This window comes from Paenactinomyces guangxiensis, from assembly GCF_016055185.1.
Lineage (GTDB): Bacteria > Bacillota > Bacilli > Thermoactinomycetales > Thermoactinomycetaceae > Paenactinomyces > Paenactinomyces guangxiensis.
Window position 1 is genome coordinate 57,672 of the sequence record NZ_JAECVR010000015.1, and the last position, 57,671, is coordinate 115,342.

Here is a 57,671-nt window from a genome sequence, read left to right on the forward strand (position 1 = left end):
TCAATGGGAAAAAGGCGGCTTACATTAAAGACGACAGCAGCCTGGTTTCCTCCGGGAGCGGCAGCGGCGGCTATAAAGGAGGGATTGGCAAGAAGTCCGGCGGCTTCTTCGGAGGATGATGGATTTGGATGGTCAAAGTTATGAGTTTCGGAGGGAAGAGATTTACTCACCTTTGCGTGAAGAAGGGACTTTTACCTGGGACTCTATGTACAATCAGGAGTATGCACTGGCATCCATTCATGCCATTACGGAGTCCTTTCGCGCTGAGATCGCTTATGCGACGGAAAAATTAGGTGAAATTTTTGCACGAACGATCTATGTAGTTCAGCGGGGTTCCAACGATTTGTTAAAGGAACTGGGAATTCCCCGGGAAGCGTGGCAAGCTGTTCGCCTGACAGTGGCTTCACATATACCCACAGTAGTAGGAAGATTTGACTTTGCTTTTACTCCTCATGGCTTAAAGATGTTGGAGTTCAACAGCGATACTCCGACAGGTGTTGTTGAGGCCTTCTATGTAAACGGAAAAGTATGTGAGTACTTCGGCTGGGAAAATCCAAATCAAGAGATGGATAAACAGATTCTTGCCTCTTTTCAGGATATTGTTTCCCGTTACAAGCAGATGGGGATGAAGACGGATGAAGTCTGCTTCAGTTCCCTTGATTGGCATGCTGAAGACTCAGGCACCACCCGCTATCTGATGCAAAAGTCCGGCTTAAAAGCCAGATATGTACCTCTGTCCGCTTTAGCGGTGAAGGGCCGGCGTTTGTATGCTTATGATGAAATGAGCAAGGGGTATCAACCCGTCGATGTGCTGTACCGGCTGCATGCCATAGAAATACTGGCTGAAGAGAGCGATGATGATGGCTATCCCACTGGTGCGCATGTGCTTGATCTGGTGGCCGGGAAAAGGCTGGCTCTCATCAACCCGCCGGGGGCCTTCATCGCCCAGACAAAAGCTTTGCAAGCCTTGATCTGGAATCTGCATGAAACAAATACTTTTTTTACGGCGGAGGAACATGAACTGATAGGTACATATCTGTTGCCCACCTATATGGAAAATCAGTTCCGGGGAAAAAAGGCTTATGTCAGAAAACCGATTTTTGGCCGCGAGGGTGGTGCAGTCACCTTATTTGACCCAAGCGGAAATCCGATTGCCAGCGATAAGGAATCGCTCTACTGGGACCAGATGATGGTTTATCAGCAATTGGCAGAGTTGGAGCAAGTGGAAGTTCAAACATTAAAAGGGCCTTTTCAGGGACAGTTGCTGTGGGGGTCTTTCCTTGTCGGGGGACAAGCTTCAGCGATTGTGGCCCGGGTTGATCAAAAGATTACCGGAAATTTATCTTATTTTCTGCCCGTAGGAATACCAACATAGGAGAGGAGCCAGGTAGATATGTCACAAGTAGATGCGATGTTGAATTTCTCCATTTATCTCGGGATAACCATCCCTTTGCTCTTTTTTGGGCTTCTTATTTTTCTGTTTACCACTCCGTATAGAGAGTATCAGCTGATCCGTGAGGGTGCGGATACCACCGATCCGGCAAAAGTGAATGCGGCCAAGGCAGCTGCCCACGACCTGGGAGGAAAGGTGCTCGGTTTATCCATAGTTATCGCGTCCGCGATCTTTAATTCTGTAAATGTTGTTGATCTTGTGATCTGGGGTGGATTAGGCATTATCTTTCAAGTTGCCGTGTTTTATCTTTTTAACTGGCTGGCACCCTTTAGTGTGATTTCGGAAATTCCAAAAGGAAATGTGTCAGTCTCCATCTTTGCCTCCCGCCTCAGTGTGGCCACCGGGCTCTTGATGGCTGCTCTCATAACCTATTAATTATTGCAGCCCGGATTTCCAATGGGTTTGGAAGTCCGGGTTTTTATCTTTTTTCGCCGGGCAGGCTGCCAAAAGGCGGTTCCCCGGAATTCAAAAACTTTTACCTCTGTGCTGTGTCTGCAAGTCATACCCGGCACCCCTTATGTTAATTGGAGAGAGGATAGTCTTCAAGCTTCACAAACTGATAACCTTTTTTCTTCAGTTGAGGGATCGCTTTCATCACACCTTCTGCCGTATCGTTGCCCGGTTTGTTAAAATGCAGGATTACGATGGAACCCGGTTTTGCTTTGAGTAAAGCCCGGTACACCTGTTCCGTCGAGTATGTAGCCCCGGCATCACCGATCCGGTCAAAGTTAACCACTTGTTCTCCTGCATCATTGGCAATTTTGACGGCAATTTCATCATAATAGGCTGTTCCGGCGCGGAAAAATTTAGGTTTTCGTCCGGTTAGTTGTTCAATTTTTTGGTGATTTAGCAAAATCTCATCCAACACCTCCGCTGCATTTTTGGTACCTTTGATACCATAGACGGATTTTCCCGTCACTGACAGTGGTTTATGCTCAAATCCATGGTTTTCAATTTCAAATAACGGATTTTTTGACAGGTTCAAAAATATGCTTCGATTGGCATCGATCCAGCGGCTGTTGACAAATAAAGTGGCAGGGATCTTCTCGCGTATTAAATAGTCGATCAATTTTTTGTCATATCCGCTCCCGTGTTTGCCCCCGCAGGCGTCAAAAGTAAGGGCGATTACCCTGTCACGGGTGTCCAGCCTGTTTTTTACACCCGTTACTTTCTCCCCCCACTCGCGGGGCTGCTGATGTTGGTATTTGGCAAGCACATGTTTCTTGAGCTGTTCTGCATCCGGACCGGAAATGGTTTGGCTGGCTGGGAGAACCTCCGTTTTTGTTTGTTCCTTGTCTGCATGGACCGGGTTTTTTTTCAAAGGAGGTTGTTTACTTGTACTGATTTGTGAGCAAGCGGAAACCATGGACAGAAGGAAAATAAGGAAGAGAATCAGATGTTTGCTTTTCATAAGATGTACCTTTTCTGTGATTGGAGTAAAATCAATTTTAATTAGAAATACTACTTTACTCCTTGTTGTTGGAAATTCCTCTTCCTTAACAGGAAAGTTGAAAAATAGACACAAAAATCAACCCTGTTCAATGATGGGATGTCCGATTGGACGGTGGCATACTGCTAAAACAGCTGTTTACTGATAACAAAAAGGGAATCAGTTTTGATGTCGATCCCCTTTTTTTAATACCATATTCTAATCAAACCATCCCTTTTTGCGAAACCAGAGCCCCATTATGGTTCCAATGAACGCCATCAGTCCCAAAATGATAAAGTAACCATGTTTCCACTTCAGCTCGGGCATATATTCAAAGTTCATGCCGTAGATGCCGGCGATAAAGGTGAGCGGCATAAAGATCGTCGTAATTACGGTTAAAGTCATCATAATGGAGTTGGCCCGGTGAGAATAGATGGAAAGATAGTTATCACGGATGTCTGCGGTCATTTCCCGGCTGGATTCTACCATGGAGGTCAATTTTTCCAAATGATCATAGATGTTGCTGTAATGCCGTTGTTCTTCCTCAGTAAAAACGAGACGGTGGGAGTTTAAGATACGGTAAAACAGATCACGCATGGGCCAAATGGTATGGCGCAGATCCAGCAGCTGGCTGCGAATCGCGAACACTTCATTCATCAGAGTATGCAGGTTTCTGTGTCTTCTTCTGGTCTTTTCTTCTAAGGCGGTGACACGGTCTTCCAGCTCCTGGGCGATGGGGAAATAGGAATCTACCAGTTTATCCATAAGCTTATATGTAATATAGCCGGTCCCTTTTTCCTGCACCGTGCCGTTATTTTTCATCCGTTCCCACACTTCGTCAATTTGCTTGTGTTCGTGATAGTGGAAGGTGACCACAAACCGGTCTCCGGCAATCAAGTCTACTTCCTGGGCAATCACCGGGCTCTTTTTTAATGCGTGCAAGACATAAAGCGTATGGTCATCATAGTAGCTTAGTTTGGGACGTTGAAAAAAATGAAGGCAGTCTTTCACCGCAATCGGGTGAAATGAGAAATGTTCCAGCTTTGTTGCCTCCTCCTTGGTAGGGGCATTAAAATCGACCCAGTACCAATCGAGGTCTGTAAGCTGTAAGTCTTCGAGAGGCAGGTTTTCAACGATTTGTTTATCCTTCGTGAAAGCCAGTGTGCGGATCAAAGGTTTATCCTCCTCTAATACCTGAACAAGAATCAATAAAATATGGGATGATGAAGGCATAATAGATATACCCCATATTATAACCCTCATAGAAGATAAAATCTTTGACTTTAGCAGATTTTTTCACAAAGTATGCAATTTTGTATCACCGCTTTTCCAAAAAAGGGGTGGATTTTTTATGCAGGTTATGTATAATAATTCATATATATGAATTATTATTAATCCGGAGGGTTTCTTATGAGTAAACAAAAAATTGTATTGGCCTATTCGGGCGGTTTAGATACATCTGTAGCGATCAAGTGGTTGAGTGAAAAGTACGGATATGATGTGATTGCTGTTGCCCTTGATGTGGGGGAAGGCAAAGATCTTGATTTTATCAAGCAAAAGGCGTTGCAGGTAGGGGCGGTTCAGTCCATCGTCATCGACGCGAAAGAGTGGTTTGCCAAGGACTTTCTTGCTCCCGCATTGAAGGCGAACGCGATGTATGAAGGCAAATACCCGCTGGTCTCGGCTCTGTCGCGGCCGTTGATTTCCCAGGCTTTAGTTCGGGTGGCCAGGGAAGAAGGAGCTGTGGCAGTTGCCCACGGATGCACGGGGAAGGGGAATGACCAGGTCCGCTTTGAACTGTCGGTGAAGGCCTTGCATCCTGATCTCCATGTAGTTGCGCCGGTACGGGAATGGGCCATGTCCCGCGAAGAAGAGATTGCATATGCCAGTCAGCACAATATCCCCATTCCTGTCGACCTGGATAATCCCTACAGTATCGACCAAAATCTCTGGGGAAGAAGCTGTGAATGCGGACAACTGGAAAATCCGTGGGCAGCTCCGCCGGAGGGGGCTTATGAATGGACCCGCCCGCTTACAGAAACACCGGATACCCCTGTTGAAATTGAAATTACATTCCATCAGGGAATTCCCACTCATCTTGACGGTAAGGAAATGCCTTTGCACCAATTGCTGAGCCAATTAAATCAGATCGCCGGAGAACACGGGATCGGAAGAATCGACCATGTGGAAAATCGCCTGGTGGGCATTAAATCGAGAGAAGTTTATGAATGCCCGGCTGCAGTGATGCTGATTAACGCCCATAAGGAACTGGAATTTCTCACGCAAACAAGGGAAGTGGCTCAATTCAAACCGCTGGTGGAACAAAAATGGGCCCAGCTCACATATGACGGCTTATGGTTTTCACCGCTCAAACAGGCACTTGATGCTTTTATTGATGAAACGCAAAAATATGTGTCCGGCAAGGTGCGCGTGAAATGTTTTAAAGGGCATGCAACGGTTACGGGAAGAGATTCAAAGTACTCCCTTTACAATGAACAACTGGCTACTTACACCACTGATGATACCTTTGATCATCAAGCGGCTGTCGGCTTTATCAAATGTTGGGGATATCCTACGCATATTTATGCAAATGTTCATTGTGAGAAGGAGGAGCAAAATGAAACTCTGGGGCGGACGCTTTACCAAGCCAACCAACCGATTGGTTGAGGAGGTAAATGCATCGATCAGCTTTGACCAGGAGCTGGCGGAAGAAGATATTCAAGGAAGCATTGCCCATGTTACCATGTTGGGTTCCTGCGGTATTATCACTCCCGATGAGGCCGGGAAGATTACGGCGGGTTTGGAAAATATTCTGGCAAAAATTCGGGCCGGCGAGATCCGGTTTTCAGTGGAGCATGAAGATATTCATATGAATATAGAAAAACTGTTGCTTGATGAGATCGGCCCGCTGGGCGGCAAGCTGCATACAGGACGAAGCCGCAATGACCAGGTGGCGGTGGATATGCACCTGTATGTCAGAAAACAGACAGTGGAACTGGTCCGTTTGTTGGTACAGTTGCAGCAGGTGATTATTGAACAGGCGGAGCAGCACATGGATACCATCTTACCAGGGTATACACATCTGCAGCGGGCTCAACCGGTACGTTTGGCCCATCACCTGCTGGCTTACGCCTCGATGTTTGAGCGGGATATAGAGAGGTTGATTGACAGTTATAAACGGGTCAATACATGCCCGCTGGGGGCAGGGGCGTTAGCGGGGACCACATTTCCCGTTGACCGCGATATGGTAGCCAAGCACCTCGGTTTTGACCGGATCTATGATAACAGCATGGATGCGGTAAGTGACCGGGATTATTTGGTAGAGTTTTTATCTGTCTGTTCACTGATTATGGTTCATCTTTCCCGCTTGTCAGAAGAATTGATTCTGTGGTCCAGTGAAGAATTTAATTACATTGTGCTCGATGATGCTTTTTGTACCGGGAGCAGTATGATGCCCCAGAAGAAAAACCCGGACATCCCTGAATTGATCCGGGGAAAAACAGGCCGGGTGTTCGGACATCTCACTGCATTGCTCACTACACTGAAAGCCTTGCCGCTCACTTACAATAAAGATTTACAGGAGGATAAGGAAGGGGTGTTTGATACGGTGAAAACCTTGTCAAGCGCTCTCTCCTTAATGGCTCCCATCCTGCAGACGATGAAAGTGAATCGGGTACAGATGAGGAAAAATGCTGAATCCGGCTTTGCCAGCGCCACTGATTTGGCCGATTATCTGGTAAACAAAGGGATGCCTTTCCGTGAGGCGCATGAGGTTGTCGGTAAATTGGTTCTCTATTGTATTGAACAAGAGAAACAGTTCTCCGATTGCAGCCTGGATGAGCTGAAATCTTTCTCCGCTTTGATCGAACAGGATCTCTATCAAAAAATTAATTGTGAGCAGGTGGTAGAGGCAAGAAAAAGTTTTGGGGGAACGGCTAAAACACAAGTGATGCAAACCCTGAAGCAAAAAAAGAAAAATATTAACGAAACTTTGACATGGTTATCCATCGTTTACTAAAATACGAAAAGGTATCAACCCCATCAGCTTACACGCTGGGGGTTTTTGCTTTTTGACAAATTATGATTTTGAAAAATATTAACCTGGGAAAACCGTATAATGGTGTTATAATAGGAAAAGGGTTTTTTCGGAGTTAAAGGAAGTTATCAATAAGTACTTTTATTTGTTCTATCATTGCCAGGTGATGATAAGTTCTATTTTTGATACTATATATAATTACAGAGATAGATAGAACCACAAGACTAACATAGAAACCCTGGAAGGTGATTCTGTGATTGAGATGCATGACGTCTGGAAGGTCTACGACAATGGAGTGGAAGCCCTCCGTGGAATCAATGTCCGCATCGATCAAGGAGAGTTTGTTTATATTGTAGGCCCCAGTGGAGCAGGAAAGAGCTCGTTTATCAAATTGATGTATCGTGAAGAAAAACCAACGCATGGAGTAGTTTTGATTAACGGCGTCAATGTCAAGCGGGTGCGTGACTGGAAAATTCCTCACGTCAGGCGCAAGATTGGGGTCGTGTTTCAAGACTTTAAACTATTGAATATGACCGCTTATGATAATGTTGCATTTGCCCTGGAAGCAATTGAAACTCCGAGAAGGAAAATTAAGTCACGCGTAAAAGAAGTGTTGGAACTGGTAGGGTTAGCAGATCGTATGTATGCTTATCCTTCGCAGCTTTCCGGCGGTGAGCAACAACGGGTCGCTATTGCTCGCGCAATTGTCAATAATCCGAGTTTTGTCATTGCTGATGAGCCTACAGGGAACCTGGACCCCGAAAACTCCTGGGACATTATGTATTTGCTCGAAGAGATCAACAATCTCGGAACGACTGTGGTCATGGCGACACACAACAAAGAAATTGTGAATACCTTGCGCCAGCGTGTCATCGCCATTGAACAAGGACTTATTGTGCGCGACGAAGAAGGAGGCGAATACGGTTATGAAGATTGACACAATGATTCGTCACTTTCGTGAGGCGTACAGGGGTGTAAAACGGAATACCTGGATGAGTTTTTCCGCGATCAGCGCAGTTGCGGTAACTTTGTTTATCTTTGGAATCTTCCTCGTCTTCGCCTTTAACATCAACTATATGACCAAGGAATTGAATAAGCAGGTTGCGATCCGTGCGCTCGTCAACGCACAGTATAATGCGAAACAGCAGGAAGAGCTGACCAAAGATATCCAGGCGTTGCCCTCTGTAAAAAAAGCAACCTTTATTCCCAAAGAACAGGGTCTCAAACAAATGAAAGCTTCCTGGGGAGAAGGCAGTGAAGAGATTTTCGCGGAGATGGAAGGAGAAGGGGAAAACCCCTTTCCTGATATTATCGCTGTTGAACCGAAAGATCCGAAAAAGATCAAACAGGTTGAGGCGGAAGTTGAGAAGTTTGACGGCATTGATGATGCAGATTCCGGGGATGGAGTCACTGACCGCCTGTTAAATTTCTCCGGGTGGGTGCAAAATGTGGTTCTCGTATTTGGATTGGGACTGGCTGTACTGGCTGCCTTCCTCATTTCCAATACAATTAAACTCACCATTATTGCCCGGCGCCAGGAGATTGAAATTATGCGGCTGGTGGGGGCGAGCAACTGGTTTATCCGTTGGCCGTTCTTTATTGAGGGGGCATTTATCGGTGTTATGGGTGCGATTGTACCTATAGGGCTGGTACTTATCTTATATCAAGCTGCGTTAAGTTCCCTTGAGGTTGGCGAATACTCCATTTTGAAATTAATGCCCATGCTGGAACTGGGAGTTTATGTAGCCCTGTGTATTTTTGCTCTCGGCGCGGCAATCGGGATGTCGGGAAGTATTATCTCGATACGTCGTTTCTTGAAAATCTGATCGAAACTTACTGCGAGGAGGATTGTCGTGAAGCGGAAAGTTCTTGTTGGGACGATGGTATTTGCCTTGTTTTTCACGCTGCTGCCCGTCCGTTTTAGTTCGGCTGAGCCAGACTCCTCCGGTATTGAACAAAAAAAGAAAGAAATCAAACAAAGAGATAAAGAGATTCTGCAACTGGAGAAAAAGAAACAACTGGCTGAACAGGATCAAAAAGATGCTCTGGCCCATATCGAAGAGATGGAAAGCAGATTAAACACCTTTGATAAAAAAGTGTATGAACTGGAGCAAAAAATTGAAAAAGGCCAGCAGGAACTTAACCGTCTTGAGCAGCAGATGTCGAAGCGGAAAGAAATCTTTAATAACCGCCTTCGCACGATTTATGTGAAGGGTGATAATTTTTATTTGGAAACCCTGCTCAAATCTTCCTCGTTCGGAGACTTTGTGGCCCGGTTAGATTTGATTACCATCGTTACCAGGGCAGACCGCCAGCTGATGGATGGCTACCAGGAAGACCTTGGGAAAGTTGCCAGGGCGCAAGAAGAATTGAAGGCTGATCTGGCGAGACTGGAACAACAAAAAGCAAATGCCAACAAAATCTATGAAGATTTACAGGCACAGTTAAAGCAGTATCAAAGCAAAGTGGCTTCCATTGATACCAGCTTGAACGAATTGGAAGCAGAGAACGAAAAAGCGCGAAAAGAAGTGGCGGATCTGGTGGAAAAAGCTACCCGGGAAGCCCGGGAGCGTGAGAGACAAAAAGAGTTGGCCGGCGGCACAATTCCCTCCTATACGGGTGGCAAATTCAACTGGCCGGTGGATGGAGGAACGGTCACGTCTCCGTTTGGCCGGCGGTACCACCCGATCAAAAAGACTTACCGGACGCATGAAGGAATTGACATCGGCGCTGCTTTGGGAACTCCGATTAAAGCAGCTGCATCCGGTGAAGTGATTGAATCCCGCCCGTCCAACGGTTACGGATATATCATCGTCATCTACCACGGGGATGGTTTGTCCACTCTTTATGCTCATATGTATGCACAAACGGTTAAGGTGAAAAAAGGACAGACTGTAGCCCCCGGGCAAGTAATTGCGGCTGTGGGAAGCAATGGCCAATCGACAGGCCCTCATTTGCACTTTGAAGTACAAAAAAATAGTACTCCGGTTGATCCCATGCCGTACTTTCGTTGATGAAACTGAAAAACTGACAGAGTTATCTACCTGACGGGGAGGAGAGCGTGATTTTGAAACGGGAACTACTCGTAGGTGTGCTGGCAGTAAGTTTGGCTTTCAGTACATGGGTCGCCGAACCGGCTTTTGCTACCGGTACCAATCCTGAAAAAAAACTCAAGGAAATTCAACAGGATAAGAAAAAAGCAAAAACGGATCTCAATAAAACGCAAGCGGAATTGAATGAGAAAAAGAAAAAGCTGCAAGCATTGGAAGAGCAGGTTGGCAAGCTGGATGAGCAGATTGCCAGTCATACAAAAAAACTTCTGGACAACCAGAAGCTGTTAGAGAAACAGGACAAACAGTTTAAAGAAACTCTGGTGCGCATGTATCAAAAAAATGAACTGGACTATACGGCACAACTGTTGGCATCAGATAGTTTTAGTGAATTTCTCACCCGCTATGAGACGTTGCGGGTTATTCTCAAACGGGAGAGAGCAATCTTAGAGGGATATATAGAAACCAAGAATAAAATCGAGAAAGAGAAGGCGGCAGTTGAGGCCAAAAAAGAGAAACAAGCCCCTATTCTCAAAGCAGCCCAAAAAGAATACCAGAGTATAAAAAGCGTTCTGGCAAAACAAACGAATAACTTGGAAAAGTTGGAACATCAGGAAGAGCTGACCAAAGAAGCGATCGAAGAGAAGAACCGCCTGGTACGAGAGGCAAACGGAATGTATAGCGGACGCGGGACAGGCGTACTTCAATGGCCGGCTAATGGAAAGGTCACTTCTGGATACGGATGGCGCAGCGGGCGTATGCATGAGGGAATCGATGTTGCCAACAGTATCGGGACACCGATCTATGCGGCTGACTCAGGTACGGTTTCATTGACGAAGTCAAACCCAGGCGGCTACGGTTACTATGTTGTGATTAACCACGGAAACGGCTTATCTACACTTTATGCCCATATGTATCGCAGCACTGTGACTGTGAGTGTAGGGGATAAAGTCAGGAAGGGACAACGAATCGCCTCAATTGGTAACAATGGCCGGTCCAGTGGCCCTCACTTGCATTTTGAGGTACATAAAAACGGAAATCCGGTGGACCCAATGAAGTACCTGCCTTAATCTTGTTCTGTCTCTCTCCGGGCCGGTCTGGCAGCACTACCCGGAAATGACAACCGGACCGGACCCGGCTTCTCTTTTATGCTTGGTGACGTGGCGTACATACAATTGGAAAATGATTTTAACAAAGTTTTCTATCTGTAGCCCTGTTTACTCTGTGTTACGATAATGTACATGGGTCAGGATCACGCAGAATAAGTGTGTGAAAAAGATTGATTTGGGAATAGCAGATTGGGAGGGCACATCAAAGGCATATGAAGAAGAAACTCATTGTGTTAACCCTTGCCACTACTATTATCTTTACAGGACTTCCGGTTCAGGGGGCAAAAGCGGAGGATATAAGGGAACAGTTTGAGAAGAAGCGCGAAGAGAAAAAAAAGATTTTAGAGAAAATGGCAAAAACAAATGAGATTATGGCAGAACAAGTAAAGATCATGGAGGAAGCAGACGCCAAGATTAAGCAAATCGAGAAAGAGGTACAACCAACTCTGGTTGAACTGAGAAAAAGAGAAGCTAAATTGGAAGAAGTAAATAAAGTCTTTAACCGGAGATTTCGCAATATATACCAAAAAGGCCAGCTGAATCATATGTCTTCTCTGCTGTCGTCGAATTCTTTTGATGAGTTCCTCGCCAAGTTTGAATTGATACGGATTATAGTCAAGCAAGATTATGCTTTGCTGAAACAGCATCAGGAAGCTGTTGAGGAAGTAAAAAAAGTGAAAAAGAAGTACGATGATCAGATTGCTAAACAAGACAAACTAGTACAACAATCGAAACAAGCTTATAACAAGCTGATGGAAGAACTAAAAAATAGTAATGCAAAACTGAGTGAGATCCATGAATTTGAAGAGCTGCATGAAGATGAGTTGATCGAAATCAATCTGGAAGAATGGCGCAATGGAACATTAAAATTCCCTTACGCCGGGCCGCTCCGCCGTCCTGCCAACGCAAGGGAAACGTCGGGCTGGGGTTACCGTTACCATCCGATTTTCGGATCCCGCAAAATGCATGACGGGGTCGACTACGCCGGACCCGTGGGAACAAAAATCTTCGCTGCCGCAGATGGGGTTGTAGTTTCCAGCAGAGCTTCTTCCGGATATGGATGGCTGATTACGATCTATCATGGGAATAAAAATGGTAAGAATGTATTTACCCGTTATGCACACAGCTACCCCTCGCAAGTCAGAGTCCGGGTCGGTGAACAAGTATCTGCGGGAGAGTGGATTACCTCCATTGGAAACAATGGCAATTCCACAGGGCCTCACTTGCACTTTGAAGTGCGCTATGGACATGGGGAGAATCCGCCATCCGTCAATCCAAAGCAGTGGATGAAGTGACGGGATGAAAGACCTGCCAGCCAAATGGATGACTATTTTTCCATCTCCTTTCATAGATTGTGGAATGTACAAGTCTGATTGACTCGGATCGTCTGATGGGTGGCGGTCAAAAGGTGGTGTCTGCGTGATTTTTCGTGGTCGTACAGTTGCATTTATTGTGGTGGTTTCCATTGTATTCAGCAATTTGGGAACAGCACTGATGGTCGGAAACGGAGGGTTGCTGGATCGGCTGACCGCCGGATCAGAGGCGCTGCTGTCGGGGAGCTTCTCCTCCGGCTCCGGGACACAGGGATTTGATGAACATGCGGCGAAGCTGAAAAAAGCTTTTAGCCTGATTAAATCAAACTATGTCCATAACGTAAGCGATGAACAGTTGATTGACGGTGCCATTCAAGGAATGGTTACCTCCCTTGGCGATCCATACTCCGCTTATATGGACCCCAAACAAGCCAACCAGTTTAAAGAGGATCTGCAGTCCTCATTCACCGGAATTGGTGCGGAAGTAACGATGAAAAATGGCCGCCTCACCATTGTTTCACCTTTTAAGGGTTCGCCTGCTGAAAAAGCCGGCATTCGTCCCGAGGATCAGGTGATCAAAGTGAATGGGGAAAGTCTGGAAGGAATGGATCTGAATAAAGCGGTCAGTAAAATTCGGGGTCCCAAAGGAACGAAAGCAAAGTTGGAAATCGTTCGCCCGGGAGTTCGTGATATCCTCCGCATCACTGTGGTCCGTGATGAAATTCCGTTAAATACGGTAGCAGCTGAGATGTTGCCGGATCAAATCGGGCGGATTACTTTATCCCAGTTCTCTGAAAAAACAGCGGATGACTTTGCCAAAGAATTGAAAAAACTGGAACAGCAAGGGATGAAGGGATTAGTCATCGATGTCCGGGATAATCCCGGCGGCTTGCTGCCTGTTGTCCTGGAGATGTTGGACCAGTTGGTTCCCGGTAAAAAGACAGTGCTAATGACTGAGGATAAGGCCGGCAACCGGGTTAAATACAATTCAAAATTGGAAAAAGCCAAACCATATCCGATTACCGTTCTCATCAATAAGGGAAGTGCCAGTGCATCGGAGATTTTGGCGGCTGCCTTGAAGGAATCGGGCGGATATCCATTGGTAGGAGAAACCTCCTTTGGAAAAGGAACAGTTCAATCTGCTGAAGACTTTGAGGATGGAAGCAATCTGAAACTGACGATGGCAAAATGGTTGACTCCCAAAGGCAACTGGATTGATCAAAAGGGAGGTACAAAGGGGATTAAGCCGGATTTTCCCGTGAAGGCACCCGATTATGAGCATGCACTCCCGCCGGACCCTGTGAAGCCCTTGAAAAAGGATGACAACTCGGTAGAAGTAAAAAATATGCAAATCATTTTAGATGCGCTCGGTTTTCATCCCGGCCGGAAAGATGGTTATTTCGACGGTCGTACCGAGTTGGCGGTTAAAGCTTTCCAGAAGACGAAAAACCTGCCCGTAAACGGACAGCTGAACAAGGCGACAGCCAACCAGCTGCGGGAATCCTTTATCAAACTCTTACAGGACCCTAAAAATGATGTGCAACTGCAGGTTGCTGTTCAGGTTTTAAAGAAAAAGATCAAATAAAAGGATTTAGGAAACGGATGTCGAAGTTACCCTCACAATGATTTCCATTTGAGGGTAATTTTTTGTTTAGGGGGAACTGGCTTGAGTTACCTTTGGGATGATCCGCTCAGCTATGGAAGTGCCTGGATTTCACTATTTTCCAGTCCGTGGATATTTCTTGCTTGTCTGCTTTCCCTGATTCAGAATCTATGGATTGTTCGTTTGGAAAGGAAGCGCTTTGGCCGCCGTTTAGAGCCGCCTGTACCCCTCATTCTGAGAAACTGGTTCTTCGGAATGGCTGCCGGTGTGGCTCTTTCATTTTTGCTCAGCGCCATGGAATGGGAGATGGATGCAGAGGAACTCTTATGGGTCTGGGCAGTTACCCTGCTGTTCTCCGCAGGAGGCGTTCGCTTTTCCTGTCTCTCCTATTCAGCGGGAATTCTCACTCTTGCCAGCCTGGGAGTGCAACGACTCGGATCTTCTCCATTCCCGGAACGCTGGGATAAGCTGTGGAACTCGTTGGAACAGTTTTCCGGAACCGGCTGGCTCTGGCTGATTGGGATCGTTCATTTACTGGAATGGGCATTAATACGTGTCGATGGAGACCGTGGCGTTTTGCCGATCCAAATCAAGCATCGCACGGGGCAATGGATAAACGGGTTTCTCCTGAAAAAAGGATGGCCGATTCCGCTGGTGATTTTATCCGCCGATAGCTGGATGCCTCTCCCGGTCTTTATCTCCTTCGCAAGGCTAAATATCTCCAAGCCGGTAAAGCAACAAAAGCGGCTCGCTTCCACTCTTACCTGCTTTTACGGGATTATGCTTTGTGGATTGATGCTTGCGGCTGCCAAATGGAAAGGAGTTTTATGGGCGGCTGCCGTTTTTGCCGTCCTTGGGCATGAAACAATCTACCAATGGGGACGCTGGCAGGAGAAACAAAAAGAGCCTTTTTTCGTTTCCGATCAAAGAGGATTAAAGGTGTTAGCTGTTCTGCCCGGATCTCCGGCAGCCACACTGGGAATTAAATCAGGTGATGTTATCCAACGCCTTAACGGGGTGCGTGTCCGGTCGATGGAGGAGTTGGAAGAACAGACAAAGAGAGCGGCTTTCTGCAAATTGGAAGTGTTGGATGAACGGCTCGACCGCCATATGATGCAAAAGGCATTATACGAAGATGATCCGCGCCATTTGGGGATTGTGGGTGCCATTCCCCTTGGAATCAGGAATCCTGAACCCAAACAAGAAGTGAACACAGCGGGCAAATTGTCAAAGAAAAAGGTGCATCATCATGAAGCATAAACGATCAACAGACGCCATTGTATCCCTGGTTAAAAAGAAACGTGAAGAAACCGTCCAAAAGGTTGATCAAGCAATTCAGCAGCTGACTAAGGAAATTGGACGTATTAACTTCAACTCCGTCTCCTGCTCCAAGGAGTGTCCAAGTCTTACTTGTATAACATCCTAGCCTTCGTGAACGAATTGAAACACTTCGTAAACAACAGCAACAATCCGCATCTCTAAAATCCGTAAAACGGCAAATGAGTGATGAGAGTTGAAAGTAACGGAGGCAGGTTTGTTTAATAAGAGTTGATGTTATAATGGGGCCATTATATTAAAAAAAGCGAGATGGTTTAGTGAATAAGTTTAAACAAGAAATTCTCCAGCATCAATTAAACTCAATAGAGTATGTTAAATCATTAAACACTTTAAGTGAAAAGGAATGGAGAGCTCAAATTCACGAAGGTAAATGGACTGTGGCAGAAATTATCGGTCATTTTATACCTTGGGATGAATTTGTATTACATAAGCGTTTACCTTATTTATTTTCAGAACATGAGCTTCCTAAATGTCCAGATAGTGAGAAAACAAATGAAAAGTCAGCTTCTATTAGTAGAGAGCAAAATAAACGAGTGACAATAGATAATTTTGTTTCTACGAGAAAAGCACTTTATAAAGCAATTGATGAAATTCCTAATGACCGTTGGGAAGTAAAATTTTCAATTGGGAAAACCACTTTATCTTTGTATGAATACTTTAAAGGGTTAGCTCAGCATGATCTTCACCATTTTGAGCAAATAAAAAATACCATACGCTTATTGATGTAACGGGTGCGTTAGTTCAATAAAAAGCGATTTTCTACTCATTTTTCATTTTAGTCTTGATTTCTGATCAAGGGCTTTTTTTTTTTATTTTTACATTAGGGAGTATCTGTAACCCGTGAAAAAAAGATTTCATAATCTATTTTTAAATATTATTTAATAAACCCGATTTATTCATTTTGCGAATTATTATAATATAAAAAGGTGATTGAATATAAGAAAGAGGGATTTCATGAAAGAGATTTTGTCCATGGATGCAACCACTCTGGCCCAAAAAATCCGTGCGGGGGAAATTTCCTCTCAGGAAGCAACAGAAACGTATATCCGACACATTCAACAGGTAAATCCGCATATCAATGCGATGGTGGAGGATCGCTTTGAGCAGGCACGGCATGAAGCGAGAGAGAGGGATCGGGAGCTCATGGAGGGAACTGCTAAAGGGAAGCTGTTTGGTGTTCCCGTCAGCATAAAGGAATCTTTCTATATGGTTGGGATGAAAACAACGAGCGGCTTATCATCCCGGAAGAATGATGGTGACCCAAAGGATGCAGATGTAGTGCGCCTTTTGAAAAATGAGGGAGCTGTCATTCTTGGAAAAACGAATACGCCTATTTTTCTGCTTTGTCAGGAAACAGACAATTACGTTTACGGTAGAACCAACAATCCCTGGAATCTTGAGCGAACAGCAGGGGGCTCCAGCGGCGGTGAAGGGGCATTTATCGCTGTCGGAGGTGCAGCGGTCGGACTGGGGTCCGACATTGGCGGGTCGATTCGGTTCCCATCCCATTTCAATGGAATCATCGGATTTAAATCAGGCAAACAGCAAGTATCGGATGAAGGACATTTTCCACCTTTTAGCCCGCCGTTCCAAAGAGATATGCAAGGGATTGTCCCTATGGCCAAATCAGTTCAAGACGCAGAATTGGTTTATGAAATTATTGCTAAACATCCGTTGAAAAAACAAGAGTTAGATCAGGTCGAATTTGTTATTCCCCGTATTGATCCGAAATATCCGTTAGACTCCTGCACCCTCTCTTTATACGGGCAAGTGGAACAGTATCTGTCCAAACATGTAAAAATCAGTAAGCAGTCTCCGCCTTATTTTGATCAGGCAGTGCAACTCTGGGCTGCTGTGATGACCAGTGACGGTGGAGAGCAATTTATGCCCAGTCTGGAAAAAGAGAATTTCGATCATCTGCATCCTTATTTCAAAACGATTCTGGGAGTTGCGCAGGCCATCAAGCCTTCCCCGGAACAGTGGGAACAAGTGACGGCTCTTCGTACGCAGGCGGAATCAGAGGTTCTTGATTACTTCAAGCAACGGGTTCTTGTTTTGCCCGTTTATCATACTCCCGCCCCCGAACATGGAAGAGTTGTAGATGAGTTATTCTCTGAACCGGAAAACTTATCTAAATTCAGTTCATTTATTTCATATGTGAATTGTTTTGGCCTGCCAGCCCTTGTTATCCCTGTCGGTGAAAATGAAGAGGGGATGCCGATTTCTATCCAATTGACCACTGCGACCGGACAAGAAGATGCTTTGTTCCAAGCAGGTAAAATCATTGAAAAAGAATTCCGTGGATATGTAAGGTGTACATACTGGGATTAATACCGGTTGCCAGACATAAAAAAGGAAGCCCGCGTCAGGCTTCCTTTGATTTATGGAGCGGATTAAGATAGAAATAAATAATCATGGAACGATTGAATAGATGGAGTTACCTATATAGATGGCTGCTCAGCGATGGCATGATTGTTATTCTCACTCCCGTGATTAACCGGCTTTACGAGAATCCTTGTCACCCGGCGTTGATGAACTTCCTGGACTTCAAACGTATAGGGATCATACGAGACCCGATCCCCAATTTCCGGTACTTTTTCCAGCTGTGAGAAGATCCATCCTCCAATCGTATCATTATCCGGATCTTCGATGTCCAACTGGAAATAATCATTTACTTCCTCAATCAGCAGATGTGAATCAATGGATGTCTCATTTCCTTTTTGTTCAAAGAATGGTTGTTCATTGTCAAATTCATCTTGAATTTCCCCGAAAATCTCTTCGATAATATCCTCCGTTGTAACCAATCCTGAAGTTCCGCCGTATTCATCCACAACAATAGCCATTCCCGTCCGTTTTTTTTGCAGGTTTCGCAGGATATCCTTAATCTCCATCGTTTCCGGAACCATCAGGGCCGGTCGGGCTAAGCCGGATAAGGAAGGTGTTTTTCCTTCTGCCATTTGTTGATAGACATCACGAATATGAATGATACCCAGCACCTCGTCTTTATCATTTCCACACAGCGGAAAGCGGGTGTGATGTGTTTGCTTCATGACACTCAGGTTTTCTTCAAAGGATTTGCCAGCATACAGGCATGTCATATTCACCCGGGGAACCATCACTTCCCGTGCAACACGTTCAGTAAAGTCAAAAATATTGTCTAGCAATGTGAGCTCTGTCTGGTCAATCTCCCCGCTCTTATGGCTTTGTTTGATTAACATGCGAATCTCTTCTTCTGTATGTGCTTGCTGGGTATCGTCAGACAGCTCAATGCCAAACAGTTTTAAAGTGAGATTGGCAGACCCGTTTAACAGAAAAATAAAAGGTTTAAACAGTTTGTAAAACAAATTTAACGGAGCGGCTGTCCAGAGTGTAGTACTTTCAGCTTTACGGATCGCCAGTGATTTGGGTGCCATTTCTCCAAGTACAATGTGAAGAAATGTAATAAGTGAAAATGCGATCGCAAACGAAACTGTATGAATGGCCCACTCTGGCAGATTGAATGCCTTTAACACCGGATCGATTAATTCTGCAATGGCCGGTTCTCCGACCCACCCTAAACCAAGTGATGCGAGGGTAATCCCTAGCTGGGTAGCTGAAAGATAGGCATCTAAATTGGATAACACTTTTTGGGCTGCTTTTCCGCGTTTGTTTTGAATCTGAGCGATCCGGGTTGTACGCACTTTTACAATGGCAAATTCGGCCGCCACAAAAAAACCATTAAGTAAAACTAAAAATAGAACCAAAATTAAATCTAAGGTGTGAACTATGACACCTTCCAACGGATCATACCTGCTACTAAAAACATAGACAAACATGTCCATGCCAGAGGATTCCTGCTTCTTCGTGCCCCGCTCCACCCCTTGCTCGCTACTACGGTTTGATATAGCACTCCACAGGCGTCAATTCCCGACCAGCCATCGGTACATATTTGCAGGTCAGTCAAGTTAACACTGCATATTCTTTTGCCTTTCCCAGATTGATCGCTGCATTCAGGTCTCTGTCTCTTTCACATCCACACTGTTCACAACGAAACATCCGTTCAGACAGGGAGAGATTGATTTTTTATGCCCGCAACAAGAACAAGTCTTGTTGGACGGGTAGAAGGAACTCACTTCTCTCAACTTGATCCCCATCTTCCTGCATGTGTTCAGCAGCTTCATCTTGAAGTCATAAAATCCCTGATCTGAAACAGACTTCGCCAAATGCCGGTTCTTTTTCATCCCGTGCACATGCAGCTTTTCGATGGTGATGAATGCCGGCTTGGTTTTCGTGATGACACTCACCACCCATGCCCGATACGCTTCCCTCATTCTGGCCAGGCGTTGATGGTACTTTTGTACTCTCAGGACATTTTTTGCGTATGTTGCTTCCGCACTTAGCAGCAGGTTTTTCACCTCTCTTTTTCCTGGATTTGTACTTTCGGGACAATGCCCGCCCGGCTTTTTTCAGCCGTTTCCCCGTACGTTTGACAGCGGAAGACTTGTTGATATTCTTAAACTCTTAACCATTGCTCACGATAGCGAGCCGTTGGATCCCCAGGTCAATCCACACTCCCGTGGTGAAGGGCTGATCTTTCCACTTCCCTTCATTGTTCCCTGGAGGGACAGACTTGAAGAGGACCGAGACATAGAAACGGTCTGCCTTCTGTTCCACTGTGCAACTGGATATACCAGAGTGGGATGAATCTCTGTTTTAAATGCTCTGGGCATCCACTCACCTCCTCGATCATACGTTCGACCAAGAAGATGATTTTGAAATTGATCATTAACTCTATTTTTCTACTTGTGTCTGCTTATTTCTACATTTTATATGACTGTTTCTCATCTCCTGGAAACTTCTTTATACCAATCAAAAAATAGTTTCTGCTGTTATTTACCCTTTTTGTACTTGTAAACACTCCTTCTTTTGTATAAAAGCTTCGTTTATTATAGCACGAAATGAACGAAGAGATTTTTTCATGGGTGTGACATGATTTAGATTACTTGTAACTGCTTCCTGGAAAAGGGAAGCATTGATTTGAGAAGAAATAATTGAAATGGAGATTCATAAAAAGAACTAACGTTCTCCCTGCTTTGCGGATATGATATAATAACACTTATGACAGAAACGAGGTGATACCGTGGAAAATAAGTTCCAGCTGGTCTCAGAGTTTCGTCCTCAGGGAGACCAGCCCCGGGCAATCGAACAGCTCGTTCAAGGTGTCAAACAGGGGAAAAAATACCAGACCCTGCTGGGGGCGACCGGAACGGGAAAAACGTTTACCGTTGCAGAAACGATTGCCCGTGTCAATAAACCGACATTGGTGATCGCCCACAATAAAACACTAGCCGCCCAGTTGTGCGGGGAGTTGAAAGAGTTTTTCCCGCATAATGCGGTGGAGTATTTTGTCAGTTATTATGATTATTATCAGCCGGAAGCTTATATTCCGTCCACTGATACTTATATAGAGAAAGATGCCTCGATTAACGATGAAATTGATAAATTGCGCCATTCAGCGACCAGTGCCCTGTTTGAGCGCAGAGACGTCATTATCGTTGCCAGTGTTTCCTGTATATATGGTCTGGGTTCACCCGCTGAATACCGGGATCTTGTGTTGTCACTCCGGGTCGGCATGGAGCGTGACCGCAATGAAGTGTTGCGCAAACTGGTAGATATCCAGTATCAGCGAAACGATATGAACTTTACACGCGGGACCTTCCGTGTGCGGGGAGATGTGGTGGAGATCTTCCCTGTTTCCCGCAGTGAGCAGGCAGTCAGGGTTGAGTTTTTTGGTGACGAGATTGAGCGGATCCGTGAGATTGATGTGTTGACTGGTGAAATTCTGGGAGAACGTGAGCATGTGGCTGTTTTCCCTGCTTCCCACTATGTCACCAGCGCGCAAGTGATGGAACGGGCTCTTCGGGACATTGAAGCAGAACTGGAAGAGCGGCTGGCGGAATTGAGAAGCCAGGGGAAGTTGTTGGAGGCTCAGCGGCTTGAGCAGCGGACACGTTATGATATGGAAATGATGCGTGAAGTGGGGTTCTGTTCCGGGATTGAGAACTACTCTCGCCATCTGGTCGGCAAAAAGCCCGGTGAAGCTCCGTATACTCTGCTGGATTATTTCCCGGATGACTTTCTGATCATTGTTGATGAATCCCATGTAACCCTTCCGCAAATCCATGGCATGTATAACGGAGACCAGGCGAGGAAAAATGTGTTGGTAGAACATGGTTTTCGCCTTCCGTCTGCCAAAGATAACAGGCCGCTCAAATTTAGCGAGTTTGAGGAAAAGATTCAGCAAATCTTATTTGTCTCGGCAACGCCGGGGCCGTATGAACTGGAACATGCGCCGGATGTGATTGAACAGATTATTCGCCCCACAGGGCTGTTGGATCCGGTCATTCATGTTCGACCGATCAAGGGGCAAATCGACCATCTGATCAGCCAGATCCATCAGCGTATTGCCCGCGATGAGCGTGTACTTGTCACCACACTGACAAAGAAGATGGCTGAAGATCTCACCGACTACCTGAAAGAATTGGGAATTAAAGTACGCTACCTGCATTCCGACATTAAAACGATTGAACGGATGCAAATTTTACGTGATCTGCGCCTCGGTGAGTTTGATGTATTGATCGGAATCAACCTCCTCCGGGAGGGACTGGATTTGCCGGAGGTTTCTCTTGTCGCCATTCTTGACGCTGACAAAGAAGGCTTTTTGCGGGCCGAGCGCTCTTTGATCCAGACGATCGGCCGTGCTGCCCGTAATGCGAATGGCGAAGTGATCATGTATGCGGATACGATCACGGAGTCGATGCGCAAAGCGATTGATGAGACGGAACGGAGACGGCAAATTCAGATGGAGTATAATCAAAAGCACGGGATTACTCCACAGACGATCCGGAAGAAGGTCCGGGATGTCATTGAAGCGACCAAAGTGGCAGAAGAGAGTGCAGAGTATAACGTTTCCTCAGAGTCGAAGAAATTGTCCCGGAAAGAGCGGCAAAAGCTGATCGAGCAACTGGAAAAAGAAATGAAAACAGCTGCCAGAGAACTCCAATTTGAACGGGCTGCTGAATTGCGTGACCTGATTATGGAACTCAAAGCGGAGGGAGCTTAATTTTTCATGGCACAAGAAAATATTGTGATTCGCGGTGCGCGCGTACACAACTTAAAAGAGATTGATGTAACCATCCCCCGTGACCGGTTTGTTGTTGTGACCGGTTTAAGCGGGTCAGGGAAATCATCACTGGCTTTTGATACGATCTACGCAGAAGGGCAGCGGCGCTATGTGGAGTCGTTGTCCGCTTATGCCCGCCAGTTTCTCGGCCAGATGGATAAGCCGGACGTGGATGTAATTGAAGGGTTGTCTCCGGCAATCTCCATCGACCAAAAAACGACAAGCCGCAACCCCCGGTCAACCGTGGGAACGGTAACCGAAATTTATGACTACTTGCGCTTGCTGTTTGCCAGGATCGGACATGCTTTTTGCCCGGAGCATGGTACCCGGATCACTTCGCAAACCGTTCAGCAGATGGCAGATCGCGTGCTGGAATTGCCAGAGCGTACGCGCATCCAGATCATGGCTCCGGTGGTAAAAGGGCGCAAGGGGGAACATGTAAAACTCTTGCAGGATATTGCCCGGCAGGGGTATGTGCGGGTTCGGGTTGACGGAGAAATTATGGATCTCTCCGATGAAATTAAACTGGAGAAAAACAAAAAGCATACGATTGAGGTGGTTGTCGACCGCGTTGTGGTAAAACCGGGGATTGAAACGCGGTTGCCCGACTCGATTGAGACGGCCCTCAATCTCACAGGCGGAGAAGTGCTGATAGATGTCATCGGCGGCGAAGAAATGCTTTTCAGCCAAAATCTAGCCTGTCCGGAATGCGGATTCAGTATCGATGAACTTTCGCCCCGCATGTTCTCGTTTAACAGCCCCTTTGGTGCCTGTCCCACCTGTGACGGACTTGGCAACCGCATGGAAATGGACCCGCAGTTGGTCATTCCCAACCGGAATCTTTCTCTCGCTGAAGGAGCGATTGACCCCTGGGCCTCTTCTGCCAGCAACTACTACTCCCAGTTGCTGGAGGCGGTTTGTGCCCACTTTGATATCGATATAAATAAGCCATTCAATCAGTTATCCAAAAAAGAACAGAATCTGATTCTATACGGTTCCAAAGAACGTTTCCTTTTCCGTTACACGAACGATATGGGCATGTCAAGGGAGTCAAATACCCGGTTTGAAGGGGTGATCAACAATCTGAACCGCCGGTACCGGGAGACAGGTTCGGAAATGGTCCGCGAGCAGATGGAGACATACATGAGTACCAAACCATGCCCGACCTGCCAGGGGGCGCGCTTAAAAAAAGAAATGCTTCATGTGCTGGTTGGCGGCAAAAATATTGACTATGTGACCCGCCTGTCCATTTCGGATGCCCTTCACTTTTTTGAGGAACTTTCCCTTTCAGACAAAGAGATGCAAATTGCCCGCCAGATATTGAAAGAGATCACGAGCCGCCTTGGGTTTCTCGTCAATGTAGGGTTAAACTATTTAACCCTGAACCGTCCGGCCGGAACCCTCTCCGGTGGGGAAGCGCAGCGTATTCGCCTGGCGACACAGATCGGTTCCAGCTTGATGGGAGTTTTATATATCCTGGATGAGCCGAGTATCGGGTTGCATCAACGGGACAACAACCGGCTGATCGCCACTCTGGAAAAAATGAGGGATCTCGGCAACACATTGATTGTGGTGGAACATGATGAAGATACCATGATGGCCTGCGATTACATTATTGATATCGGCCCGGGTGCCGGCGCTCACGGCGGACGGGTAGTGGCGGCAGGAACTCCGCAAGAAGTGATGGACAATGAAAACTCTTTGACCGGACAATATTTGAGCGGACGCAAATTTATCCCGGTCCCTCTCTCACGCAGGGAGCCCAATGGAAAATGGCTGGAAGTGTACGGAGCGAGCGAAAACAATTTGCGCAAGATCGATGTGAAGTTTCCGCTTGGTGTTTTCACCTGCATCACCGGGGTTTCGGGGTCCGGTAAAAGCACGCTGGTCAACGAAATCCTGCTGAAAGCGCTGGCCAGAGAATTGAACAGGGCAAAAGCAGTTCCGGGAAAACATGAAAAAATAACCGGCGTGGATCATCTCGATAAAATTATCAGTATTGACCAGTCACCGATCGGACGGACACCGCGCAGTAACCCGGCCACCTACACCGGGGTTTTTGATGATATCCGTGATGTGTTTGCCTCCACCCAGGAAGCCAAAGTGCGCGGCTATCAAAAAGGGCGTTTCAGCTTCAATGTCAAAGGAGGACGCTGTGAGGCCTGCCGCGGTGACGGGATCATCAAGATAGAGATGCATTTCCTGCCCGATGTTTATGTACCGTGTGAACAGTGTAAAGGGAAACGTTATAACCGGGATACCCTGGAAATTAAATATAAAGGCAAAAATGTGGCCGATGTGCTGGAGATGACGGTCGAGGAAGCTCTTGAGTTCTTCCAGAACATTCCCCGCATCAAGCGGAAATTACAAACGTTGTATGATGTCGGCCTCAGTTATATGAAGTTGGGGCAACCCGCAACGACGCTGTCCGGCGGGGAGGCGCAACGGGTTAAACTGGCGTCGGAACTGTATAAGCGGAGCACAGGCCGAACCCTGTACATTCTTGATGAGCCGACAACAGGACTTCATGTTGACGACATTGCCCGCCTGTTAAAGGTATTGCAACGTCTGGTGGAAAACGGGGATACGGTTCTGGTGATCGAGCATAATCTGGACGTAATCAAAACAGCCGATTATATTGTTGACCTGGGACCTGAAGGAGGAAGCGGCGGAGGAACAATCGTCGCTGTCGGGACGCCTGAAGAAGTGGCTGAAGCCAAGGGCTCGTACACCGGTCAGTTTTTGGCGCCGATTCTAAAAAGGGACCGTAAACGGATGGAAAAAGAGATGGAACCATTTACGCAGCAGATTGCACAAACTTCATAAACGGGCCGGTTCAAAGGAAGATCTGCTGAGGTCTTCCTTTTTTGTGTTGACCAGTCGCATACTATCTGTTTTTCATTCTGGCGATTAAGAAATCATTATGAGGTTAAAATAATTCCAGCAAGACGTTTTACACCAACCCTAGGCGAAGGAGTTGAAGAAGATGTCAAGAAACAGAAACAAACTCGTCGTTCCTGGTGCAGAACAAGCTCTCGATCAGATGAAGAACGAGATTGCCCAAGAGTTTGGAGTTGATCTTGGCCCGGATACAACTGCCCGTGCCAATGGATCAGTTGGTGGGGAAATGACAAAGCGTCTTGTTGCTATGGCTTCTCAAATGATGAGCCGCTAAAGGGTGGGGGAATAATATCCCCCATCTTTTTTTGGAGCGGCCATTTCCATTTCCTTGCAGGGCACCAACCGGGAGCTAAACAGAATTCCGCCTTCCTCCCCAAGATACAAAAAAGGGTATTTAAAATCAGACTTTTTGTAGTATAATAATTTTTCCCTGGACTCAGGAACAGGATCATATCAATATATGGCAGGGGGGATTGAGTGGTTTACTGGGAATTGATCAAAAAAAGTTATATTCTTCAATTGCAGTACAGAATGGCACATTTTATTAACAATCTCGGCAGTCTGATCTTCGGCTTTGTCTACATCGCTATTTGGACCGGGATACTGACGGGAAAAGAACAGCCGGATCTCTACAATGTCACGGATATGACGAATTATATGGCATTTACTCAGTGCCTGTTATGGATTACCGGTTTTATGACACCGGGCTTAAAGATCCAAGACAGCGTGAGAACAGGTGCGATCAGTATTGAAATGGCCCGGCCGGCCTCTTTTTTTCTCATCAGCATCAGTCAGGAAGTCGGCAAAATTGCATACAATTTTTTGTTCCGCAGTCTACCCATCGGCCTTGTCTTCGTAGTTACCGTGGGTTTTTATGTGCCTGCAAACGGGATAACCTTTTTCTGGTCCCTGGCCTCCATCCTGCTGGGCATATTCGTCAGCTTAAATATGAACTATCTGCTTGGGATTTCCGCGTGCTGGACAACGGAGATCAGCTGGGCTCATCTCACCTATATCACTCTGCTGTTCGGGTTGGGGGGACAAATGGTGCCGGTTGACCTTTTGCCCGGTTCCCTCTCGCAAATTCCTCTTTACCTGCCGTTTGCCTGTTCCATTTACTATCCGGTGATGATTTATCTGGAGCAAGTCCCCAACACACCGGTTGAACCGCTGATCATTCAGCTTGCATGGGGATTCATTCTTGCCGGGCTCAGTATTTGTATGACCAGACAGGCGAGAAAGCGGCTCGAGATTCAGGGAGGCTGATGGCAACGATGAAGATGTATTGGACTCTGCTCACTGCCAGTATCCGGTCGCGCATGCAGTACAAAATAAATTTTCTGCTCTCGGCGGCGGCAAACGGGCTGATCATGGTGATCGATTTTGTTTTGCTGGCAGCGATTTTATTGCGCTTTGACAATATTTTAGGCTGGAGCATCTATGAGATTGGTGTTTTATACGGAATTTCTTCCGTTTCTATCTCCGCTTACCGCCTGATCGCCCCGGAGATTCACAACTTTGATAAGTATATGATTGACGGAGAATTTGACAGCCTGCTGATCCGGCCGGTTTCCCCGTTAACCCTGCTGATCTCGAAAAACTTGGACTTTAGCCGGTTGGGAGGGATGGTACAAGGTGGTTTGATTCTCCTGATATCGTTCAGTCGCCTGTCTTTATCTCCTCCTGATTTGCTTCTGCTTGTGTTGTACACTCCAATTGCGCTTCTATCCGGATTTCTCATTTCTTTTGCGTTAGGATTGATGACGGCAACCATCGCTTTCTGGACACAGCGGGTCAAAGATTTTCAGTCTTTTACCCTGTACGCCCCTTTCAACGCAGCCAATTACCCGATCAGCATTTATCCCGGCTGGTTAAAGATCATTTTTTTTACTGTGTTGCCTGTCGGGTTTATGAATTACCTTCCGGCTACTTTCCTTTTACACAAGGGAGGTGACCTGTGGGATCTGGTTATTTCCCCTGTCTTTGCGGTGTTATTTGTTGTTCTGTCGCTTAAGTTTTGGCGTTTTGGGATTCAGTTTTATCATAGTACGGGGAGTTGAGGGCGTTTCAGATGATCGAAGCAGACAGATTGAGAAAAGAATTTAAGGTTTACCGGACGAAACAGGGGCCGCTGGGGGCGGTTCTCTCATTATTCTCGCGGGAGTATGAAGTAAAGGAGGCGGTGTGTGATCTCTCGTTTCAAATCGGGGAAGGGGAATGTGTGGGATATATCGGTCCCAATGGTGCCGGAAAATCGACAACGATCAAAATGCTGTCCGGAATCCTGCACCCCACCAGCGGCAATGTATTGATCATGGGCTACAGTCCGCAAAGAGACCGAAAAAAGCTGGCCCGCCTGTTTGGGATTGTATTTGGCCAGCGAACACAACTGTGGTGGGATCTCCCTTTGCGGGACTCCTACGAGATTCTGAGGCAAATGTATAAAGTGAGTGCAAATGCATACCGGAACTTTCTGGAACAATATGATCATCTGCTTGGGATTGGAGATTTTTTGGAGACACCTGTACGTAAACTCTCTTTAGGCCAGCGGATGCGCGCCGATTTGGCGGCAGCCTTAATCCATGACCCGCCTGTTCTCTTCCTTGATGAGCCCACGATCGGTCTGGACGTGGTTGCAAAAAAGAGAATGAGGGAATTTTTAAAGGAAATGAATGAAAAACAAAAGAAAACAATTTTGCTGACCACGCATGACATGGATGATATTGAATACTTATGTAATCGTGTGATTGTTATCAATCATGGTAAAATAATTCTGGATGGAACATTGAAACAGTTACAAAAACTGATCGGTCTTCCCAGCATGATCCATATCAAATATAAAAATCATCCGCTGGAGAAACCGCTTCCCCTGAGTGAAAAAGTGGTCGTCCGGGGGGATGAAGTGACGATTCTCTACGACCGGAACAAAACATCTGTCCCTGCGTTACTGGCACAGGTGAGCAGCTGGGGAGAACTGCTCGATATCCAAATGACTGAACCCGGGATTGAAGAAATCATCCAGCGCATCTATCAATAGATTTTAATAAAACTATCCGAAAAGGGGGACTTCCCATGTTTTCCGAAATTGTAAAGATGGACAAAACGCCGGAGGAAGCCATCCGCTGTTTGGAACAGAAACTGGCGGAGCGAAAGCTCCAGCTTCTCTGGAAATACGAGGTTCCGACCAAGTTGTTTGAACAGGGAATCCGTTTTGATCAAAATTACTGGATTCTTGAAGTCTCACACCCGGAACTCACCAAGAAAATGCTGCTCCAAAACCGGTACAGCGGTTTTTTTCTCCCGTGTAAAATCATTGTCTACCGTGACCAGACCAGTAACAAAACACACCTCGGGCTGCTCCGGCCCACATCTGTGTTTCCGCTGCTGGAAGACCAGGGATTGCAGAACATGGCTCAACAACTGGAGGAGAGGCTTATTTCCGTATTGAATGAAATAGAGGAACAGAGCGTTGCATAACCATCATCCTGCATGACCATATCGGCGGTTTCTCTCCTCGTTAGACAAACGAACTGCTCAAAATGAAAAGGACCGATCCAAACCGGTCCTTCAATTTGTTATTAGAATATGTTTGGCTCCTAATTCCTTTTCCGCTGTCTATAACAGGGAGGGCCCCGGAAGAGGGATTCTTCACAAGGTAGCTCCAAGCGATTGAAAGAAATCCTGGTGAGCCAACTGGGTTGAGATCGAAGAATTCGACAGAAGAAAAATCGAAATGCAATTCGTTATTTTAACCTGATAAGAGTGTATGCTTCTCATTGATTTTATTTGCACCCTATCCCAGAGATTTATTGCCCCTCTAGCCATGTAAACATCCCTGCAACCAGGGAGGAAGACGGTAAGGGCCGACCGGGATTTGGATGAGGCTGGTTTTAGCTTGCGGAGCCATCTGGTAGATCTCATCACATGAGCTGGCATCAAATCCGAGAAGGGGGTGTCCCCCCATCCCCAGAGCAGATGCGGCCAGCAGTAAACGCTGCACGAGCATCCCGACTTCCATTTGCTGGATGCGGTATCCTCTGTACCCCAGTTTCGTTTTGAGGTGATCCCGCTTCCCTGCCACATGTAAGCAGAGCGGAACTTGGAACAGATTTACATTGTGCAGAGACATTCCCTGTTGCAGCGAGGGGCGTTGATCTCCGAGACGTATCCGCCGCAAGGCATGATCAGTGTCGTCATAGTGATAAGCACCATCGGGAATGCCTTCAATGTTGTACAAACAGCCATAAAGTGAGACACGGGACACGGGCTTCTCTTGTGTTCCGTCCAGATCATTTTGATAGGAAAAGGAAGCTGTGGCCTCTTGTAACAGAGTGGCCAGTTGCGGTTGGCTTACGTTGTGCAAAACGAAGTCCATCCCCGGAGAAAACCGCTTACGGCAGGCCGACGCCAGGTCATATGACAATCGGTTAACACGGGGCAGAGCCAGCCTCTGGCCCTCACAGTTAACACTGTTCTCCATCCCGATCGGGCGAAACGATCGCGTTGATTCCAACCTGGATGCTTCGTTCATCTGGATCAGCACCGGGTATTCCATGACCCTCAGCGACCGGACGTAGTGATCATGCTGAACCGCTGTCAGTTCCCGGCATAATTCGTCGGCGCAGACAGTCCCGTTGTCGTCATTCCTATCAATAAACCAGGAGATCGCTGGTTTAACCGACAGCGGAATAACGCCATACACGCTCTCCTCCTGTTCGGACAGACCGAGTAAATGGTTGACGGCCCGATCAAGAAACTGGAAGTAGACTACAGAGGTAAAGCCAAACCGTTTTGCTGCTTCAAGCAATTGCCCGATCAGTACACCAGCATCCAGACCTTGCAAACGGTAGGAAAAGTTATTATATTTAAAGAAATTTTTCCAAAACAGGGTCGACACAAATACCGCCCCAAAACAGGCCGACACGTCACAGCGATTGCCAAGTACCCGGGCCAGATATGAATCAAAATTGCCTTCGCGCAACAATACCAGGCGGTGGTGTGCCACATCATAATGGTAAACCCCGGCAGGCAAATCCTCCATTTTCAGATATACGTACAATTCGTTTGGATACAACGCCCCGCCAGAGGGAACAAACCGTCGGTTCCACTGCATCAGCCCCTCCTTTTCTTCTGTGGAATTCAGGGCAAAAGCAGACTGGCACAATTGAGTCAGCCCAAATACGTACCAGAGAAGATGGCCGATTTCGTCAACATCGGGCTTGGCGGGTACTTTTCGTCCTTCGAGCGCCAGCGGTACTTCTGGAGACAAGGGAAACACAGGCAGGCGACGGTAGAGCTTATAGGCAAGAGGTGCGTCTTTCCAGTCCACCTCGCCCGTCGGTGTCATCTTGTCAGTGTCAAAATGGAGATTGTGCAGAAATACATCCAGACTCATCCTTCTCCCTCCTGTCACGGCTTATGGAAACGGATGTGGATGTGGATTGAGCTGTTCAAACGTCAGCGGTTGCTGTGTATACCCGAGCTCCACTGGTACCTTCAACACCCTCTCCAGCCCTTCCACGCGGGTAAGGTGATGTCCGAACGTCATTGGCAGCATCCCCGGAATCAGTACTTTCACGCAATGCAGTCTGTTTCGAATCATTTCCGGTGTGGTCTGGTCCACCACAATCACATCGAGGTTCAAGCGGCGGAACACCTGGAGAATGTCCTTTAGATCTTCGGTCAGGTCCGCATGTCTCGCCTGCCCCTTGAATTCCTCGTCAAACGTTCGTAACGGGCGATCTTCATCGAGCAAAAATTGCAGCCGCTCCTGCGCTTGCGGCAACCCGTACAGCATAGAATGATCCTCCATCTGCTGCACCAGGGAGGGATCGTGGAACATTCGCACATACTTCTCCTGATTGGCCTCAAATTTATCGTCAAGTGTGAGCATCATGGCGGCCAACTCGTGAATCGCGCATTTTGCCGCCCGTACCGGGTCCAGATGAGCTCCGGCCGCACAGATGAGATTCACTCCCTTTTGTTTCCTGTTTTTCGCCAGCGCCCAGACGGCTGGAATCCCGTTTTCCATGGTCGAGTTAAACAAATACAGATCATACCCCCCCACCGCCTTCACACGCTCGACCATCAACCGCAATTCCAGATCGTCAGCGGAACAAGGGTCAAGGCGCGGGACAGGCAATTGTGCATACCAGGTCAAAAGGAATGAATCCCTTTCCACCACTTCCAAAATGCCGTAGAATATGGCCTCTTCCAAACTTCCGCCTAACGCGCATCCATTTGAAGTTTCATAGACAAACCCATCCCTGCAGCCCAGGCTGTAATAGGCGAGCAACTCCGGAACCAGAATCGGACGCTCTTGTAAAAACGAATAGCCCCATACCCAATCGATCGGGTAGTCAGGATCAAACGCTTTGAACGGAAAACCAGGCCGCTCATACTGTTCCTTCGCGTGTAACCCTACCTTGACAGGGTTAAGAGCTTGATATTTAAGATTTTGGAAGCTGTCGTGAATCACCGTCCGTTTGCCGTGAGGTGCCAGACCGCCGTATCGCTCCAGGGCTTCTAAAATGGCCGTCAACTCGCTTTCCGCATATGAATTGGTCCGGCCTGATGATGTTTCGTCCGCCGTGAACAACGGCTGATTCACACTCACACAGGCAAACGGTGACACAAGATCATGCATTTTGCCATTCAATAAGCCAGTCCGGGCATCCAGATAGTCTTTGACCAGGACTTCCTGCAGGTCATCCATCGGACGGCAGCGGTAACTGTTCGCGTTGATCTTCGGACTTGGTTGCAATGAAATTCGAGCTGAGGTCGGTGAATCATCAGGCAATTGACCACAAATCCGACAGAGCGGGTCGGGCAGAAAAAAATGGAGTGAGTTTTTTAACGTTTCCAGGTTGATCAAAAACACCCGTCCTTCCGAGTGGGCCCGTCTGTCTTGCAACACCCTCTGTGCCTCCGCCACAACCAGATGAGTCATCTGCAAAAGTCCCGTGCGTGATGCCCACACATCACACGGCATTCCCTCGTGTTCCGCCAGCCTCTGTTGCAACTCCCACATCTCCTTGCGATCGCGTCCTGCCAGGAGTCGTCGCATGTCCGCACACTGGGAGCACCCCGGCGTACCGGGCCGAACCAGCGGTCCGACTACACCCTCACCAAAGGAAACGAAACCGCGCAGCCAGGGAATGCCGGCTATTTGCAACACCTCTTCCGCGTGATGATGAATGGAGGGATACCAGCTATCGTGCAACACCAGTGCCAAATCCGCCGTTTCCGGTTCTCCTGCCTGCAAATCAGTCTGACGAACGACCTTGTATTCCATGGATAGTTCTCCACACACAAATTCTGCCAACAACCCTTCACCGACAACCAGTACAACTGCACTCACCGGGATTCCTCCTCTCGCACCAACACGCCAAACACTGCTCCAAGTTCCTCTTTCAAAAACGGCTCCACTGCCAGATCGAACACCATGAGCCGCTTGCGGTTCCGATTCAAGATCTGCAAGGCGGACTGCAGCAACTCCGATTGTCCGGCTTCTTCACACGCGGGGATCACAAGTCTTTGCGGCGCCTTTTCTTCCAGAAACACGGACGAAACCTCTAACGCTTGCGTCGAGGGGCACACCGCATGGTTTTGTGCCTTGAACAGGGCCTGTTGCAACGCCTTCTGCAAGGCTGTTGTCATGTTCAAACCTGCACTGCCATACCAGCTGCCATCCGTCCCTACCCACACCACAGGAAATCCGAATACTTCCTCTGCCAGGCCAATCACAGGTATTCCTTTGATCGTGGTTAATGTCTCTAAATAAAACCGGCAACGTTCATCTTCTACCGCACTTAACTGCACTCGAAGGACAGAAGGCTTTTGATCGGTCTGTTGCTTCCTCAGCTCCTCGGTCAAACACTTTTGCAACCCGCGACAAACGCCTTCAGCCACAGTTTCCCCCGCTCCTACGCCGACAAATCCTTCCGGTGCTTCCATCCTGCCCTCTACTTCCTGTTGTGAGGGATGAGTGGTAACGAGCAGACCAAGCATGCGCGACAGATACGCTTCAATCCCGGCCAACCCGGCTTCCCGTCGTGCCTCCTCATGTGTCAGACCTGTACAGACAAGCTCCGGCAACAGATCAGCAGGTCCCTCCGACAACGGATCGGCTGCTTGAACGCGGCACTGAGCCAACGGAAGCTGCTTTAAGTCCCCCTCCTCCCAGATATGGAAAATCCCTGATTGGGCTGATGTCAACCGGCTGAAGGCAGGAAGCAATCCGTTCGACTCACTTTTGACCGAACTCCGTTTGAGCCGCAGATCGAGATCTTGCACCCGTTCGGCTGCTGCATGTCGGGTCACCAAAGGGTGGGGGATGAAACAATGCCAGTTCCCTTCCAGCGTTTCCAGATCCAGCAGGAAGAATTTATTCTTTTCCGACTGGGTGATTCCCGTAACCGTTTTGAATAATTCAAACACGATCACGTTGGCCAGCATAGCTCCTGCTGTGGAAGAGAAAGTGTGCAACTGCGGGTCTTTGCAAAGCACGGATTTGTGTATACGACGCCAGGCCGATTCCCAGCAGCCCTCAGAGTCTGGATGAACCAGCGGACCTGCCAGTCCCATTTGCTGCAGACAGACAGCAGGGAGAAACACCTTCTTTTCCTCTCGACAAATCGCATGAAGAACTCTGAGCTCCTCGACATCGCTCTGCTGCGACACGTACAAAATCGCATCAAACATCCGCACAGCCTCCTGCCAGGAATTAACCCTCTCCTTCCGCGGGGTGACCTCCTCCAGAGTCACCTCGGAGTCTGTTTTGCGGGCATATTCCGCAAGTTCCTCCATCCGCTGCCGATTAGTAGGCACCGAGTCTGTGACCAGAACGTGGAACCTGGGCAATCCGGATTCGAACAATGCCGCAACCAACGAAACAAAAAATGGACCACTGCCGACCGCCAACACTTTAGCCTGACGATAGGTCTGAAAACGGTAAGCACCCGAGTCGCCGAAACTATCCAAAAACTTAATCTGAGGAGCATACTTTTTGAGAACCTCATTTGCCAATTGATGCGGACGGTCCTGGCTCACATCCTGAACAAAACCGTTTTGGTACAACAATTCGGCAATTTCATATACCCTGTCCCGGTATGGGTCCGACAATCCGTCTGTCAATTCCTCCAACGTGTGTTCTCCATTGAACATGGGGATCAGTTTTTCAATCCACTGATAGATCGTCCTTCCTTCCATACGGAATGAGACTGAGTTGTTCCGAAAATAGACACCGCCATTTGGATCAGGGATAAAAAACGTGTCCCCTTTCGTTTTCAAACGCATAGAAGGGTTTATAGTTGACATTCCGCGCCTCCTTACCGTGAGCACTTCTCAAATCTGAACTATCACTGTGTAATCTTATGTACTGCTATTTGTCCCACATGCCTTATTTTATAGAGAAGAACCCCTGCCAACCCAAAAACGTGTCTCTGCAGGGGCGACCTCTTCTCATTAAGTAACCGCGGTTAGGAAACTATTCGACGAAACAACCGACACCGCATCCTCATCGGCAAGCGCAAGCACTTCGGCAAGAGCATCGGCAGGCACAACGGAAGCCGCATCCGCATCGGCAAGAGCAAAAGAAACCGAAACCGCATCCGAAAAAGCAAAGGAAACCGAATCCGCCGCATAAAGACACATTAGCATCGTACTGGCCTTGACTTTCCCAGGGCGTCGCCTTCTCCGCCGTGTACTCGTCATACTCCAGATTTTGCAGTTCTTTTTTGAACTGATTCATTTTGATAATTTCCTTTTAAATACAATTAATTGATTGCACCAGCACCGTAACTAGGAACTAGTGACAGAATGTCAAACGGTTGAATTCGCAAACATTCCGACCGTGCGAATATCCCCCCCGACAAAATAACTTATGTCACAAGATCCACTGTTGTTACGGGTCACCGGAAAGAACTGATATATTGGAACTTCTCCCTTATGGCTTATAATGGATTGCCATTTCATATTGGTTTGTGAAAATTACTTTGAGGGATGATTTTCATGGCAAGGAAAGGGCAGAAATTCAAGAGATACAGCTTTGAACTCAAAAAGAAAGCAGTAAAAATGAGGCTCCAAGGAATTCTAAAGCCAACGTTGCCGAAGAGCTGGGGATTCATGATGTGGGGTGACTGAAGGTTTGGATGAGAAAATACTGTGAACAAGGCGATTTTGGGTTAATGGAGACTGGAGGAGAGGCTTATTTCCGTATTGAATGAAATAGAGGAACAGAGCGGGCCTGACAATATTTCCGCCTGTTAGGAGAGGTCAACCCAAACGGTTTAAAATGAAAAGGACCGATGCAAACCGGTCCTTTTTTCTTTCCGTATGATTGGCTTCAGGGAGGAATTCCTCACCAGATTGAATCCTATTTTTGGATTGGAACCTTAATCGCTAAATCATTCCGGTGAATGTTGAGAGGCAACTCTCTCGTCACAAAGGTTAACGGCTCATTCTTTTTCCAGGCTGTAAACTCTGCTACAAACGAATAAGTGTCCGGGTTCTCCACTTTGGGAAGTTTGATGGGCCGATATTTTTTCCCCGCGGCATCTTGTAACTGCAGATCATGAAAATGATCAAACGGCTCTTTCCCGCGTGCTTGATAATGAACGACTGTTTTATTCGGTAAAAATTCAACCCGGTTAATGTGTAAACTTCCGGCTTTTCCTTGTGAGAGAATAACCGGCTTTTCGATCGTGGGCAGATCATCCATTTTTACTTTGTTATACGGAATTGGGAGCTTTACCTTTACACCAGAGGAATCCACAGGTTTTACGATGACGTAACGGGGAATCCGCTTCATTGGTGAAAAAGTCAGTTTATGACTGATCACGTTATTTCCATCAGGCCGCACGCTACTACCGGATTGTTCTAATCTTTGAATGATAATGCCACGGTCATCGATCATCATAAATTGAAGGGACGGAAAACGATCTCTGGCGTCACGGTGTTTAGTTTCTACAATTAATTCAGTTGAGGCATCGGTAAAAGTAACTTTCTTCACCGTTACTGTTACATCTTTTGCCGATTTGGATTTATTTATGGTATAAACTTTCTTCTTTGAAGATATTTTTACTGGAATATCTAATTTTATCTCTTTGTTATCACTGGCTTTTTTGTCAGTGTAAAATAAATTCAGGGTAAACTCTTTTGGCAGCTTTGTCTCCGGGGTTAAATTAAATATCCCATTAAATGTGTGTTCGTCAATTGGATCTCCTGACAATCCCATTCCACTAAATGATCTTTTTCCGTTATATCCAAAACTGAAATGATGAAATAACTTGTCAATATCTAGCTTATCTTTGGATTTGTACACAAAACCGACCGATAAACGGTTTCCGTCGTACAAAACTTCAGAAACCCTGAATGTACCCCCGCTTACTTGAATCTCTTGATTGACAGCTGTGGTCAACCCTTTTTTATTGGCAGTTTTCAAACCGTAATCCCCCGCTGTTTCAAACACAGAGCCAATAACCGGAACCTTTTTAAGCGTTTCGGCCATCGCGGGTGAAACATAACCGGCGGCAATCGTACCCCCGATCAATAGTGCTGCCGCTGTTGAACCGGTGAGCAAGGTCCGCATGATTGGCGATTTTCTTTTCTTTACCGGCAACGATTGCAGGGTTTGATCCAGCCTTTCTCTCACCACGTCAGGCAGTTCCACGGACTTTTCCTGAACAGACAACTCCTTTATCTTTTGTTCGAATCTATTCACCACTGATCACCCTTTCAGCAGAATTCCATCTGTCCCCCAGCGCTTGTCTGGCTCGATGTAAACGCGACTTAACTGTTCCCTCAGGGATTCCGAGTACCCCGGCAATTTCTTTGACGGGCAAATCCTCAAAATAATGTAAAATAATGACCATTCTCAGTGGTTCCTCTAACTGTTCGATCTCTTCTTTAAGTTCAATCAATTCCGATTCCCTACTGACGGCGGGGATGTCCCTTATTTCCTGGATAGAGATAATCTTCTTCCGCTTTCTTAAAATCTGATAACACTGATTGATTAAAATGCGTATCAGCCATGTTTTTGCATAAGCAGGTTGCCTTAACTTATGTATGGATTGATAAGCACTCAATACCGTATCCTGAATCGCATCAGCACAATCTTCATCCAGGTTCAAAATTGCCTTTGCCACCCGGTAAAGGCTTCCTTGGTAATAGCGGATGAAGTGGACAAAAGCATCACGATTCCCTTTTTGCGCCAATTTTACCTCTGCTTCGACGTTCAAGAGAAAGCCTCCTTATCTTATAAACTACTTATTAGATAAAAAAAAGGCGGGTGAGGTTCACAGGGGAGAAAAATTTTTATAAAAAAGGCTCCCTTAAGATCGAGGGAGCTGGTTGACTTTATTTTTTAACCACGGCGTGTCCGCCAAATTCGTTGCGGAGTGCGGCTACCACTTTGCCGTGGAAGGTATCCTCTTCCAATGAGCGGAAACGCATGAACAGAGACATGGCGATGACAGGGGCGGAAGCTTTTTGTTCCAGTGCCGTTTCCACTGTCCATTGCCCTTCCCCGGAAGCCTGCATGACACCGCGAATCTCCTCCAGATTGGGGTCTTTGGAGAAAGCATTTTGCGTCAGTTCCATCAGCCAGCCGCGGATGACGGAACCGTTGGCCCAGACGCGGGCCACATCTTCATAGTTGTAATTGAATGGGCTCTTGTCCAGAATTTCAAAGCCCTCGCCAATGGCTTGCATCATGCCGTATTCAATGCCGTTGTGCACCATTTTGAGAAAATGTCCGCTTCCAACTTCTCCCGCATACAGGTATCCGTTTTTCACGGCTATATCTTTAAAAATGGGTTCAATGGATCGGAAGGACTCCGGGTTGCCGCCGATCATAAAGCAGCCGCCTTCACGGGCGCCGGAGGTTCCGCCTGATGTTCCAACATCCATATAATGAAGCCCGTTGGCCTGCAATTTTTCCGCACGGGCGAGGGTGTGCTTGTAGTTGGAATTGCCGCCGTCAATCACGATATCGCCCCGGCTGAGATGGGGAACCAACTGCTCCAATACCAGGTCAACAGTTTCCCCGGCAGGAACCATCATCCATACTACGCGCGGCGGCTTAAGTTTGGAGGCCAACTCTTCGATGGAAGCCGCCGCAATCGCTCCTTTTTGCTCCAGTTTTTGTGCGGGTTCCGGGTGTACATCAAATGCAACTACTTCGTGCCCGTGATCCAGACAATTGAGAACCAGGTTATATCCCATTTTACCTAAGCCGATCATGCCTAATTTCACTGGATATTCACTCCTTATATGCATAAATGGCTGCAACTATGTATTTCAGTACCGGAGACTTTCATTTGCCGGTTGAAAACAGGGAACTGTGATGAGAGGGCGAATTTTACATAAAAAGAGATTAACATATCCTGGGTTAGAGTTTAATAGGGAATGCTTTTTTCGGAAAAATCATTTCCTTTGAGTTTAAGGAAAGCCGATGGGGGGGAATTGTAAACACTAATAAAAGCTTGTGCAAACAAAGGTAGGAACATGCATGGCATAATAAATGAAGGAGGAGATGATATGAGTTGGCTCATAAAGCTTCTGGTCAATACATTAGCCGTATTTTTAGTAGCCCAGTTTCAGTGGATTCCCGGGATTCAAGTGGAAAACTTGGGTACCGCCTTTCTGGCAGCTTTGATCCTGGGACTGATCAACCTGGTGATCCGCCCGCTCATTCTACTGTTGACCCTGCCTCTTAATATTGCCACTCTTGGTTTATTCACTTTTGTTATCAACGCTCTTCTCTTTTGGTTGACGGGATATTTCGTTGAGGGATTTGAAGTGGGCGGTTTTGTTCCTGCCTTTTTGGGAGCCCTGCTGCTGACCGTACTGTCGTGGATCATGAATGCGATCCTGGATTAAAAAAGAAAAGAACAAAAGGGTGTGCTGCTTTCGGCACACCCTTTCCTGTCTGCGCAGCTTTCTTTTGCTGCGATCCACTCGAATCCTGTTTTATCGACCTTCCAGCGCGTAATTTTTCCCGGTCTCCACTTTTACCAGGTCGGCCTGGATAATATAGCGGTCCGGAGCGTCCCCGACATAGTCAAAGGGATAACAGGTTGTCAATGACAGGACCGGGCGATTAATCGGTACAATAACAGTGCGGTCTTCTGCATGTGTCACCCACCGCTTCCGAATCTGGTAGGTATAAACACTCCCGTTAAATTTGACAAATAATTTATCTCCGTCTACCAGTTTGCCTACATTGCGAAAGACGGTGTCCCGATGGCCGGAGAGAACGACATGGCCGGTTTGATTCGGTTTTACAGTGCCGAATCCCCTATACAGGCCAACCCCTTTTTTCAGCGATTTGTCATCCGTGCCTTCTACAATGGGCAAAATCGCTCCCAATTTCGGGATGACCAGCTCTCCAATTTTGTCACCCATATGTGTTACGGGGGATGTTTGTTTTGTTTCTCCCACTTTGGTCAAAGCGGGAAGGTAAGAACGGTCATCCCAGTCATCCGAAATGGACCTGGCTAATTTCGGGTCCATCACCGCGATGCGGATTTGCCCCCACCATAGATAGGCATTATAGAAAAGGACCACGGCACCAACGGTGATCAAAAGCCAGGCCAGTTTCCGGTTCATAAGAATTCACCCCTTCAGTCATTTTGTTTTATTTTCGGTGATAACAAAAACAGTTGTATATTTATCATACACTTTTTTGGTCCCTGAGGACGACAGCAATAGATTTTCAGGAGTTTAATGTCCCGCTTACTACGCATAAATGATGGATCACAGGCAGATCGGTATCGGCAAATCCATTGACCGGTCTGCCTGTCACCTTCCCCTTGAGCAAATGCTCTTTTCTTTGCAGCTTCGTGAAAATCCTCCCAATTATTTATTCGCAGGAAAGCGCATTTTTTTGTTCAGTTCAGTCTGAAATGATAGTTCCAAATTATGTAAAAAAAGGATGCGCTTAAAAGCACATCCCTCAGGGTTCAGATATTAATTAAGCGCGACGGAATTTCAGCATACCGACACCAACGATCAGCAACAGAAGTCCTGCAAGGGCACCTGTCGGATAAGTGGTAGCGGTTTTTGGCAGTTTTCCGCCTTTGATTTTGTCAAGGTCTTGCTTCCCTTTGCCCGGGTTTGGTTTTGGATTTGCAGGGTTTTGAACTTTGTCTTCATCAACTGTGAAGTCAACATAACCGACTCCATAGGAGCAGTTTTGGCCATCGATGGTTCCTTCAAAAGCAACGATTAGACCATTTTCACCAGCCGGTAATTTGTTTACATCAAATTCATAGGTAAAGGTGGTTCCTTTAACACCTTCAGCTTTATGAGTCACTTCCGGTACTTCTGACTCAATTCCGCCGGCTACAATATACCAGGTACCTTCTGCCTCTTTACCAGGCAGTTTGGCAGTCACTTTCACTTTGTTTCCTTCTTGCTTAAGGTCTACATTGATTTCGCGGAAATCATCTTCAGACGGCTCTTTGCAAGGTTGTGGCTGATCTCCGGGGTTATCACCAGGTTCTTCGCCAGGATTATCACCAGGCTCTTCACCGGGCTTGTCACCAGGTTTGTCACCATTACCGGGCTTATCACCAGGTTTATCATCGCCAGGCTTGTCTTTACATGATTTGATTTCACCCAAATTTACTGTGAGGAATCCTTCTACTCCGGGAACAGTAAGCTTCCAGACATCATCCTTGCTGCCGAGAGGAAGTTTCACATTAGTGCTGGCATTTGCTTTTGCAGTTACTTTTACTTCTTTACCGTCACTTTCACGGGTGAGAGTAACATCGACATCACTTTTAAACAGGCTTTTAACACGTAATTTAACTGTGTCATTTCCAACTTGGCATACGCCGGTCAATTTAAATAAGTCGAGAGAAAGATCAACTTTTACTTCTGTTTTATTTTCTTCCGCAGATGCAACAGGTGCGGAAAATGGCAGGATGGCGAAAACGAGCGCCAGTGTAATAAATAGAGCTGCATAACGCTTCAAATACTTCATCCCCTTTGGAGAATATGGAATTTTTGAATGGATCTTGATGATGGATTATGTATTACCAAAAACCCACTCATCTATTTATTCGCCTGTGATCATTTTTTTGTGATCCGTTTTAGCAGAAAAATAGTTGTCCAAAATGTGACAAAAAATGGAGCCGCTTCCGTTACATCTTCCTCACAACCTGCTGGTATAATGGGTTTAAGGGATTTCAGTCCGGCAGTGAGGTGCTGCAATGAGAACAAGTGACTTAGATGCAAAAATAATCCGCAGATTAGAACAAACGTTGCATACAAAAATCAGAATAGCTGATTCACCGTCTTCGGAAGATCATCATGGTCCATTGTTTGTATTGCCCTCCAAAAAAGTGATCTGCATCGAATCTCCGCTCAATGAGAGAGAACAGGCACTGGTGCAACTAATCCTTGAACAGGCGGGAGAGGGAGGGGTTTCCCGTGAAGATGAGCAGGGATGTTCATTGGCCCGTTGGCTGAAAGCGGCAAGAGAGGAAGAAGATCTGTTTTTCCCGGAGGAAGTGTTGCAGCTTGACTGGAATACGCGGGTCCCTTTTTTGCTGGTATTTGAAGCTGAATTGGACGAGCCCGGCCGGGCTGAGATAGAAACATTACTGGAAGGATACTTTGATGAACAACAAGCATGGATCATTCCCATGGATGGACGGGAATGGGTCATCTTCACACCTGAAGTCCGTCTGACCGAAGAGGAGCATTCCGTGGATGAACGTGATGAGAACCTGGTTCAGGCAGCGGAAGGCCTGGCGGAAGCGGTGGTCAATGAGGGCGGGAAAAAGGTGAGAATCGTGGTTCATCGGGCGATTTCTTCACCTCAAGAGGTAAAAAACATGTGGGTGCATATGCTTCACAGCTACCGGCTCGGACGAAAATTTCATCCGGACCGCACTGTTTATGCTTCATGGAATCTGGGGCTGGAGCAATTATTGCAAAGCCTGGACGCCGATGTTGCAGAAACTTTTCTGTCCAGGTTCCCGTTTCCGGAAATGTTTCTCAATGAAGAAATGAGAAAGACGATCGAGATGTTTTTCCAAATGAATTTGAATATCAGCGAAACGGCGCGACGCCTGTATATTCATCGCAATACGCTGTTATACCGGTTAGACCGCTTCAAACAGGAAACGGGTCTGGATCTTCGCCGCTTTGAAGATGCGGTTTTAGCTAAAATGTCAATGCTGTTAACAAGAGTTCAATAGGTTAGTGTGTCAATCCGGTTCTGTACAATCTGCGCAAAAAAAAGCTTTCAATTTTGTATGGTTTGAATATGTTAAAGCGTTTACAACATTCGTTACAATAGAATTACATTGAAAGCTCACAGGGAGGTCAGACATCAATGGCACAGGTAAGGCTGAACCACATCTATAAACGTTATAGTGGCGATGTTACCGCAGTGAAGGACTTTCATCTCGATATTAAAGACAAGGAATTTTTAGTTCTGGTCGGACCGTCCGGTTGCGGAAAATCAACTACCCTGCGCATGATTGCCGGTCTGGAAGATATTTCAGAAGGAGAACTTTACATCGGGGACCGTTTGGTCAATGATGTGGCTCCCAAAGACAGGGATATTGCTATGGTATTCCAAAGCTATGCTCTCTACCCGCATATGACGGTTTATCAGAATATGGCGTTTGGATTGAAGCTGCGCAAGTTTAAAAAAGATGAGATTGAAAAGCGAGTGCGTGAAGCTGCTAAAATTCTCGATATCGAACATCTTCTGGACCGCAAGCCCAAACAGCTGTCAGGGGGTCAGCGCCAACGGGTTGCCCTGGGGCGCGCGATTGTCCGTGAACCGCAAGTGTTCTTGATGGATGAACCTTTATCCAACCTTGATGCCAAATTACGTGTGCAAATGCGCACAGAGATCAGTAAATTGCATCAGCGTCTGGAGACTACTGTCATCTACGTGACCCACGATCAAACAGAAGCGATGACGATGGGGGACCGGATCGTGGTGATGAAAGACGGTGTGATTCAGCAAGTTGACACTCCGACCGAGATTTACAACCACCCTGCAAACATGTTTGTGGCCGGCTTTATTGGGTCTCCGGCGATGAACTTCGTTGACGGATCTTTAGCAGAAGAAGGCGGAGACATCTATTTTGTCTCAAATGGCGTGAAGGTTAAAATTCCCGGTGGCCGTGCCGGAACCTTGCGGGAAAAAGGTTATGTCGGGAAAGAAGTGATCTTCGGAATCCGTCCGGAAGCAGTCCATGATGAACTTGCGTTTATTGAGGCATCTCCTGAAAGCGCATTTGAGACAAAGGTAGAGGTTGCCGAAAATATGGGATCTGAAATGTACCTCTACTTGAGCGGTTTCGGTGACAAATGGCTGACTGCGAGAGTGAGTGCACGGTCGCAATTTGCACCCGGTGCACAGATCAAGCTGGCATTGGATATGAACAAAGCGCATATCTTTGACAAAGAAACCGAGGAAACGGTACTCTAATAGAAATTCAAGCGGCGGCTGATGGATCAGTCGCCCTCTTATTCGTGAAGCCTCTTTTAAGGAGGAGGGGAAGATGGCCAAGAAAGTAACTGTGAAAGATATCATTCAAAAATTTGATCTGGAAGTGTTGAGTGGCTGGGACCAATTAGACCGGACTGTCCATGTATCAGACCTCTACCGGCCGGGTTTGGAACTGGCGGGGTTTTTTACTTATCACCCCGTGGAGCGTCTGCAACTGCTCGGGAAAACAGAATTGTCATTTATCAGGGAATTAACCCGGCAGGAGAGAGAAGAACGTATGCATAAATTATGTCATCCGGATATTCCCTGTTTTGTTGTCACCCGTAATTTTGAGGTTCCTGCTGAATTGATAAAGGCGGCGGAGGAAAAAGGGGTTCCGATATTACGTACGGCTCTTTCCACAACGAAGTTCGGCAGCAAACTGACCAACTATCTGGAAAAGCATCTGGCGCCGACCACAACCATGCATGGGGTACTGGTTGATGTGTATGGGATTGGAGTTTTGATCACCGGCAGCAGTGGAATTGGGAAGAGTGAAACAGCACTGGAACTGGTGAAGAGAGGGCATCGCCTCGTTGCGGATGATGCGGTGGAAATCCAGCAGACCGGTGAGGGAACGCTGGTGGGCCATGCCCCTGAACTGATTCGATACCTGCTGGAAATCCGCGGCCTGGGTATTATCAATGTGATGACACTGTTTGGTGCGGGAGCCGTTCGGGATAAAAAGAAGATTTCCCTGGTAATCCGCCTGGAAGCATGGCAGGAACAGCGCCAGTATGACCGCCTTGGACTGGATGAGGAGCGAACCCAGATTATTGATACATTTTTGCCTCAGTTGACGGTTCCGGTACGACCCGGACGAAATTTGGCGGTCATTATAGAAGTAGCGGCAATGAACTTCCGCTTAAAAGGTCTCGGGTATGACGCGGCACAGCAGTTTGTGCAAAAGCTGGGAGAAACGATTGAGGATGCGGATGATTTAGATTGAAAAAGACCTCTCCTGCCTGGGGTGACGGAGAGGCCTTCTATTTATCCCACGAGAATTCCCGACCGGCCCGGCTTGTTTTGGGCTTTTCCCAATGGGGATAATAGACAAATTGGATGGGATCATTATGTAAACAACCGGGAGTGCTGCAGAACCCGTTGTTTCCTTTTACAACCACACAGTTCTTTTGACCGCATTCTACACAATCGTAGGTTGGAGATTCAGTCTCATCCTCATAGGAATTTATTTCAATCAAAATGTGTCCCTCCTGGTGCTTGTCTTCTTATTTTATATGAAGGGTCCTCCGGGTGTCTATCTCCAAGTTGTAACCTTTTTCCATGGTCTCAACCAGCGTTTTAGATCTGTTCATTTTTCTGTGTAAAGTGTTGTGTGTCACAGGGGGAGAGCAGGATTACTGTCCCGCTCAGATTGGCGCCCTGGGAGGAAATAGAATTGGCCGTTCCAAAAACTGCACAAGGGGCTCGGCAAAAAAGGCAGGGAAGCGGGGCAAGGAAGAATTGCCTTGCTTTTTTCCCTTGTTCCGTTTTTTCCGCTCGGTCGGTCGCCCAAAAATCGCTCCCAGAAAACCTGCCTCCCGCATGATTCAAACGTTCATTGTCAGCAGGTGAATGTTTTCTTTGCGGGAAGTTTTGGGTTACAATAGGGACGGATTGGTTTTTTGACAAGGATCAACAGGAAGAAGGGAGCACTTTTCATGGTTTTGGCATCGGTGATAGATCCGGTTGCTTTCTCTATTGGACCGCTCCAAGTCCATTGGTATGGCGTTATTATGGGAACCGCCGCTTTACTGGGCTTATGGCTGGCGGTGAGAGAAGGAGAGCGCCGTGGCATAAATAGTGAAAAACTTCTCGATATGATGATCTGGGTGATTCCATCTGCAATCGTGGGAGCGCGCCTCTATTATGTCTTATTTAAGTGGGAATATTACGCAAGTCATCCTGCTGACATTCTGGCTGTCTGGAAAGGCGGCCTGGCGATCCACGGCGGTCTGATCGGTGCCTTTATCGCAGGATACCTGTTTGTCCGGAAACATAACTTGCGTTTTCTGGCGATTGCCGATATTGTGGCCCCGAGCATTATTTTGGGACAGGCGATCGGCCGCTGGGGCAACTTTATTAACCAGGAAGCCTACGGAGGCCCCGTGGAACGTGCATTCCTGGAAGGATTGCATTTGCCCGGCTGGCTGATTGAGCAGATGAACATACAGGGAGTTTATCATCATCCTACCTTTTTATATGAATCGCTGTGGAATCTGGCCGGATTCGGAATTCTTTTGCTGCTCAGGGCGGCCAATCCCCGGCGTGGGGAGATTTTTTTCAGCTACTTGATTTGGTACTCCATGGGGCGGTTTTTTATTGAAGGTTTACGTACGGACAGTTTAACCTTTGGCGGCCCTGTTTGGCTGGAAAACCTTCTCGGCATCATCTGGTCGCCGATGAAACTCCTGTTTGAACCCGGGATGATGGAAGGCGGCAATATCCGCATTGCCCAATTGATGAGTCTCGCCCTTGTGCTGTTTGCGCTGGGATTGATCATTTGGCGCCGTGTAAAAGGAAAAGCGGATGAGTCGTATAAAAGCACCGAGTCACAAGGACAGACCAAGGTTCAGATGAACAAGGCGTAGAGGTGAAAATAGTGAAGTATCCTTTTATTCTATTTGACTTGGATGGAACACTGATTAACACCAATGACCTTATTTTAGCTTCCTTTATGCATACACTGAACGCCCATTGTCCCGGGAAATATACAGAAGCGGATGTACTTGCCTGCATGGGGGAACCATTGCTGGATCAAATGGAGCGGTTTGACCCGGCCCAGGCGGAACAAATGGTTCAGACCTACCATACCCACAATGTGGCTCATCATGATGACTATGTAAAGGAGTTTCCTCATGTGCGGGAAGTTCTGGGGCGTCTGCAAGAGGCCGGCGTAAAAATGGGTGTTGTTTCCAACAAAAGGCGAAAAGTAGTGGAGATGGGGCTGAAGTTGTTCGGTTTAGACCGGTTTATGCAAGTGGTCATCTGCTATGGGGAAGCAGAAAAAGCCAAACCGGAACCGGATATGATCCTGTTGGCCCTGGAAAAACTGGGAGCAATGCCGGAACAAACGCTGATGGTTGGAGACAGCCGCTATGATTTGCTCGCAGCCCGGCGCGCCCGTGTGGCTTCGGCCGCGGTGGCATGGAGCTTGCATGCTGATGAATTGGGTCAGTATGATCCTGATTATTTTTTGAATGACATGCGCGATTTGCTTGATGTCCTGGAAATCCCCGCTCTAACTGCGAATCCCAAGGGAGACCCTCAATGAGAAAGACTGAACGGTTCCCTGTCTGCGGAAGCAACTCATTGTGGCAGGTGTATCAGACCGTTTCCTTTTGGAAGGTATGCAAAAATACGCTGGTCATCCTCATAGCCAGATATACCCCTTTTATGGGGGTGAAAAACTGGCTTTATCGGACATTTTTAGGGATGAAAGTGGGCGAACAGACAGCAGTGGCGTTTATGGTCATGATGGATATTCTGTTTCCCGAACGGATTCACATTGGCAAAAATACGATTATCGGTTATAACTCCACTATTCTTACACATGAGTATTTAACGACAGAGTATCGGCTTGGTGATGTCCGTATCGGTAACCATGTTATGATCGGAGCCAACACAACCGTTCTGCCCGGTGTGGTTATAGGAGATCATGCGGTGATCGGAGCGGGGTCCGTGGTGACCAAAGATGTTCCGCCGTACACGTTTGCCGCCGGAAACCCGATTCGCTTTATCTGTACGAAAACAAAGGAATAGACATTTATAACAACTGCCATCCAACCGGCGGTTGTTTTTTTGATCACAAAAGCGTCACATGAATGAAATTGACGCTAATATATACCGTTCGGTAAACTTGTCTTGATTTTATTTATAAACCGATTTCTATTTCTGGTGTTCCGTTTTTGCAAATACTTCTTTCAACAACGGAAAAAATAGAGAGAAGTACCTTGTCCTCAGGAACGGAGAAACACTTTCACAGACAAACATGGCACTGGGACGGCACCAGCAGAAGAAGTATTTATTTTCGGGACAGAAAACCCTCATAACCTGGGATAAAGGTTTGAATCATGCCGGGAAAGCAGAATTCCGGGGAGCGGCCATCTCTGCTTCCTTGCAGGACGCCGATCGGGAGACAGCATTCTGCCTTCCCCCACACTGACATACACTTTCCACAACTGATAAGATTTATGTCTGCCGGTAAAAGGAGGAAAAAGTTTGAACTGGTTGACCCGCTTCTCGCTCAAAAACATCGCTGCAATCCTTATTTTGGTGCTGCTGGTCTCCGGAGGGGGGATTTATACTGCAACCCGGCTAAAGATGGAAGCAATGCCCGATATTAATTTTCCGGTTGTGGTAGCGATTATACCTTATCCGGGAGCTTCTCCGGACGATATTGATAAAAAAGTGACTCAACCGATTGAAAAAGCTTTTCAGGGAATCAAAGGAGCGCAAAAAGTTACCTCGATCTCCGCAGACAGCACTTCAGTGATCATCGTCCAGTTTGATTTTGACGCCGATTTGGACAAAGCGCAACAGGAGATGAAAGATTCGGTCAGCCGCTTGTCCTTGCCGGAACAAGTACTGGAACCCACTTTTAATCGGTTTGGCCTCAATACTTCTCCGGTGATGAGTTTTTCAGTGACCAGCGGGAAGAAAAAACCTGCCGAAATGGAACACTGGGTCAATGAGGTAGCCAAAGGCGCTTTTGAGTCCGTGGACGGAGTTGGTGAAGTTCAGGTAAAAGGGGAAGGGAATAAAGCTGTTTATATCCGTTTAAAGCCGGATCAGCTGAAAAAATATAATCTTTCTGTCCAACAAGTCCGGCAAGTGTTACAAAACAGTAATACTTCGTTGCCCGTTGGCGATCTGAATCTGAATCAGATAGATATGCCTGTACGAATCGAGCAGAAAATAACCAATATCGAGCAGTTGAAAAATATGGAGCTTACGATCCCGCCCAACCCGGCAGATGGTTTTCAGGATGCCTTTGACCAGATCGGCCAAGGATTTCAAGGGCTTGGTCAGGCGGTTGGCGGGTTGAACCAGGCAGTGGGCGGATTAAATCAGGGATTGGGTCAGGTTGGTCAGGGGCTCGGTTATCTCACGCTTATTTTGCAGCAGGGACAGGAGTTGCAGGCCCAAATTGTCGGGGATCAGCTTGCCCTTAACGATGCTTTAAGTCAATTGCAGGCCAATCCGGATGACCCCGCACTTCAAGCCAAAGTAGCAGGGCTGAAGCAAAAGATCGCCGCTGAGCAAAAGGGGTTACATCAGTTAAATAAGCAATTGAAACAACTGCAAGCCAAAATGCCCAAACCGAAATCATCATCAGGGAGCAAATCACCGGGCGGTTCCCCTCACCTGGCCATGCAGAACACGGAAAAGCCAACTGTGAAAGAAGCAAAGATTAAAACAGTAAAGCTGTCCGACATCGCCTTCATTACCGAGTCGGCGAACGGAAATTCCATGATTACCCGAACCAACGGAAAGCCTTCAGTAAACATTGATATTCTGAAAGACCCAAATGCCAATATTGTAGAAGTGGCTGAACAGATTGATGAGAAGGTCGCCGAACTGAAGAAAGAGAATCCCGATATGGAGATCGCGACTCTTTTCGACCAGTCCCGTGCGGTAAAAGCATCCATTCATTCCATGGTGCGCGAGGGATTGCTGGGGGCTCTCTTTGCCGCAGTGGTGATCCTGATTTTCCTTCGCAATTTCCGGATGACTCTGATCTCTATCGTGTCCATTCCGGTGTCGGTACTGGCAACACTGATCTTGATCCATCAGGCCGATATTACCCTGAATGTGATGACTCTGGGTGGATTGGCAGTGGCCATCGGGCGTGTCGTCGATGACAGTATTGTTGTGATTGAGAATATCTATCGGCATATGATGAAAAAAACGGAGCGGAATATCGGTTTAATCCAGGCGGCAACCAAAGAGGTGGCTTCGGCTATCACCTCCTCGACGATGACAACCGTTGCCGTATTTATTCCGCTTGGGTTTGTCGACGGGATTGTGGGCAAAGTTTTTTTCCCGTTTGCAGTTACTGTGGCGATTGCTCTGCTTTGCTCACTTGTTGTTGCAGTCACCATTGTGCCGGTTCTTACCAGACTGATGCTGCTCAGGGGGAAAAAGCTGCGTTTGGACAGAACCCGGAGCCGTACTGCAGAATCATACAAAAAGATGTTGGCCTGGTCATTTAACCATAAAGGAATCGTTCTCACCCTGGCCACTCTGCTGTTGGTGGGAAGCTTGGGCATTGTGCCGCTGGTGGGAACCAGCTTTATTCCCGCAGACAAAGACAAAGCCATCCGGGTAAACCTAAACATGCCGTCCGGTACAGATATCAGTAAAACCAATGAAGTTGCACGCAGTATTGAAAAGACCTTTAAGAAATACAAAGAAGTCAAAGTACTTTCAACTTCTGTCGGAAATTTACGCGGCAAATTGAACAGCGACGGAAGTGTCGGAAGTACGAACCGGGCCTCAATCTTTGTCAGCCTCGATTCTTCGGCCAATATGGATCAACTGCTTAAAGAGGTGCGCGGGAGTTTGAAGCCGCTCGAAAAAGAGGGAGAAATCATTGTCAACGAAGTGAACAGCCTGGTTCCGGCTTCCAGCTCGATCGAGGTGAGTGTACAGGGAAACAATCTGCGAGATATCAGGCTTGCAGCCGATCAACTGACCGCCAAACTCAAACAGGTAAAAGGCTTGACCAACGTCAGCAATAACCTTAGTGAACAGAAAGAACTGGTCACTGTTCATGTGGATAATGCCAAAGCAGCCAAACAGGGGCTGGTTGCCCAGCAGGTGGCGTTATCTGTTCGCGGTCTGCTGGATGCAGATAAAGTGATGGAACTGGAAAAAGGAAGCCGGACGCAAGATGTAAAATTGGGATTGGAAGAAGAAAATCTCACCACCGTCGATCAATTGAAACAGGTCCGGATTCTTTCACAAACCGGCAAGATGGTCCAACTGAGCGAGATCGCCACGATCAAAAAAGAAAAAGGCCCTGTGACCATTCAAAAGGAAAACAGGCAACAATATGCCACCGTTTCCGGGAATGTCACTATTAAGGATACTGGGGCCGTCTCCCGGGATGTGCAAAGCATCATTAGTCAAACCAATTTCCCCAGAGGTATCAAAGTGACAATCGGCGGGGATACCGAAGAGATGAACAAAAGTTTTGCCCAGCTGGGAGTTGCCATGGTTGTCGCAGTCGCCGCCGTTTATATTGTGATGATTATCGCGTTTGGTGAAGCGACAGCACCTTTTACCATTCTCTTTTCCCTGCCTTTTGCTGTGATCGGCGGACTGGTGGGCCTTTTGATTACCCGGCAGCCCATCAGTGTTTCATCGATGATCGGTGCGCTAATGCTGATAGGAATTGTGGTCACAAACGCCATCGTGTTGATTGACCGCGTACAACAGCAGCGGACACGGGGATTGAATGTCCGCGAAGCGTTACTGGAAGCTGCGGGAACCCGCCTTCGCCCTATTCTGATGACCGCTTTTGCCACTATTTTTGCCTTGTTGCCCCTTGGGCTGGGCTATGGAGAAGGGACTTTAATCTCCCAGGGCCTTGCGGTTGTCGTTATTGGCGGTCTGGCCTCTTCCACGCTGCTGACCTTGTTTATTGTGCCGATCATGTACCTGATCCTTTCACGGGTCCAGGAGAGGTTTACCGGCAGAAAAAGTGCTGAAATGAATGTGTAGGTCAACCGGAAAAAGGGTTCCACCGGAGAAGGGGAACCCTTTTTTAAAAATGGAATGAAGGAAATATGGCAATCATAAGAAGAAGTCCCTCTTTTTTTATATGATCTTTCTCAGGCTCTTTCCCGGTTTCTATGCAGGCCGGACATGTGATCTCCATTGGCAGAGGAAGCATCGTTTTAATTTACCCTTTCCCCTTACAAGCTGAATAAATACTCAATTTATACCACCTTCTCTATCCATTTTTTACTCTTACATCATCTCTTTTCTCGCTATAAATCTGTCCACTCGTATAGAAGTGTTAAGTCTCGACATCCCCACAAACGGGATTTAAGTCTGGTTTCTTAACCGATCCATGCCCTCACTTTAGGAACTCGCCGGAGAATAAACCAATCGAGAAGAAAAACCAGCAACAGGGACATTCCCACCAGCGGGAAAAAGACTCCGAGTGCGATGGTGATTACGCTGACCCCTTTCACCATTTTAAAGTTTTTTGGGAATGGCGGTGCGCCTAATTTCCCCTTTGGTTTCCGTTTCCACCACATCACCGGCCCCAAGGCCGCAATACCAATAAAACCGATACAAACCAGCAAATTGATAAATTGATTGATCCACCCGAAATAACGTCCTTCATGAAGGGCGATGCCAATGGAAATAGCCTTGGCAACCGGTCCATAATCTTTAAACCGCAAGTCAGCCAACACCTTCCCGCTTTACTGGTCAATATGAAGCGTTGCATCATCTTCCGGTTGCTGAGGGGAAGATGAAACGGTATAGACACCCTTTAACCCTTCCGGAAAATAGATGCTGTATGGTTGCTGTATGTTTCTTGAGTCAGCGATTGCCATCATTTTTTCCACTGAAACAGGTTGAAGGGTGTCAGGGGTCGATTCGGGAACAGGTAAATTTTCCGCGGCCCACGGTATATCTGTGGCTACATCTTTTGTTGGAACCGTTGATTCCGGTTTTGGGCCCCAGACGGCGGCAAAAGGGGGTTGCCCGGTGTGAGTGGCTGTGGCCGCGCGGTTCACCAGATCTCCCCAGACCCCTGACCAGGGAAGTCCGGTAAAAATGAGCAAGAGAATAAAAGCTGACAGCCAGAAGGCAGGTACAGCGTGCAGATCACGCCAAAATGTGCGTTTTCCTTGCTTCAGACGGGGAATGATTGTACCCTGCCAGGGTTTACGATGGCGGGGCCACCACAAATACAACCCGGTGATGACCAGAATAAAGGCCCAGCAAGCGGTTAGTTCGATCAGGCGATTTCCCGCGGTTGCGCCCCACAGCTCACCGTTATGCAATGCTTTTATTTTTTCCATCCATCTGTCCTCATCGTTGAGTTTGCCCAGAATGTTTCCATTATAAGGATTGACGAACACAATGGAACTTTGACCGTGGAGGGAAATTCCCACCTCTGAGGAGCGGTTGGCTGCAAAGGAGGGAGTGAAATGAGTAATTTCCGCCTGGGGATACCGTTTTTTCACTTTCTCGATCTGACGGGTCGGAAGCAGTTTTGCCGAACCTTCTTGCACAACGTACTTATCTTTGTACAGCATCAATTCAATCTGCGGTTTAAATATATAAACCCCTCCGCTGATGGCCAGCAGAAGGATCCATGGAGCAAATATGATTCCCGCGTAAAAATGCCACCGCCAAATTACGGCGAATAACTGTTTTGTTACTCCTTGCTCTTCCCTTCTTTCAGATTTGTGATCGTGTATCGTTTGAGGAGACATGGTCCATTTTCCTTTCTATGATCGTCTATCATTGAATACCGTGTTTCTATGGCGAGTATAGGACGGTTCAGAAAAAAAGCCATGACTCCTAAGAGCTAAAATTCGTGTCCATAAAATGAACAGAAGAGTAAAAAATGCAAGAGATTGCCATCTGCTTATGTGCTTTCGTTCCTTTAACCAGTCAAATGACCATCATGATTGCGAATCCTCATTACCCGGAGAGCGCCGGAAGCTTTTGTGTATAACCTGTTTGAATCTTTATTCGCTTTCATATAATTGAAACCCTAAGAGGATCGCGGGAAATAAAAAGAATCGGCAATGATGGCCGATTTTTCCCTTTCCGTTTCTCCACTACTCTTTTGTTTTTTAAGTTTTATTCCTGCTTATCAAGTAAGCGTGTCTTAATCTCTTGAATGGAGAGCCCCTCTTCTTTGTATTCCTGAATCTCCTTTAACCGTTGTAATGCACTTTCCCGGTGGTAACGCCGGGTGAGACGACTCTCTTCCTGTTCAAACGGAAGAATTCCTTCTTCACTATAGTATTTGAGTGTACTGTACCGATTCCCGCTTAATCGGACTAACTCACTGATCGTCACAAATTCTGCTTGTTCAATCACTTCCAGACTGCGCCTTCTCGACAATGTGCTCCACCTCCTTACGTGGCAGCAGAAGAGGCGGCGCTTGCTGCAATTTCCTGGATAACTTTGCTAATCGTCTCCACCTGTTTCCATTCCCGTGGATATTCTTCTTGCAGCTCTTTGATCCGCTTTTTCCACTCTCCACCCTCATAGTGTGAGAATAATTCCTTTAGAACCTTGGCTGTGTGTAACATAAAGGTCAGTATCAAAGCATCGTGACTCACTTTTCCCGGCTCTAAGACCTCGGCACGAATCATTTCCACGATTTGTCGTTCGTGAGGATCCAAACCAACATATCGATTAAAAAGCAAAGACTTTTCCTTTTGTATCACCCCTTTTTCCAGCAAAGAACGTGCCAAAAGGTCGTATATCTTTTTTTGTTTCCACAACTTCAAACTGAACTCCCTCATCCAACTGAGCAACTTCCGCTCTTTTTTTATTTTTGCAATCTGCATAAGCATTTCATCCAAATAATCGATCCCGGTCGGTGTCTCATCTACCACTTGTACCTCCAATTTTTCTCCAAAGGTAATACGTTTTTGTTTTGAGAGTTCGATGAAACACCCTGCAATTACATATAGTTGACGGTACCCTGACAACATCCATTTCATACGCGTAATCTTCTTGTTTTGGACAATGACAAAGAACTGCTCGGGAATGGTTAGTTTATGAACCATATTAGCACCTCATTTCTTGTTTTAAAACAAAACATAAAGTTGGGGTTACTTACTACTTATTACTTACTACTTATTACTTACGATTTAAATATATACCCTTTTTGAACCCTTTGTAAAGTAGTTTTTTCTCAGAAAAAACTTATAAAAACGAAATGGAATAGACCATAAAACCATTTACTGACTGGGAAGTTAAAGGCCCCGGCATTTAATCGGAGACCACGATCATTTCACAGGTATGCAACATGGATACAGCCGCCGTTGTCACCCGGGCCCTGTGCTCCTTAGACCGACCAGGTAACTTTGATGCTGAATCCCCGCAAAGTGTTTTTAAAAGGTAGTTGTTTTAATCGTAAAACAAGTGAACAACCCGGAAACCTTTAACTGAACTGGGATTCCGGGTTGTTTGTTTTTTAAAGTTTACTTTTCAAGATCCCAACAGGTTACACAAAAGTGAAATCGGTACAATTGCCATACGAACCATATGGTGGGTGTGGGTGATTGCTGTCAACAAGTAAAAGGCCGGCAGCAATATAACGGCTAACCCTGCCAAAGAAAGGAGATAGTCTTTCAAATAAATCCGAGGAGGTATTGCCCGATCATGAATCATCGCTTCGATTCTGGCTTCCATTTCATCATTTGCAAAACCGGCTGTCCCGTGGGAAGGAGAATCCGCTAACCTTGCGTTCATTAATTTCAGTAGAGCAGAAGCGAGAGGCTTAACGCCGGCTGTCCGGATCGAGTGCCGGTCTGCGGCAATTTCTTTTTCAATCAGGTAATGCCCCCGTAATTTGTGAACAAGGGGAAGGAAAAAGAGAGCAAGTGTCGCACTGCTGGCAAAAAGCATTTTTAAGGGGTCCCTCTGCAAACAATGATAGTATTCATGCTCTAAAACTGCCTGTAATTCTGATTCGTGCAGTTGCCGGATCAGAGAGGAGCTGATCAGTATTTTGGGGTGAAGCCACCCGTAAGTAAAAGCCAGTGGCTGTTCATGATCAACAACGATGACGGGAGTCCCCCGCTTCCGGCTAAAATGTTGAATCTCAGCAGGAATGCAGCCTGATTGATTTTGCAGTAATCGGGCGACCTGACGATGGGTTTTCCAGGCCAGCATCAGCATCCGGCAGATAAACAATAGCAAAAACAAGAGATGAATGCTTGCCAGTAGATAATATTCGACGGGTATCCGGCCATTGGAAAAAATAAAGGAACAGCAGCGATGCAGCCAGTCAAGTAACGGGCCGGCCACAGCATTTGTGGAGATGATCCAGGAAACATGTAAAGTGATTCCGATGAACAGGGCTAATGCAAATAATTGACGAAAAGATTTCATGAGGGGTCCCCTTGCTCTAATTGTTGTATAAACCGTTTAAGCTTTTTCAGGTGTTCCGGTTTATGGCCAACCACATCGACAAACTGGGCGATCGCCACATCGCCAAAATCCTCCAACAGACTTTGGATCGTATGTGAAGATGTTTTTTCAATCCATTCATCCGGGGAATAAGCAGGTTGGTAAACAAACACTTTTCCCTTTTTTTCACGCTTTAATACACCCTTTTTCGTCAACCGGCTCATCACTGTCATAATCGTTGTATAGGCATAATCTTTATTTTTTTGTAATTGCTCCAGCACATCCTGGACGGTTGCTTGTCCTTGACCCCAAAGAATATTCATAATCTCGATTTCAAGCGGGCCAAGAAGCCGTACTAATGTTTTTCGCTGATCATCAGAAATCATAAAAAAGCACCCTTTACCTTTACTTTTCTACCAGTATACAGGAATCGGGGAGCTTTTACCGGTGACATACCGATAAAAACATTTATTCAAAAAAGACCTGAATTCTAGACTCAGGTCTTTGTATGGATTAGTGTCCGTGATGCGGGTTTTGGTCTGAATGGGTTGGCTGCTCTTCCATATTCATGTGTCCGCTGTGTCCATCCCCGCCGCTTGCCGGAACAATCTCTAACATTTCATCAATCATTCCTTGAACCGTAAATGGAATGGAGGCTTCCGTTCCGATGATATAGGCATGGTTATAGGGGCCTTCGGTTGGCTCCTTTTTAAATTTGGGCTGTAAACTTATTAAATAATGGTGTATAGGCTGAGATAGCTTTTTGTCTTCCATGACCAACATGGGAGCGTGTTTTCCCAGATGGGCAAAAGGAGCGGAAGCAATGGCTGTATCCATCTGATTTAACCGGGTGAAAGTTAAACCATGTCCCGGTTGGGTTACACCCCAGCCAAATTGAGTCGTTTTATCTTTGAATTTAGCAAAGGCAATGGCATTTTCTTCAGGTGTTTGCCCGGCGATTCGGGTTACTTCTCCAAATGATTGAAGCTTCTTTTCCACCTCTTTTGACACCACTGATTCAGGTCCCAAAAGATAAATACTGGGCTTATTTTTGCGTTGTTGGAGAGCTTCAACTGTCGCCTGTGGAACTGAATTTTTATGGACATAAAGCAGGGGTTCAGGCATATGGGCGATCCAGTTTGCGGCCGGCAGTGAGTAATCGAGCGGATCGGCGGACCCGATAATCACCCCTTGCGGATAAGCACCTCCGCTCGCTTTGGCATAATAGGCATCCAGTTGTTTGGCCATCTCGGCAGGTTCCTCCGCCTTGACAGCATCCACTTTAAATCCTTGTTTTTCTAACGATTGGCGGACAGAATCAGCAAAACCCCCGACCAAAATGACTTGAACACCCTGATTCATGGAACTTCCTGCCGGATTCAAACGTTTCAGTTCCTTCATCGTCGCCTCGGGAATTCGGTCTTTTTCCGCATAAAGCAAAGGGCCATTGTTGGGGTGGTGGATCAGAGTAACCGCCGGGAGGTTGATTTTGGTATTTCCTTTGATCCCCAGCAACACGGTACCGGGCCGGTTTCCTTCTCCGGTGGCAGGCCAGATCAATTGTGATGTCTCAATCGCCGCCTGAACAGGATCATCCTGATTGACCCGGGTCACATTTTTGGTTTGCAAAGTGA

51 protein-coding genes and 1 pseudogene (2 of these 52 cut by a window edge) are annotated in these 57,671 nt (G+C 46.8%); 30 read left to right on the forward strand and 22 right to left on the reverse strand.

Features of this window, described 5'->3' with window-relative positions:
- The 3 genes in view from I8U27_RS13975 to I8U27_RS13985 are tightly spaced (at most 18 nt apart) and all read left to right on the forward strand, a layout consistent with a single transcriptional unit that may run on beyond the window.
- Positions 1 to 119, forward strand: the end of a protein-coding gene (locus I8U27_RS13975) for a hypothetical protein (RefSeq protein WP_181752688.1). The gene continues 181 nt to the left of window position 1, outside the view; the window shows 119 of its 300 coding nt (coding positions 182–300); its start codon lies off the left edge, out of view; it ends in the stop codon at positions 117 to 119.
- The gene (locus I8U27_RS13980) at positions 119 to 1,375 is read left to right on the forward strand and encodes a glutathionylspermidine synthase family protein (RefSeq protein ID WP_181752778.1); all 1,257 of its coding nucleotides are present in this window, start codon (positions 119 to 121) and stop codon (positions 1,373 to 1,375) included. The genes I8U27_RS13975 and I8U27_RS13980 overlap by 1 nt, the downstream gene beginning before the upstream one ends.
- Positions 1,376 to 1,393: 18 nt before the next feature.
- Positions 1,394 to 1,828, forward strand: coding sequence for a DUF350 domain-containing protein (locus I8U27_RS13985; RefSeq protein ID WP_181752686.1), 435 nt, complete (start codon positions 1,394 to 1,396; stop codon positions 1,826 to 1,828).
- Positions 1,829 to 1,973: 145 nt separating this feature from the next.
- Here I8U27_RS13985 and I8U27_RS13990 read toward each other — a convergent pair whose 3' ends face one another.
- Positions 1,974 to 2,864: a polysaccharide deacetylase family protein gene (locus I8U27_RS13990; RefSeq protein ID WP_181752684.1), complete on the reverse strand. Its 891-nt coding sequence runs from the start codon at positions 2,862 to 2,864 to the stop codon at positions 1,974 to 1,976.
- Between the two features lie 237 nt (positions 2,865 to 3,101).
- Positions 3,102 to 4,055: a magnesium/cobalt transporter CorA gene (gene corA, locus I8U27_RS13995; RefSeq protein ID WP_181752682.1), complete on the reverse strand. Its 954-nt coding sequence runs from the start codon at positions 4,053 to 4,055 to the stop codon at positions 3,102 to 3,104.
- Between the two features lie 237 nt (positions 4,056 to 4,292).
- On the opposite strand from corA, the gene I8U27_RS14000 reads away from it, so the two are divergent.
- From I8U27_RS14000 to I8U27_RS14055, 12 genes are all read left to right on the forward strand, one after another.
- Positions 4,293 to 5,549 carry an argininosuccinate synthase gene (locus I8U27_RS14000; protein WP_181752680.1) on the forward strand — a complete coding sequence of 419 codons (1,257 nt, stop codon included), beginning with the start codon at positions 4,293 to 4,295 and terminating at the stop codon, positions 5,547 to 5,549.
- Positions 5,500 to 6,900 carry an argininosuccinate lyase gene (gene argH, locus I8U27_RS14005; protein ID WP_181752678.1) on the forward strand — a complete coding sequence of 467 codons (1,401 nt, stop codon included), beginning with the start codon at positions 5,500 to 5,502 and terminating at the stop codon, positions 6,898 to 6,900. The genes I8U27_RS14000 and argH overlap by 50 nt, the downstream gene beginning before the upstream one ends.
- A gap of 271 nt (positions 6,901 to 7,171) precedes the next feature.
- Entirely contained in the window at positions 7,172 to 7,855 is a 684-nt protein-coding gene (gene ftsE / locus I8U27_RS14010; protein WP_181752676.1) for a cell division ATP-binding protein FtsE, read from the forward strand.
- Entirely contained in the window at positions 7,845 to 8,744 is a 900-nt protein-coding gene (ftsX, locus tag I8U27_RS14015) for a permease-like cell division protein FtsX (RefSeq protein WP_181752674.1), read from the forward strand. The genes ftsE and ftsX overlap by 11 nt, the downstream gene beginning before the upstream one ends.
- Positions 8,745 to 8,771: 27 nt before the next feature.
- The gene (locus I8U27_RS21160; protein WP_198065884.1) at positions 8,772 to 9,932 is read left to right on the forward strand and encodes a murein hydrolase activator EnvC family protein; all 1,161 of its coding nucleotides are present in this window, start codon (positions 8,772 to 8,774) and stop codon (positions 9,930 to 9,932) included.
- Positions 9,933 to 9,985: 53 nt separating this feature from the next.
- Entirely contained in the window at positions 9,986 to 11,038 is a 1,053-nt protein-coding gene (locus tag I8U27_RS14025) for a murein hydrolase activator EnvC family protein (RefSeq protein WP_181752672.1), read from the forward strand.
- 251 nt (positions 11,039 to 11,289) lie between these two features.
- Positions 11,290 to 12,372 (forward strand): peptidoglycan DD-metalloendopeptidase family protein, encoded by a 1,083-nt coding sequence (locus I8U27_RS14030; RefSeq protein ID WP_181752670.1) that lies wholly within the window; start codon positions 11,290 to 11,292, stop codon positions 12,370 to 12,372.
- Between the two features lie 124 nt (positions 12,373 to 12,496).
- Entirely contained in the window at positions 12,497 to 13,975 is a 1,479-nt protein-coding gene (locus I8U27_RS14035; RefSeq protein WP_181752668.1) for a S41 family peptidase, read from the forward strand.
- 81 nt (positions 13,976 to 14,056) lie between these two features.
- The gene (locus I8U27_RS14040) at positions 14,057 to 15,253 is read left to right on the forward strand and encodes a PDZ domain-containing protein (RefSeq protein WP_181752666.1); all 1,197 of its coding nucleotides are present in this window, start codon (positions 14,057 to 14,059) and stop codon (positions 15,251 to 15,253) included.
- Positions 15,243 to 15,419, forward strand: coding sequence for a hypothetical protein (locus I8U27_RS14045; protein WP_232345513.1), 177 nt, complete (start codon positions 15,243 to 15,245; stop codon positions 15,417 to 15,419). The genes I8U27_RS14040 and I8U27_RS14045 overlap by 11 nt, the downstream gene beginning before the upstream one ends.
- Positions 15,420 to 15,588: 169 nt before the next feature.
- Positions 15,589 to 16,059, forward strand: a complete 471-nt coding sequence (locus I8U27_RS14050) for a DinB family protein (RefSeq protein WP_181752664.1) — start codon at positions 15,589 to 15,591, stop codon at positions 16,057 to 16,059.
- Positions 16,060 to 16,285: 226 nt separating this feature from the next.
- Positions 16,286 to 17,662: an amidase gene (locus tag I8U27_RS14055; protein ID WP_181752662.1), complete on the forward strand. Its 1,377-nt coding sequence runs from the start codon at positions 16,286 to 16,288 to the stop codon at positions 17,660 to 17,662.
- Positions 17,663 to 17,772: 110 nt separating this feature from the next.
- Here I8U27_RS14055 and I8U27_RS14060 read toward each other — a convergent pair whose 3' ends face one another.
- The 3 genes and pseudogenes from I8U27_RS14060 to I8U27_RS21165 all read right to left on the reverse strand — a co-directional run.
- Positions 17,773 to 19,110, reverse strand: coding sequence for a hemolysin family protein (locus I8U27_RS14060; RefSeq protein WP_232345514.1), 1,338 nt, complete (start codon positions 19,108 to 19,110; stop codon positions 17,773 to 17,775).
- Positions 19,111 to 19,270: 160 nt separating this feature from the next.
- A complete protein-coding gene (locus tag I8U27_RS21050) occupies positions 19,271 to 19,366 on the reverse strand; it encodes a transposase (protein ID WP_258567790.1) in 96 nt (31 codons plus the stop codon).
- Between the two features lie 68 nt (positions 19,367 to 19,434).
- Positions 19,435 to 19,641, reverse strand: a pseudogene (locus tag I8U27_RS21165) (RNA-guided endonuclease TnpB family protein); the annotation flags it as partial.
- A gap of 809 nt (positions 19,642 to 20,450) precedes the next feature.
- Between I8U27_RS21165 and uvrB the strand changes: the two are divergent.
- From uvrB to I8U27_RS14100, 7 genes are all read left to right on the forward strand, one after another.
- On the forward strand, positions 20,451 to 22,433 hold the full coding sequence (uvrB, locus tag I8U27_RS14070) for an excinuclease ABC subunit UvrB (protein ID WP_181752658.1): 1,983 nt from the start codon (positions 20,451 to 20,453) through the stop codon (positions 22,431 to 22,433).
- A gap of 6 nt (positions 22,434 to 22,439) precedes the next feature.
- The gene (gene uvrA / locus I8U27_RS14075; protein ID WP_181752656.1) at positions 22,440 to 25,319 is read left to right on the forward strand and encodes an excinuclease ABC subunit UvrA; all 2,880 of its coding nucleotides are present in this window, start codon (positions 22,440 to 22,442) and stop codon (positions 25,317 to 25,319) included.
- A gap of 160 nt (positions 25,320 to 25,479) precedes the next feature.
- A complete protein-coding gene (locus I8U27_RS14080; RefSeq protein WP_181752654.1) occupies positions 25,480 to 25,668 on the forward strand; it encodes an alpha/beta-type small acid-soluble spore protein in 189 nt (62 codons plus the stop codon).
- Positions 25,669 to 25,871: 203 nt separating this feature from the next.
- Entirely contained in the window at positions 25,872 to 26,660 is a 789-nt protein-coding gene (locus tag I8U27_RS14085) for an ABC transporter permease (RefSeq protein ID WP_181752652.1), read from the forward strand.
- An 8-nt stretch (positions 26,661 to 26,668) separates the two neighbouring features.
- Positions 26,669 to 27,454 carry an ABC transporter permease gene (locus I8U27_RS14090; protein ID WP_181752650.1) on the forward strand — a complete coding sequence of 262 codons (786 nt, stop codon included), beginning with the start codon at positions 26,669 to 26,671 and terminating at the stop codon, positions 27,452 to 27,454.
- A gap of 11 nt (positions 27,455 to 27,465) precedes the next feature.
- Positions 27,466 to 28,431: an ABC transporter ATP-binding protein gene (locus I8U27_RS14095; protein WP_181752648.1), complete on the forward strand. Its 966-nt coding sequence runs from the start codon at positions 27,466 to 27,468 to the stop codon at positions 28,429 to 28,431.
- Positions 28,432 to 28,466: 35 nt separating this feature from the next.
- A complete protein-coding gene (locus tag I8U27_RS14100; protein ID WP_181752646.1) occupies positions 28,467 to 28,871 on the forward strand; it encodes a DUF302 domain-containing protein in 405 nt (134 codons plus the stop codon).
- A 340-nt stretch (positions 28,872 to 29,211) separates the two neighbouring features.
- Here the strand turns inward: I8U27_RS14100 and I8U27_RS14105 are convergent, their stop codons facing one another.
- From I8U27_RS14105 to gnd, 7 genes are all read right to left on the reverse strand, one after another.
- Positions 29,212 to 30,789, reverse strand: coding sequence for a SagB family peptide dehydrogenase (locus I8U27_RS14105; protein WP_181752644.1), 1,578 nt, complete (start codon positions 30,787 to 30,789; stop codon positions 29,212 to 29,214).
- 21 nt (positions 30,790 to 30,810) lie between these two features.
- Entirely contained in the window at positions 30,811 to 32,754 is a 1,944-nt protein-coding gene (locus I8U27_RS14110; protein WP_181752642.1) for a TOMM precursor leader peptide-binding protein, read from the reverse strand.
- On the reverse strand, positions 32,751 to 34,712 hold the full coding sequence (locus I8U27_RS14115; protein WP_181752640.1) for a putative thiazole-containing bacteriocin maturation protein: 1,962 nt from the start codon (positions 34,710 to 34,712) through the stop codon (positions 32,751 to 32,753). Before I8U27_RS14115 ends, I8U27_RS14110 begins: the two co-directional genes overlap by 4 nt.
- A 199-nt stretch (positions 34,713 to 34,911) precedes the next feature.
- Positions 34,912 to 35,145: a heterocycloanthracin/sonorensin family bacteriocin gene (locus I8U27_RS21410; protein WP_181752638.1), complete on the reverse strand. Its 234-nt coding sequence runs from the start codon at positions 35,143 to 35,145 to the stop codon at positions 34,912 to 34,914.
- A gap of 624 nt (positions 35,146 to 35,769) precedes the next feature.
- The gene (locus tag I8U27_RS14125) at positions 35,770 to 37,116 is read right to left on the reverse strand and encodes a DUF4179 domain-containing protein (protein WP_181752636.1); all 1,347 of its coding nucleotides are present in this window, start codon (positions 37,114 to 37,116) and stop codon (positions 35,770 to 35,772) included.
- Positions 37,109 to 37,633 (reverse strand): sigma-70 family RNA polymerase sigma factor, encoded by a 525-nt coding sequence (locus I8U27_RS14130; RefSeq protein WP_181752634.1) that lies wholly within the window; start codon positions 37,631 to 37,633, stop codon positions 37,109 to 37,111. Before I8U27_RS14130 ends, I8U27_RS14125 begins: the two co-directional genes overlap by 8 nt.
- A gap of 118 nt (positions 37,634 to 37,751) precedes the next feature.
- Positions 37,752 to 38,648 (reverse strand): phosphogluconate dehydrogenase (NAD(+)-dependent, decarboxylating), encoded by an 897-nt coding sequence (gnd, locus tag I8U27_RS14135; protein ID WP_181752632.1) that lies wholly within the window; start codon positions 38,646 to 38,648, stop codon positions 37,752 to 37,754.
- A 285-nt stretch (positions 38,649 to 38,933) separates the two neighbouring features.
- Here gnd and I8U27_RS14140 point away from each other — a divergent pair, with 285 nt between their 5' ends.
- Positions 38,934 to 39,275 carry a phage holin family protein gene (locus tag I8U27_RS14140; RefSeq protein WP_181752630.1) on the forward strand — a complete coding sequence of 114 codons (342 nt, stop codon included), beginning with the start codon at positions 38,934 to 38,936 and terminating at the stop codon, positions 39,273 to 39,275.
- 90 nt (positions 39,276 to 39,365) lie between these two features.
- On the opposite strand, the gene I8U27_RS14145 is transcribed toward I8U27_RS14140, so the two are convergent.
- Together I8U27_RS14145 and I8U27_RS14150 are read right to left on the reverse strand one after the other, a co-directional pair.
- Positions 39,366 to 40,004, reverse strand: a complete 639-nt coding sequence (locus I8U27_RS14145; RefSeq protein ID WP_181752628.1) for a class D sortase — start codon at positions 40,002 to 40,004, stop codon at positions 39,366 to 39,368.
- Positions 40,005 to 40,368: 364 nt separating this feature from the next.
- Complete coding sequence (locus tag I8U27_RS14150; RefSeq protein ID WP_181752626.1) at positions 40,369 to 41,373, reverse strand: hypothetical protein; 1,005 nt, start codon at positions 41,371 to 41,373, stop codon at positions 40,369 to 40,371.
- Between the two features lie 238 nt (positions 41,374 to 41,611).
- Here I8U27_RS14150 and I8U27_RS14155 point away from each other — a divergent pair, with 238 nt between their 5' ends.
- The 3 genes from I8U27_RS14155 to hprK all read left to right on the forward strand — a co-directional run bounded on the left by I8U27_RS14155 (position 41,612) and on the right by hprK (position 44,863).
- A complete protein-coding gene (locus tag I8U27_RS14155; RefSeq protein ID WP_181752624.1) occupies positions 41,612 to 42,604 on the forward strand; it encodes a PucR family transcriptional regulator in 993 nt (330 codons plus the stop codon).
- Positions 42,605 to 42,741: 137 nt separating this feature from the next.
- On the forward strand, positions 42,742 to 43,854 hold the full coding sequence (locus I8U27_RS14160) for an ABC transporter ATP-binding protein (protein WP_181752622.1): 1,113 nt from the start codon (positions 42,742 to 42,744) through the stop codon (positions 43,852 to 43,854).
- Positions 43,855 to 43,927: 73 nt separating this feature from the next.
- On the forward strand, positions 43,928 to 44,863 hold the full coding sequence (gene hprK / locus I8U27_RS14165; RefSeq protein WP_181752620.1) for an HPr(Ser) kinase/phosphatase: 936 nt from the start codon (positions 43,928 to 43,930) through the stop codon (positions 44,861 to 44,863).
- A 37-nt stretch (positions 44,864 to 44,900) separates the two neighbouring features.
- Here hprK and I8U27_RS14170 read toward each other — a convergent pair whose 3' ends face one another.
- Positions 44,901 to 45,116, reverse strand: a complete 216-nt coding sequence (locus I8U27_RS14170) for a hypothetical protein (protein WP_181752618.1) — start codon at positions 45,114 to 45,116, stop codon at positions 44,901 to 44,903.
- 459 nt (positions 45,117 to 45,575) lie between these two features.
- Here I8U27_RS14170 and lgt point away from each other — a divergent pair, with 459 nt between their 5' ends.
- The 4 genes from lgt to I8U27_RS14190 all read left to right on the forward strand — a co-directional run bounded on the left by lgt (position 45,576) and on the right by I8U27_RS14190 (position 51,642).
- On the forward strand, positions 45,576 to 46,505 hold the full coding sequence (gene lgt, locus I8U27_RS14175; protein ID WP_181752616.1) for a prolipoprotein diacylglyceryl transferase: 930 nt from the start codon (positions 45,576 to 45,578) through the stop codon (positions 46,503 to 46,505).
- 11 nt (positions 46,506 to 46,516) lie between these two features.
- The gene (ppaX, locus tag I8U27_RS14180; RefSeq protein WP_181752614.1) at positions 46,517 to 47,188 is read left to right on the forward strand and encodes a pyrophosphatase PpaX; all 672 of its coding nucleotides are present in this window, start codon (positions 46,517 to 46,519) and stop codon (positions 47,186 to 47,188) included.
- Entirely contained in the window at positions 47,185 to 47,676 is a 492-nt protein-coding gene (locus I8U27_RS14185; RefSeq protein ID WP_181752612.1) for an acyltransferase, read from the forward strand. The genes ppaX and I8U27_RS14185 overlap by 4 nt, the downstream gene beginning before the upstream one ends.
- A gap of 459 nt (positions 47,677 to 48,135) precedes the next feature.
- Entirely contained in the window at positions 48,136 to 51,642 is a 3,507-nt protein-coding gene (locus I8U27_RS14190; RefSeq protein ID WP_181752610.1) for an efflux RND transporter permease subunit, read from the forward strand.
- 341 nt (positions 51,643 to 51,983) lie between these two features.
- Here the strand turns inward: I8U27_RS14190 and I8U27_RS21170 are convergent, their stop codons facing one another.
- The 7 genes from I8U27_RS21170 to I8U27_RS14220 all read right to left on the reverse strand — a co-directional run.
- On the reverse strand, positions 51,984 to 52,340 hold the full coding sequence (locus tag I8U27_RS21170) for a PepSY domain-containing protein (RefSeq protein WP_309506153.1): 357 nt from the start codon (positions 52,338 to 52,340) through the stop codon (positions 51,984 to 51,986).
- Between the two features lie 12 nt (positions 52,341 to 52,352).
- Positions 52,353 to 53,375, reverse strand: a complete 1,023-nt coding sequence (locus I8U27_RS14195) for a PepSY-associated TM helix domain-containing protein (RefSeq protein ID WP_309506152.1) — start codon at positions 53,373 to 53,375, stop codon at positions 52,353 to 52,355.
- Positions 53,376 to 53,748: 373 nt separating this feature from the next.
- A complete protein-coding gene (locus I8U27_RS14200; RefSeq protein ID WP_181752608.1) occupies positions 53,749 to 54,015 on the reverse strand; it encodes a helix-turn-helix domain-containing protein in 267 nt (88 codons plus the stop codon).
- Positions 54,016 to 54,029: 14 nt separating this feature from the next.
- Positions 54,030 to 54,689, reverse strand: a complete 660-nt coding sequence (locus tag I8U27_RS14205) for a GOLPH3/VPS74 family protein (RefSeq protein WP_181752606.1) — start codon at positions 54,687 to 54,689, stop codon at positions 54,030 to 54,032.
- A gap of 424 nt (positions 54,690 to 55,113) precedes the next feature.
- Positions 55,114 to 56,019, reverse strand: coding sequence for a M56 family metallopeptidase (locus I8U27_RS14210; RefSeq protein ID WP_181752604.1), 906 nt, complete (start codon positions 56,017 to 56,019; stop codon positions 55,114 to 55,116).
- On the reverse strand, positions 56,016 to 56,423 hold the full coding sequence (locus I8U27_RS14215) for a BlaI/MecI/CopY family transcriptional regulator (RefSeq protein ID WP_220185977.1): 408 nt from the start codon (positions 56,421 to 56,423) through the stop codon (positions 56,016 to 56,018). The genes I8U27_RS14210 and I8U27_RS14215 overlap by 4 nt, the downstream gene beginning before the upstream one ends.
- A gap of 127 nt (positions 56,424 to 56,550) precedes the next feature.
- A protein-coding gene (locus tag I8U27_RS14220; RefSeq protein WP_181752602.1) for a cell wall-binding repeat-containing protein crosses the window boundary here: on the reverse strand, positions 56,551 to 57,671 show its 3' portion. It continues 145 nt past the right edge of the window; only the last 1,121 of its 1,266 coding nucleotides appear in the window; its start codon lies beyond the right edge, outside the window — the gene reads right to left on this strand; its stop codon occupies positions 56,551 to 56,553.

Bases quoted from the DNA above. Each gene is read 5' to 3' on its own strand.
- I8U27_RS13980 (WP_181752778.1), top strand. From the start codon at position 119: ATGGATTTGGATGGTCAAAGTTATGAGTTTCGGAGGGAAGAGATTTAC.
- I8U27_RS13985 (WP_181752686.1), top strand. From the start codon at position 1,394: ATGTCACAAGTAGATGCGATGTTGAATTTCTCCATTTATCTCGGGATA.
- I8U27_RS13990 (WP_181752684.1), bottom strand. From the start codon at position 2,864: ATGAAAAGCAAACATCTGATTCTCTTCCTTATTTTCCTTCTGTCCATG.
- I8U27_RS14000 (WP_181752680.1), top strand. From the start codon at position 4,293: ATGAGTAAACAAAAAATTGTATTGGCCTATTCGGGCGGTTTAGATACA.
- argH (WP_181752678.1), top strand. From the start codon at position 5,500: ATGAAACTCTGGGGCGGACGCTTTACCAAGCCAACCAACCGATTGGTT.
- ftsX (WP_181752674.1), top strand. From the start codon at position 7,845: ATGAAGATTGACACAATGATTCGTCACTTTCGTGAGGCGTACAGGGGT.
- I8U27_RS14030 (WP_181752670.1), top strand. From the start codon at position 11,290: ATGAAGAAGAAACTCATTGTGTTAACCCTTGCCACTACTATTATCTTT.
- I8U27_RS14045 (WP_232345513.1), top strand. From the start codon at position 15,243: ATGAAGCATAAACGATCAACAGACGCCATTGTATCCCTGGTTAAAAAG.
- I8U27_RS14055 (WP_181752662.1), top strand. From the start codon at position 16,286: ATGAAAGAGATTTTGTCCATGGATGCAACCACTCTGGCCCAAAAAATC.
- I8U27_RS21050 (WP_258567790.1), bottom strand. From the start codon at position 19,366: ATGTTTCGTTGTGAACAGTGTGGATGTGAAAGAGACAGAGACCTGAAT.
- uvrA (WP_181752656.1), top strand. From the start codon at position 22,440: ATGGCACAAGAAAATATTGTGATTCGCGGTGCGCGCGTACACAACTTA.
- I8U27_RS14080 (WP_181752654.1), top strand. From the start codon at position 25,480: ATGTCAAGAAACAGAAACAAACTCGTCGTTCCTGGTGCAGAACAAGCT.
- I8U27_RS14090 (WP_181752650.1), top strand. From the start codon at position 26,669: ATGAAGATGTATTGGACTCTGCTCACTGCCAGTATCCGGTCGCGCATG.
- I8U27_RS14095 (WP_181752648.1), top strand. From the start codon at position 27,466: ATGATCGAAGCAGACAGATTGAGAAAAGAATTTAAGGTTTACCGGACG.
- I8U27_RS14100 (WP_181752646.1), top strand. From the start codon at position 28,467: ATGTTTTCCGAAATTGTAAAGATGGACAAAACGCCGGAGGAAGCCATC.
- I8U27_RS14105 (WP_181752644.1), bottom strand. From the start codon at position 30,789: ATGAGTCTGGATGTATTTCTGCACAATCTCCATTTTGACACTGACAAG.
- I8U27_RS14115 (WP_181752640.1), bottom strand. From the start codon at position 34,712: ATGTCAACTATAAACCCTTCTATGCGTTTGAAAACGAAAGGGGACACG.
- I8U27_RS21410 (WP_181752638.1), bottom strand. From the start codon at position 35,145: ATGAATCAGTTCAAAAAAGAACTGCAAAATCTGGAGTATGACGAGTAC.
- I8U27_RS14140 (WP_181752630.1), top strand. From the start codon at position 38,934: ATGAGTTGGCTCATAAAGCTTCTGGTCAATACATTAGCCGTATTTTTA.
- I8U27_RS14145 (WP_181752628.1), bottom strand. From the start codon at position 40,004: ATGAACCGGAAACTGGCCTGGCTTTTGATCACCGTTGGTGCCGTGGTC.
- I8U27_RS14155 (WP_181752624.1), top strand. From the start codon at position 41,612: ATGAGAACAAGTGACTTAGATGCAAAAATAATCCGCAGATTAGAACAA.
- I8U27_RS14160 (WP_181752622.1), top strand. From the start codon at position 42,742: ATGGCACAGGTAAGGCTGAACCACATCTATAAACGTTATAGTGGCGAT.
- hprK (WP_181752620.1), top strand. From the start codon at position 43,928: ATGGCCAAGAAAGTAACTGTGAAAGATATCATTCAAAAATTTGATCTG.
- lgt (WP_181752616.1), top strand. From the start codon at position 45,576: ATGGTTTTGGCATCGGTGATAGATCCGGTTGCTTTCTCTATTGGACCG.
- I8U27_RS14185 (WP_181752612.1), top strand. From the start codon at position 47,185: ATGAGAAAGACTGAACGGTTCCCTGTCTGCGGAAGCAACTCATTGTGG.
- I8U27_RS14195 (WP_309506152.1), bottom strand. From the start codon at position 53,375: ATGTCTCCTCAAACGATACACGATCACAAATCTGAAAGAAGGGAAGAG.
- I8U27_RS14205 (WP_181752606.1), bottom strand. From the start codon at position 54,689: ATGGTTCATAAACTAACCATTCCCGAGCAGTTCTTTGTCATTGTCCAA.
- I8U27_RS14210 (WP_181752604.1), bottom strand. From the start codon at position 56,019: ATGAAATCTTTTCGTCAATTATTTGCATTAGCCCTGTTCATCGGAATC.
- I8U27_RS14215 (WP_220185977.1), bottom strand. From the start codon at position 56,423: ATGATTTCTGATGATCAGCGAAAAACATTAGTACGGCTTCTTGGCCCG.